The organism is Duganella rivi, assembly GCF_009857435.1.
In the GTDB taxonomy this organism is placed as follows: Bacteria; Pseudomonadota; Gammaproteobacteria; order Burkholderiales; family Burkholderiaceae_D; genus Rugamonas; species Rugamonas rivi.
The window spans coordinates 346,030-401,399 of the sequence record NZ_WWCK01000003.1; the positions used below are offsets into that span (position 1 = coordinate 346,030).

Consider the following 55,370-nt stretch of genomic DNA (forward strand, 5'->3'; position numbering starts at 1 on the left):
GGGCCGGCGTAGGCATGGGTATGAATTAGCGGGAGGGTGAGTGCCGCGGTCAGGTACAGCCGTTGGGCGCTCGACTTCTTCAAGATGCTATCTCCGTGTTTGTTTTTTTGATTGAACGTCTCGCTAATTCTGCAAATTGATCGGCCGGGATGGCAGGGCTCAGGTGGTAGCCCTGCATCAGGTCACATGAACGATCCGCGAGGAAGGCCAGTTGCGCATCGGTTTCGACGCCTTCCGCCACCACTTCCAGGCGCAGGCTGTGGGCCAGCACGATGATGGCGCTGACGATGGCTGCATCATCCGTATCCTGCGGCAGGTCGTGCACGAAGGAGCGGTCGATCTTGATGATATCGACCGGGAAGCGCTTCAGGTAGGACAAGGACGAGTAGCCGGTGCCGAAATCGTCGATCGACAGGCGCACGCCGATTTCACGCAGGCGATGCAGGGCGGCCAGCGTGTCCTGCGCATTTTCCATCAGCGTGCTTTCGGTGATTTCCAGTTCCAGCAAATGCGGCGGCAGGTTGGTATCGGCCAGCGCCGCTTCCACCGACGCGGCAAAGTCTTTTTGCAGCAACTGGCGCACCGACAGGTTGACCGCCACGCGCATCTCCGGCAAGCCGCTGCAGATGAAGTGCTGGAGTTGCGTACAGGCGGTGCGCAGCACCCAGTCCCCAATCTGGTTGATGATGCCGGTTTCCTCGGCCAGCGGAATGAAATCGGCCGGTGCAATCATGCCGCGCGTCGGATGGCGCCAGCGCACCAGCGCTTCCATAGCGACGATACGGCCGCTTTTCAGGCAGGCCTGCGGCTGGTAGTGCACTTCCAGCTGGTGCTGCTGTTCCATGGCGCGACGCAGGTCGCTTTCCAGCCGCACGTGTTCGGAGATCGAATGCTCCATCGACGATTCGTAGAACTGGAAGCCGGTGTTGGTGCGTTTGGCGCGGTACATGGCGCTGTCGGCGTGCTTGACCAGCGTGGCGACGTCGCCGCCGTCGTGCGGGAACATGGCGATGCCGACGCTGGCGGTGACGAAGATTTCGTGGCCGTCGATCGGGAACGGCGCGGACAGCGCGCGCACGATGTTGTGGGCAGCGGTGGCGGCGGAAGCCGGACTATCAAGTTCATTGAGGACGACGGTGAATTCGTCGCCGCCGAGGCGCGCCACCGAGTCGGCCGCGCGCACGGTCTGGCGCACGCGCTGCGCCACGCCTTGCAGCAAGCGGTCGCCAACGGCGTGGCCCAGATTGTCGTTGACGTATTTAAAGCGGTCGAGATCCATGAACAGCACCGCCACTTGCTGGCCGCTGCTGCGCGCATGCTCGATGCTTTTGCCGAGCAGTTCGAAGAACAGGGTGCGGTTCGGCAGATTGGTCAGCACATCGTTGTAGGCGAGGTGGCGGATGCGCTTCTCGGCGCGATTGGCTTCGATGATGCGGCGCACGCGCTGCGACAGCACGGCGTAGTGGATCGGCTTTGGAATGTAGTCGCTGGCGCCGGCGGCGAAGGCGCGTTCCACCGAGGAGTTGTCTTGCAGCGCGGTGATCATGAGTACCGGGATGTCGGCGCCGTTCGGCAGCTCCTGCATGCGCGCGCAGGCGGTGAAGCCATCCATCACCGGCATCATGGCGTCCATCAGGATCACGTCCGGCTGGAAGCGGGCCAGCATGGCCAAGGCTTGCTGGCCGTCGGAAGCTTCTTCGACCCGGAAGCCGTCGCGCTGCAGCGTGTGGCGCAAGGTGCTGCGGGTGCTGCGGTCGTCGTCCACCACCAGCACTTGCGGCGTGTCTTCGCTTGTGTGCAGGCCATCCGGCTCGGTGTAGCTCAGCTCTGCGCGCAGGAACGCGGCGACGTTTTGGTATTGTTCGTTCAGCGGCGCCAGCAGGGGAAGGATGAGTTCCGGCTGGCCGGCGGCGGCGAGTTGTTCCGCTTGCAGTGCCAGTTGGGCGAGGGCGTCTGCGCCAAAGTTACCGGACGATCCTTTGAGTGCATGGGCGCGGATGCGGGCGGTATTCATGTCGCCGTTGCGGATGGCCAGGGCGAGATCGGCAAGACAGGCCGGCGTGTCTTCAAGATAGGGCGTGACGGCGTGCGGCAGCGAGTCGCCCAGCACTTCGCGCAGCTTGTCGAAGACGTCGAGGTCTACTGGCGCCGTGCCGGAGCCGCGCAGCGCCGGCGAGCGTGTGGCCGGCAGGGGAGCGTCGACGGAAGGTGCGGCAATTGCGCCGCCGTGCGGCAGCCATTTTTCCAGTTTGTGGCGCAGTTCGACCAGCGTGATCGGCTTGGCCAGGTAGTCGTCCATGCCGGCGGCCAGGCATTTTTCGGCGTCGCCGATTTGCGTGTTGGCGGTCATCGCCACCAGCGGCGTGCGGCGGCCCAGCGCTTGTTCCGCCAGACGAATGTGCGCGGTGGCTTCGTAGCCGTCCATCTCCGGCATGCTGCAATCCATCAGAATCAAATCGAAACGCTCGCGCTGCGCGGCGCGCACCGCTTCCACGCCGTCGGCAGCAAATTCGCACACGCAGCCGTTCATGGCCAGCATGCCGGCAGCGACCATTTGATTGGTGCGGTTATCTTCAGCGATCAATACGCGGAACTGGCGCGCGGGCAGGGCGCGCGGAGGCGCGTGCAACACGGTGGCCGCCGCCACTTGCGTGGCCACGGGCTGGCTCGCCGCCGCGCGGCATGCAATCGAGAAGCTGAACGTCGTCCCGCTGCCCAACACACTTTGCACACGAATCTCGCCACCCAGCAGCTCAACCAACTGCTTGCAAATAGCCAGACCGAGGCCGGTGCCGCCATAACGCCGCGTGGTACTTGGATCCGGCTGCACATACGCTTCAAACAGGCGCTGCTGAACTTCTTGGCTCATGCCGATGCCGCTATCGCGCACCTCAAACCGCAGCACCAGCGGGTCATCAGCAGCCAGCGCCACATTGATAACCACCTCGCCATGCTCGGTGAACTTGACCGCATTCCCGGTCAGGTTGATCAGAATCTGACGCAGGCGGAGCGCATCGCTGACCACGCGATCCGGCACATCGGCCGCCATATTCCAGCTTACGCCCACACCTTTTTGCTGCGCCGGACGCGCCAGCAGTTCCGTGGTCTCGCAAAGCAGGGCGGCGAGACTAAACTCGGTCTCTTCCAGCGCGAGCTTGCCGGCCTCCATCTTGGAGAAGTCCAGAATGTTGTTAATCAGCGCGATTAAAGTGCGCGAGGAGTTCCACGCTACGTCCACAAACTCCTGCTGCCGCTGCGTCAAGCGCGTTTCCTTCAGCATGTCCAGCATGCCGACCACGCCGTTGAGCGGCGTACGCACTTCGTGGCTGACGGTTGCCGCAAATTGCGCCTTCATCTGGGCCATATTGACGGCGGCCGCCTCGCGCTGTTCCAGCACATTCATCATCTGGTTGAATGCCTGGCCCATCTCGATCAGATCGCGCGGGCCGGCCGGCGTTGCGCGCATGCCGGATTCGCCCGACTCCGCGCGGCGCATCAAGCGTGACAAAGCATTCAAAGGAGTCAGCATATGGCGCGTGAGCAAACGCGCCAGCACCAGCAATACCACCGCAAAGGACAGCGTCAAACCAAGATTCCCCAGCAGCAGAGACCAGGTGAGTTTATTCAGCGTGGCTTTAGACAGCTGCACATGCACATAACCGAGCAACTGCTGCTGATGCTCTTGCAATTCAAAAGGAGAGGCCTCCGACTGTCCGCCATACACCGGCGCGACAAACACCCAGCCATCCGCATTCTCGCCAGCCATGCCGGCATGCGACGGCGGAGGAGCGCCAAAAATGGAAGGATCCAGCTTGGCGCCGCCCTGCGCGCGCGACAGCAGCACCGAACGCCGCGCATCCATAATCTGCAAGCCCGCAACATCCGGGAAGGCCAGTGTGGCGTTCACCACGTCGCGCGCATTCTCGGCAGAGTGGAACAACAAGGCCAGCGTGCTTTGGCGCGCCAGATTATCGGCAATCCGCTGCCCTTGATCGACAAAGTGATCGCGCATGCGCGAATTGGCGGCCCACGCATTCATCAAGGCCGAGAACACGGCCAGTCCCAAAATCGCCGCCGACACCATGATGGTCAGCTGGCGTTGGAATCCGGTGCGGCGTAAGAATTGACGAATCATGGTCATCGTGCTCACGGTTGCGGATACACGAAATCAAAGCTGCGCTGCTGAAGCGCGCCCAGATTCAAGCCGATATGGCTGGCGGTGCGTAGATTAATCGCGGTGTGCAGCTCGCGCAGCGGCACCAGCGGACGTCGGCGAACTTCGCCGGCAATCACGCCCATGGCCGATGCGGCCAGCGTGCGGCCCAGCTCCACGTTATCCGGCACCATGGCAAACAGCGCGCCTTTTTTCACGTGCAGCACATTGCTGGAGAATACGGGCAGATTGCTATTCCACGATTCGCGCAGCACCAGCGGCAGGATGGTGCTTTCCTCCACCGTGGTGCTGTCGTGCGGCAGCCAGACCGCATCGTGACGATTGTCCGCGCCTGAAATCAACTGGCTATACAGCTTGGCGGCGCTGGCCAGATCGCCCGCCACATGGGCCGACAATTCGATGTTCTGCGCCTTGGCCGCCTCGCGTGCCAGCTTGATCAGCCAGTCCGACTTCTGCGGGTTGTAGACCACGACGATGCGGCGCAGCTCCGGCAGCAGTACGCGCAGGCGCGAAAACAGCATGGCTGGATCAGGCGTCATGCTGATGCCCATCACGTTCTCGGACTCCGACAACAGCAGCACGCCGCCGGCCAGCACCGAGATCTCGCGGTCGAAACCAGCGGTCGCGTTCAAGCCCTGGCGGCCCAGCGCGATCACCACCTTGGTGCCGCTGCGTTTGAGCGTGTTATTTAATTCGGCCGTATCGACCTTCGGATCGACAGGGTAGGCGCGCACTTTGAGTTTGATGCGATCCTCTATGCCTTGAATCATGGCGAGGAAAGCGGAGCGGAACGGCTCCTCCACATTCGGATAGACCACCGCGATGCTGCCCTTGTTGAGCGAAGCTTGCAGCTCCGGGCGGCGCAATTGATCTTCCAGCTGGGCGAGCGTGACGGGACGCACGTCGGGACGCAGCGGCGCTGGGATGGTGACCACATCCAGCGGCTCAATCAGCATACCGGTCTCGGCGACGGCAGTGGCGACGATGGCGCTCGATTGCAAGGCGGAGCCGGTCGCTTGCGCGGCGCCGCCCGAGATCAGCAGCGTTACCGCAGCAAACAGGGCAATTGTAATATTTTTCATCAGGCTACCGTTACTGCATCTTCAGGCGAACAGTGCCGTTCAGATGCTTTCATAGTATAAGTCGGCTCTTTGCCAAAACGGAAAGAAAATCACGCAATTAACGTTGTTGGTTTGAGACAATGGAAGCGCTTCCATTTGGTATAATTTTCTTATGCCCATCTCCAAAACGCCGATCCAGACGCCGCCCATGTTCAACCTTGCGTGGCCTTTGCTGGTCGAGCTTGGACTGGCGATCGTCGCCAGCGTGGTCGGTACGGCGCTGGCCTCGCGTATTTCGGACGAAGCGGGAGCGGCGTTTGCGATTGCCAGCCAGGTGTCGGCGGCGTTGTTCATCCTGTTCCGCATCATCGGCGCCGGCGTCAGTGTGGTGGTGACGCAGAATCTCGGCGGCGGCCAGCGCGAGGCTGCCAACAAAGTCGCGTGCGCGGTGGTCGGCGCCAGCACCTGGCTAGGCGCGGTCACCGGATTGATCGCGATGGTTGGCGCGAACGGCTTGCTGCACCTCTTGAATACGCCCGCTGAAGTCTTCCCGCTGGCCGCGCCATTCCTGGTCGCGCTGGGGCCGGCCATGCTGTTCGACGCATGGAACGCCTCCATGGCCGGCGTGATGCGCGCCCACTTGCGCACCCGCGACACGCTGGTGGTGTTGATCATCATGCACCTCACGCACTTTGCGTTGGCGCTGCTGCTGATGCACGGCTGGGGGCCGCTACCGGCATTGGGGCTACCCGGCTTTGCGATTGCGCTGACGATCAGCCGCGTGGTTGGCCTGGTGCTGCACTTGATGATGTGGCGCGTGCATTTGCAGATCACGGTGGCGCGCGACGACTGGTGGCGCTTGCCGCGCCGCGAGCTGTCGGCCGTGCTGCATATTGGCCTGCCGGGAGCCGCCGAGAATATCGCGTGGCGCCTGGCCTTCATGGTCAGCGTGGCGACGGCGGCGGAATTGGGCGCGAAGGCGCTGGCAACGCAGGCCTACGTGCTGCAGTTGATGGGCGGCGTGATGATGTTCAGTATCGCCACCGGGCTGGCGGTGGAAATCGTGGTCGGTTATTTGATCGGCGCCGGTGAGCTGCGCGAGGCGCATCGCGTGGTCAAGCGCTCCTTGGCGCGCGGGCTGGTGGTGTGCGTGCTGATTGCCGCCTGCGCTGCGCTGTTCGGCCGCTGGCTATTGGGATGGTTCACGCAGGATCACGAAATTCTCGCCGCCGGCGCGACGCTGTTGTGGATTACGGTGATATTGGAACCGGGACGCACCTTCAACCTGGTGGTGATTAACGCGCTGCGGGCGGCGGGCGATGCGCGCTTCCCGGTGATGGCGGGCGCCTTCTCGATGCTGTTTGTGCTGGCCGGCGGCAGCTGGCTGCTGGGCGTGGTGCTGGGCTGGGGCTTGCCCGGCGTGTGGATCGCTTACGCCGCCGATGAATGGATACGTGGCCTCATCATGTGGCGGCGCTGGCAGACGCACGCCTGGGTGCCGCATGCGCGGCGTTCGCGCAAGCGGCTGCGGACGGACATCGTCGTGGTCGAAGGCTAGGGCGCTTATTGCACCGTGAGGATCACCTTCACGCTATCGTCCACCGCCGATTTCTCGATGTAGCCGATAGCGCTGGTGTCGGCCGCCACCGCCTTCTTCACTTCCGCGCTGGAGCCATACTCCTTGGGCGCGGACGCCTTCCCGGTGAACACCAGCTTAGACCAGATAGCCTTTACCTGCGTGCTGTCCTTGTCCAGCACCTTCTTGTAAAACTCGTTGCGCAGCGCGCCGTCGGTGTGTTCGACGGGCGTGAACAGCGTTGATTTACCAAGGAAGAACTGGGCCGCCTGCTCACTGAACATGCGCGTGGCCGGATTCTTTGGATTGACGATAACGACGATTTCCGCCGCAAATACTGGGGCTGCGGCCAGCCATACTCCAGCCGCCAGCAGCAGCTTGCCGATAATCTTATGCATGGCATTCTCCTTAGAAGACGAAATCGATGCCTGCGGCATAAACGTTGACGGAGCTACCCGCAAAACCCGGCTTGGCGTTGACGAAGTAGCCGTTGCCCTCGCGCGTCTTGATGCGATCCACCTGCACCTTGAACGCGGCGGACTTGTAGAAGTCCCAGCGCAAGCCGACGCCGGTAGTCGACTGCAGGCCGGCCTTGACCGCGCCGTTGATGGCGGCGCTGAGCGGCGCCAGCGGGCCGGTGGTCGGCAGCGATGCGAAGCTGCGGCGGCTGTCCTGCTTCACGTCGCCGTGCACAACGTAAGGCACAAACTTGCCGTAGCGGTAGCCCAGCATCAAATACCAGGAGCTGGTGTCCTGCACCAGGCGCGTATCGGTCTTGCGCTTGGCGTATTCGGCCTGGCCGATGATGTTGTTGTAGTCCATGCTGATGCCGGCCGAGTTGAACGTGCCTTTCACATCGGTCAGCGGAATCTCGGCCAGTACGGAAGTGAGGCCTGCGCCGCGCACGGTGGCGACCAGCGTATTCAGGCTGGCGTTGTCATACAGCCCGAAGGTGGCGCGCGAATGGCCGATACGATAGGTGAAAGGGCCGTTTTCCAGCAGCAGCTGGCTGGAGAACACCGGCTTGAATTCGAGGTAGTAGTTGCCCGGCGCACGCACTTTGGTGCGTCCATACGCCACCTGTGCAGTCAGCGTACTGTCGCCGAAACTGTGCTGGTATATCAGGTCGCCGCCGTCCGCATTGTCGGCGGTAACCTGCCGGTACACTTCATTTGGCGGGCGCAGCATGGTGTTGGCGTAGCCGACGTTGCGCACGTCAGAGATCATGTACACCGGCAGCCCGATGCGGCCGAGGCGCAGCGAGAAGTCGTCGTTCAGGCGTATCTTGGCGAAGGCCCACGCCAGCTCGGCGCCGTATTGATCGTTATTGCCGTTCTTGCGCACCAGGCCTTGCAGCGTGAACGACACCGTGTCGCTGTACTTGGCGGTGGCTTGCAGGCCGAGGTTGGAGTCGACGCCGGGACGCGCATCTTTGCCGACGCCGGCGGCCTGGTTGGTGCGGTTGAATTCCGCCATGTCGGTATTGGTGGCGGTGAGTGCGGCGGTGCCGAAGCCGCTGACGGTGATGGGCATGCCATCTTGCGCATGGGTGGTGAGGCTGAGCGTACTGAGGATCGCTAAGGTGCTAACGGCGAGCGTGGGTTGTTTCATCGTGTCTCCCCTCCATGATTGTTGTTGTGGAACTGCTTTTTTAGTATGGGTGTTTTTCCAGGAAATGTCACAATTCCGTTGTGGGGAGGCAACGGATTGCAAGATGCGAGCGCTATCATATGATGCAAACAGCAAGCTTACCTAAAGGGTATCTACGAAATTCATAGGGCGGCGATGCTGGCCGAGTTGCATGCGAATGACACAATTCCCCCGTTCGACGTTGTCGCGTTAGCGATGAAAATCGACTTGAAAACGCACGGGGCCGACCAGCTTTACTTCGTGTTCGATCTGCGGCTCGACTACGCCGTGCTGCTCGGGTGTCAGCAGCACTTCCTCCGCCGGGACGCGGGCGTCGGTGATGCGGTATAGCAGGCTGCCTTCGAGGATGGTGATGCGGCCCCACACGCCGGCGGCGGTGGTGTGGCTGCGTTGCAGCGCGGCCGGGATGCTGTCCTCGGTGAAGACGGCGGTGCTCTTGTAGTGGCTTGCGGTATCGGGAATGCTTTTCATGGTGGTGTTCCTTGGGTTAGGCGACTTTAACTTCGCCGAAAAATCCGTATTGCAGGCTGGCGGCGATGCGGCGCGAGACGACCTGGAATTCGGCGGCGTCTTCGGCGCTGAACAAGCGCTTGGTGGCAGCATCGAACAGCTTTAGCCAGCGCTGGAAGTGCTCCGGCTGGACGCCGTTGAGCAGCATGTGTTTGCCGAAGACGTTGCCCTGGAAGCCACGCGTTTTCAGCATGACGGTGCACCAGAAGTCGACCATGCGGGCGAGGTGCGGCGTCCAGTTTTCGCCGATGGCCTGGTCGAAGACGGGGCCGAGTTCAGGATCGGCGCGCACGCCGTCATAAAATTCGTGGACCAGCGTGGTGATTGATTCTTCGTTGAGTGCTAGTTGTGACATGATGTACTTCTCTGGTTGTGTGAAGGCGCCAGCCCCAGACAAGGGCAATGGCGATGGATGCGGCCACCAGTGCGACGCCGGTGGTGACTTGGTCATCCAGCAGGTAGGCGTTGCACAGGCGTTGCGGCATGTTCTGGTATTGGATGCCGGCGATGGCGGTCATCCAGCACAGGTTCCCCATGTAGAACAGCTGGACGATCCAGTTGGCGCGCTGCAGCGAGCCGGGAAGGATGGCGCCCAACGCCAGCAGGGAGAGGAATTTGGCGGCTTCGATTTGTGTGCTGGTGATGCTCAGCTCCAGCGCGCGCGGGATCATCCAGTAGGCGCTGACCAAGAGCAGGGCGGTGAGGCCGGTGACGCCGTGCTGGTCGAAGATGGCCAAACGATGCAGCCCGCGCGCAGCAGGTGCGAGCAGCCAGCCGGCGGCGACGATCATCGGCAGTTGCAGCAGCATGTGGCGCAGCATGGCGGCTTCCAGCCAGTCGCGCAGCAGAAGGGCAGCCAGCAGGCAAGCTGCGCCAGCGATGATGCGGCGCGCACTCATCGCGTTTCTCCGAGCGCGAGGTGGGAGGCGGGCGCCGGGCCGGGGCGGCGCGCCATGGCGACGGCCAGCTCCAGTGCTTGCGCCGGATGCTCAAAGTCGGTGATGCGCGCGAGCCGGCCTTCGCGGTCGATCAAATGGAAGGCAGCATTGTGCTGGAACTCGCCGATCGGCGCGGGCAGCACGACGATGCCAAGCGTATCGAGCAGCGCCTTGCGTTCATCTTCGCGCTCAAAGCCGATCATGCGCCATAGTGCCGGATCGGCGTGCATGCGTTTCGCATACGCCGCCAGCACCGGCGCCGTGTCGCGCGGATCAAAGCTGATGCTGAGCAGCCGCACGTCATCCTGCAAACCGCGCTTGCGGATCTCGTCCTGCATCTGCTGGTACTCTGTGCCCAGCACCGAACACACCGCATTGCAGCTGGTGTAGATAAAGCTGACGATCGCCACCCGGCCATCCGCATGCGCCGCCACATTCGGCACCGGCACCGGCTCGCGGCTGATGGCCAGGCGGCGGCCGTCCTCGGTGGACACCACCTCAAAGCCCATCGAGCCTTGATGCAAGGCCGCTGCGCCTAAGCCGCACACCAGCAGCAAGGCTGCCAGCGTGGGCCGCAGTGATTTACTCTTTGAGTTTTGCGAGGTCTTCATCGCCATTCCATGGATCTTTACGATCCTTGCCCGCTTCACGTTCGGCCTTCACTGCCTCCGCCGCGATCTTGCCCGCGCTGTTGCCGAAGTTTGTGCGAATGTAGGTCAGCACCGCCGCGATCTCGGCATCATTCAGCTTATCTTTAAAGGCCGGCATCTGGCCGCTGTAAGCCACGTCCTTGACCGTCAGCTTGCCGACTACGCCGTGCAGCAAAATATTGACCGGCACCTTGTCTGCCGCCAGTACCCATTCCGAGCCGCCCAGCGGCGGGAACACGCCGGGCAAACCCACGCCGCTGGCTTGATGGCAGGCGACGCAATTGGCCGTGTAGACCTGTGCACCGTCGGCCGCACCGCCGGCAGCGGCGGGCTTGCCTTCAAGCGTGGCATAGGTGCGCTGATCGCCCAGTTCCGGCGCATCATTGCCGCCATTTAGGAAAATATAGCTGACCGCCCAAATCACCAGCGCCGACACCACCAGCAGCACCAGGCGCGGCACCGGGCGATTGCGCTCATACGGATCGGGATTTTCACGCGCGCGCGCATCGTTGTTCATTTCAGTTTCCCTTCAAAGACGGGATAGGTGTGATCCAGTCCCTGCATGTAGGTCACCAAGTCCAGCGCCTCCTGGCGCGCCACCACCACTTTGCCGGGCGGCTTGTAGCCCGGCGGCAGCGTCAGTACCCGATCGCCCGGTTCAGCCTTTTCCTTCACCTCGAACAGGAACGGATAGGCGGGCATGACGGAACCCGGCGTGTAGGCGCGCGGCTGATACAGATGGCCGAGATGCCAGTCCTGGCTAGGCTGGCGCGCGCCGATGTTGAACAAATCCGGCCCGGTGCGCATGGTGCCCAGCAGGTGCGGTTTGTCGTAGTGGTAGTCTGCGGCCACCGAGGCGCGGCCCCAGCCCCGCTTATCATCCGGCGCAAACGCGCGGTCGCGCGGCTGCTGCGAGTGGCAGTAGATGCAGCCGTTGGCGATATACACCTCGCGCCCGCGCAGCTGCGCCGAGGTGTAAGGCTTGAGCGCCTTGGGCGGCTCCACCGGTTTCAATTGCAGGAAGGGCACCACCACCAGCGCGGAAGTCGCCAGCGCCAGCGTAACCATGGCACCGCTCAGGAGTTTGAGTTCGTCATTCATATCAGGCTCCAGCCAGTTTGGAGGTGTGCAGCAGCGCCGCGCCAGTACGCGCCGGACCGTAACGGAACACCATGGCGAGGAAGTGAGCGGCAAATACGATATGACCAAGCGTCATCACGGCGCCGCCCAGCGAACGGCTTTGCAGGTAAGGCAGCGTTACCGTCACCGAATCCATGAACGGCTTGGCGGCATCCAGCATGGCCAGGCCTTGCAGCCAGCCGCCGATGGTCAAGCCGATGAAGTACACCGCGAAGCCCGCGACCACCAGCCAGAAGTGCGCCGCAATCAGGCTTGGATATGGCCATTCCCATGCCATCACGCGCGGCATCACAAAGTAAATCGCGCCGAACATCACCATGGTGAAGAAACCATACAGGCCAAGATGCGCGTGCGCCACCGTAAAGTGGGTGAAGTGAGCCACCCGGTTTACCGCGCGTATCGCTTCTATCGAGCCTTGGATGGAACTCAGCGTGTACATCATGCCGCCCAAGACGATGAAGCGCAGCGTCGGCGAGTAGATCAGGCGCGAGAAGTGGCCGCGCATGGTCAAGTGCTGGTTCACCGAGAACGAGATCACCGGCACGATCATCATCACGCTTTGCACGATGGAGAGCGTAATCAGCCAGCCCGGCACCGGGCCGCCGATCAAGTGGTGGCCGCCGACCTGGCCGTAGAAGAAGGCCAGCGTCCAAAAGCCGAGCAGCGACAAATTGTACGACTGCACCGGACGGCCGATAATCTTGGGCAGGAAGTAGTAGACCGAGGCCAGCGCCATCGGCGTGTAGAACAGGCCCAGTACATTGTGGCCGAACCACCAGTTCATGGTCGCTTGCTGCACGCCGAAGTGGGTGGCCGGCAGATTCCCGATCAAGAACAGGATGGGGAACCAGAACAGCGCGGCGCCCATGTACCACACCGACACGTACAAGTGATCGACCTTGCGCGCCTGGAGCGTGTACACCAGCGGAAGTCCCATCAGCGCGCCGCCGATCACAATCAGCACGTCCACTTGCCACGGAATCTCCAGCCATTCCATGCCGTCGCTGATGCCTGCGGCGATGCAGCCGACGCCCGCAATCAGGCCGGCGTTCCACAGCATGCAGCCAAGGATGGCGTAACGCCCCCCGAGCAGCGGTGTTTTCAACAAGCGCGGCAGCAGCCAGTAGGCGACGCCGAAGGCAGCCATCGGCGCCCAGCCATAGGCGATGATGTTGAGGTGGATGGTGCGGATGCGGCCAAAAGTCAGCCACGCCTGCTGCACCAGCCAGTCCGGTTCGTGCAGCTTGATGGAACTGGTGAGCCCCGCCAGCGAGCCTGCAATCAGCCACACCACGGCACATGACAGGAACACAAAGGTAATAACGGCCGTGGAGCGGTCGGCCGCTTCGCGGTCCGGCGGCACCGAGCCGCCGATTTCGCCGGGATTGAAAATGACCTCGGCCGCTTCCGACGAGGGATCGAACAGGCGTTTGCGCAGTGACCAGATAAAAACAAACAGCCCGGTAATCGATAGCACAAACGAGGACAAAAGTATCGTGACTGTATCCATGATTTTGGCGGTGGCTTAAAGATTCATATGAAATACTACATTAAATATCGAACTTATACAACTGCGTTTCATGATAAAAGAATGACCACATTAGCCAATACCCCTAAAAGAGGGATGCTGGAACTCCTTAACGGCTGCCGGCCGCCTTCAGCGCCGCAGGCAGATTGCGCGCGATGACGCGCAACATTTCATCGACGTCAATTGGTTTAGCGATAAAGTCGTTCATGCCGCAGGCGATGCATTGCTCGCGCTCCGACTCCATGACGCCGGCCGTCATCGCCAGCACTGGCAGGTGCAGCGCCAGTTCGGAGCGGATCTTGGTGGTGGCTTCAAAGCCATCCATCTCCGGCATTTGCACGTCCATGAGTACCAGGTCGTAGCGGTGCGCCTCGGTGCGCAGGCGTTCGACGGCGGCGCGGCCGTTGTCCACCGCATCGATTACGGCGCCGGCGTAGGTCAGCATGCTGTTGGCCACCAGTTGGTTGACCGGATTGTCTTCCACCAGCAAGATGCGCACGCCGTCCAGCCGCTGGCCGCCGGCGTCGGCATCGGCTACCGGCGCGGCGCCGACGGCATGGCCGGCTTCACGCGCGCTGGCCTGCGCCTGTTGCAGCGTCTCTGCCAAGCGGATGGTGGTGACAGGCTTGAGCAGCACAGCGTCGGCCATTTGCGCGCCGTCGGTGTGTAGCAGCTTGCCCTGGCCGAAGGCGCTGATCATCAGGATCACCGGAACGCGCGCGATGGCTGCGTCGGCGCGTATGGCTTGCATGGTGGCGAGTCCGTTCATGCCGGGCATATTCCAGTCCACCATCACGGCGTCGTAACGCACCGACTGATTGCGCAGCAGCGTCAAGGCCTGCTCGCCACTGCTCGCGCTATCGCAGCTCCAGCCGCGTGAGCGGATGCTGCGGCAAAGGTAATCGGCGCTGACGCTGTCGTCGTCGATCACCAGCAGATGCTGCACCGGGCCGATGGACGGCAGGGTGTCGGCGCTGACTTGCAGCGGAACGGTGAGCATGAATTCACTGCCTGCGCCGGGCGTGCTGCGTACATCGATAGACCCGCCCATCAAGGTGGTGATGCGGCGTGAAATAGCGAGGCCCAGGCCGGTGCCGCCGAAACGGCGCGTCATCGAGGCATCGGCCTGGGAGAAGGGCGCGAACAGCTGGGATAAGCGTTCAGCGTCGATGCCGATGCCGCTGTCGCGCACCGTGAAGCGCAGCGTGGCCGGGGCTTCGGCCAATTCCACCAGCACCGCGACCGAACCCTTTTCAGTGAACTTGATGGCGTTGCCGACCAGGTTGATTAACACCTGCTGCAAGCGATGGCTGTCTCCGACCAGCGCTTGCGGCACGCCTGGCTGCACGCCGATGGCCAGTTCCAGATCCTTTTCGCCGGCGTTGACCGTCATGATGGTGGCAACGGCTTCCAGCATGGACGACAGCTGGAACGGCATCGGCTCCAGTTCCATGCGGCCCGCTTCGATCTTGGAAAAATCCAGCACGTCATTAAGAATGCTGAGCAGCGAATTGCCGGAGGAGCGGATCATCTCCACGTACTTCAACTGCTCGGCCGACAGCGCGGTATTACTGAGCAGGTGGGTCATGCCCAGCACCGCGTTGAGCGGCGTGCGGATTTCGTGGCTCATGTTGGCGACGAACTCGCTCTTGGCGCGGCTGGCCGCTTCGGCTTGATCGCGCGCGGCGATCAGCGAGCTTTCCGATTCGCGCAGTGCGCCGGTCATCTGCCGCGCCAGCGCCGTGGCGTAGGCCTGGCGCGCCGTCAGCGCCCGTACCACGCCGAAGAACAGCAGGCTGATAATCACGCCGGCCAGCAGCACGATGTGCGACTTCTGGCGATCGACGGAGTCTTCAAATGCGGGCTGCGAGGCAAAGCGCAGCGTCCAGCGGTGACGCAGCAGCTCGAGCGGCATGGTGCGCTGGTACGGATTCGGATACTGCTGCGCGTCGGCCGTTTCGCTTTGGCTTGCATACAACAGCGCGGACGGCGTGGCTTGGGCGCCGTCGAAAATCTCCAGCCGCACGGTGCTGTCGGCGGGGCCCAGCAGGTCGCGCATCAATTCGTCGGCGCGGATGGGGCTATAGGCGAAGCCCTGCAAGGCTGCCATGCGCTGGTGGGCCGAACTATCAGGCGTCAGGCCTACATATTTGCGGTAGATCGGGAAGTACATCAGGAAGCCCGGCAAGCCGGCCTGCTGATCGTCCTGCACCAGCACCACCTTGCCGGTCATGGCTGGCATGCCGCTACGCGCCGCTTGCAGCAGGGCTGCGCGGCGGGTCGGCTCGGACATCATATCGTAGCCGAAGGCGCGCAGATTGCGGCCGGCGAAGGGCTCGAGATACATCACCACCGCCGACATGCCGGGATCTTTGGCGTTCTGGTCGTTGTTCCAGATGCGGAAGTCCTCATAGCCTTGGTTGCGGATATCGTGCTCGGTGGCGGCGCGCTGGTCGGCGCGCAAGTACATGCCGTAACCAAGTCCCATCACGCCGGGGAAGTTATTGGTCAAGTCCATGCCGTCGACGAAATCGCGCCATTGATCGCGGCTCGGCTCCTGCTGTGCCTTGAACAGCGCCTGGGCGCCGCGCAGGCCGGATTCGTAGAGTGTCATGCGGCGGCTGATGCGCTTGGCGATGTCGGCGCACTCGGCGTCGAACTGCTCCTGGGCGCGGCGTTCCGCGCCCGCTGCCAGCAGGTGCCATACGGCCACCGTCAGACCGACGCCGATCAGCAGCGTGCCCCATTGCGCGGCGCTGTAGTTGACGACATCGCCGGCGCGCTTGCGTTCACTGGCGTCCGCGCACAGCACCATGGCGATCAGGCTGCACAGCATGATGAAGCTGGTCAGCGCGATCAAGGCGTCATTCAGGGTGCCGACGGCGAATGGGCCGCGGCCATTGATGGTGCCCAGCACCGCAGCGCCGGCGGCGACAATGCAAACCAGGCTCGCGCCGCGCAGTCCATGGCGGTAGGACGACCATGCAATCGCCAGCACGAACAAGTAAGGCAGCCATCCCAACCCATCGGCATACGAATAGCGGCGGCCGAAGACGGCCAGCGACAGCAGCAACAGCGCCATCAGCGACAATGCAATTTCCAGGGCGCCGCGCCAGCTCCAGCGCGGCCGCCGGCGCACGCACCAGACCAGGATCGCCGGGCCGACCAGCAGCACGCCGGCCGTATCGCCGACCCACCAGGTCAGCGCGATGGTGCTGTACGCCGCTGCCGGCGCCAGGCCGCTGATCACCAGCGTGGTGCTGCCTATGCCTGCGCTGACCATCGACATCACCATCGCTACCACGGCGAATTTGTAGACATTCTGCTGCTGGCCCATAGGCTGCTTCACGTCGAAGTAGCGCCGCACCAGCCACACGCCGGCCAGCGCTTCGAGCGTATTGCCGCTGGCGATAATCAGCGAGGCCACGGCCACCGTAACGTCAAACGGCACGCCATTGGCGTGGAAGGTGGCAAGGTTGGCGAGCAAGGCTCCCAAGAAGATAGCCGGCCAGGCGCGATAGCCGATCAACAGCAGCGCCGCGAAGGCGATGCCGGACGGCGGCCAGACCGGGGTCGCATTAGTATGCGCGAACGCCAGCAACAGGCTGGCGCGGGCAATCAGGGCGTAGCACAGCGTGAGAAGCATCAACGCGCGCATGGCGGGTTCGCGGGGTTGTCAACGATGAGCCACTATAGCGTAAATATTGTCATAATGGTTTGGCATTCTCGCCACGCGCAGGGTATATTTTCTTATCTTATTTATAGAGAGGATGCGTTGATTGTCGCGATCTCGGTGGTATTCGCCGTACTAGTTGGGCTGTTATCCCTTGTAAGCCACGTCCGCCAGAAAGCCTGGCGCGACGCCGCGCTACAGCGCAGCAGCGAGAGCGAGCGGCGTGCACGCGTGCTGGCCGATACGCTGCCGCTGCTGATCGCCTATCTGGATCGCGACCTGCGCTACCGCTTCGCCAATGCCTACTACCGCACCCAGTGGGGCATCGACCCGCAAGACATGATCGGCAAGACCGTCAGCGAAGTATTCGGCGCGGCCGCCGAACCGTGGCTCGAGGATCTGCACGCCGCGCTGTCCGGGCGTCGCTTGCATTACGAACGCGACTTCCATGGCGAAGACGGCATCCGCCACTTCCTGGTCGACCTGGTGCCGGACGTCGGCAAGGACGGCAAGGTGGCCGGCTTCTACCTGACCGCGATGAACATCACCGACCGTAAAAACAGCGAGCAGCGCGCCGAGGCGGCCAGCCGCGCCAAGAGCGAATTCGTGGCGAATATGAGTCACGAGATCCGCACGCCGATGAACGCGGTGCTGGGCGTGGCCTACCTGCTGGAGAATACGCCGCTCAGCCACACGCAGAAGGAGTATGTAGGGATGATCCGCTCCTCCGGGCAGGTGCTGCTGGGGATTTTGAACGATGTGCTGGACTTTTCCAAGATCGAGGCGGGGCGCATGGAGCTGTCGCCCGCGCCGTTCCGCCTGCGCGAACTGCTCGATGCGGTTACCAATGTGATGACGGTCAACGCGGCTTCGCGCGGCATCAGCTTATCGACCAGCACCGACGCCGAGGTGCCGCCGGTGCTGGTGGGCGACGCCATGCGCTTGCAGCAGATACTCATCAACCTGGTGGGTAATGCCATTAAATTTACCGAACGTGGCGGCGTCACGGTGCGGGCCGCGCTGGCCGCGCCCGATCAGGGCCAGGGCGCTCGCCTGCGCTTCTCGGTGCGCGACACCGGCATCGGCATGGACTCCGAGCAGCAGAGGCGCTTGTTCACCGCCTTCAGTCAAGCCGACGCTTCGACCACGCGGCGTTTCGGCGGCACCGGCCTGGGATTGGCCATTTGCCGCCGCTTGGCGGAGCTGATGGGCGGCGAAATTTCAGTGCGCAGCATGCAGGGGGCGGGCAGCGAGTTTGTGGTGACGCTGCCGTTTACCGTCGGCGATGCAGAAGCAAAGCTGGATGCGCCGTTGTGGCAAGGCGCGGCGACGGAGGGCTGGCTGTTGCCGGAGCCTGCGCCGCTGGTCGAAGCAGAGCCGCCGGCGGAAGCTGCTCCACGCTTGCGTGGCCTGCGCGTGCTGCTGGTGGAAGATCATCCGCTCAACCAGGTGGTGGCGCGCGGCATGCTGGAGCACGCCGGCGCCAGCGTGGATCTGGCGGAGAACGGCCAGTTGGCGCTGGATCGCCTGCGCGAACACGCTGCCGACTACGACCTGGTGCTGATGGACGTGCAGATGCCGGTGATGGACGGCTTCGAGGCCACCCGCCAGGCGCGCCGCCAGCTGGGATTGACGCTGCCGATCCTGGCCATGACGGCAGGCGTTATGCAGTCGGAGCAGGATCAATGCATCGCCGCCGGCATGGACGATTTCATCGCCAAGCCGGTCGACGTCGAGCAAATGCTGGACACCATTTCGCGCCACTGGGCTGCAATTCGCGCCAGCTAGCGCCATTTCGTCGCACGGCCGCACGCCGAGGCGGGGCAATGGATAAAGTGAGCTCACACTTTATCCACACAGGAGCCCAGCATGTCCCGATTGATGTTTGCCTTGTTGTTCGCCGTTGCCGCACCGGCGTTTGCCGCCAACCTGACCGTCAACGTGGACGGCGTTTCCAACGCAGATGGCCAGATCATGATCGCGGTTTTCAACTCTGCCGATACCTTCCCGGTGAAGCCAGTGCGCGCACTGGCCGTGCCTGCGCAGAGCGGCAAGGTGCAATTGGTGGTGCCGGATTTGCCGGCCGGTGATTATGCGCTGGCCGTTTATCACGACGCCAACGGTAACGGCAAACTGGATCGCAATCTGGTTGGCATGCCGATCGAGGACTATGCCTTTAGCAATAACGCCATGGGCAAGCGCGGCGCGCCGGGTTTTGACGATGCGCGAATAGCGCTGCCGGCCGGCGGCGCCACGGTCAGCGTCAACCTGCGCTGAACGGAGGCCGATATGACCAATCGCCGCCAATTCATCAGTTTCGCCGCGCTGGGCCTTGCTTCGCTGCCGCTGCCATCGCTGGCTGCCGCGTTAATCGAGTCGACCGGCGACCAGGCCGGGCAGGCCACGGTGCTGGGCCGCATGCCGGCTGACCTTAACGGCATTTTCTATCGCAACGGGCCGGGGCGTTTTGAATTGGGTGGCGAGCGTTATCGCCACTGGTTTGATGGCGACGGCTTTGCCCAGCGCTGGCAAATCTCGGATGGCAAAGTAAGCCACACCGGCCGCTTCGTCGCCACGCAAAAATTTGAAGAAGAAAGCAAGGCAGGGCGCTTCCTGTATTCCGCCTTCGGCACCCACATTGGCCGCAAGGGTGCGAAAAACAATGACGCCATGAACACGGCCAATACCAATCTGCTGCCGTTCAATGGCGGCGTGTACGCGCTGTGGGAGGGCGGCTCGGCCACCGAACTCGATCCGCAAACGCTGGCCACGCGCGGTATCAAGACTTGGCGCGCCGATCTGAAGGCGATGCCGTTTTCCGCCCATCCGAAGGCGGATCCCGACGGCGGCTTGTGGAACTTCGGCACCATGCCGGGCGCGGACCGTCTGATGATCTACCGTCTGAACGCCAAGGGCGAGGTCACGCGCACCGCCATGATCCCGGTGGCGGATTTGAACATGGTGCATGACTTCGTGGTCAGCGGCCGCCATCTTGTGTTCCTGCTGGCGCCCTACGATATGCAGCCGGCGCCGGATCGCAGCCTCGCCGACAGCATGCATTGGGCTGGCGCACGGCGGCCTTTGCGCGCGGTTGTCATCAGCAAGGACACGCTGGCGCTGCGCCAAGTGTTTGAGCTGCCCGCGCGTTCGGTGTTCCATCTCGGGAACGCGTACGAAGACGGTGCGTGCACGCGGCTGGACGCGGTGCTGCACGACGGCGATGCGCTGCGTACCACCTCGCTGCCGGCGCGCGATTCGCTGCGGCCGATAGCGGACTATCGCAGCAATACAGTGCAGATCACCCTCGATTACGCCAGCGGACAAGCGCGAGAAGCGCGGCTGTTCGGTGTCAGCGAATTCCCGCGCGTGGCGCCGCAGGTAGTGTCGGCGCGCCATCGCAAGCTGCTGGTGCTGGGCGCCAGCGGCAAGGAGCTGATACTCGACAGCGTGAACCTGATCGATACCGACAGCGGCAAGGCCGATAGCTACGCCTTCGGCTCAGGCTGGGAGGTGGAAGAACACGTACTGGTGCCGCGCCGCGGCGCGCGTTCGGAGACCGATGGCTATGTCGTCGGCGTGGCACAGCACACGCATCACCGCCAAACCGTGCTCACGGTGTTTGATGCGCACAACATCAAGGCCGGCCCGAGGGCGTTGGCGCGTCTTCCATATCGCGCACCGCTTTGCTTTCATGGTAACTTTCTGGCGACATGAAAAATTCAACCACCTGCACAACTGGCGACGACACAACGCCACCGCTGTCCCATCCGCTGGAATTGATTCCTTTTTTCCGCCGCTGGCCGCCGTCGATAGCGCGCAACCTGCTGTACACGGTAATCTGGAGCAGCGCCATGGGCCTGGCGTTCGCGGTGCTGGAGGTGATGGTTCTGCGCGGAGAAGCGCTGGCCGTGATATCTATCTGGCCCTTGCTGCTGATGTCCAATTTGATTGGCGCCATGATCCATGCCGGCTCCGTGCTGTCCAATCGCTACCTGCATGGCTGGCCGCGCCGCGCGCGCGGGCTGCCGCGCGTGTTGTTCAGCATGGCGCTGGTCGGTATTAGCGTGCCGCTGGGGATCGCGCTGGGGAATCTGATCTGGCGCGGCACTGATCCGGTCAAGCTGCTGACCAACCGCAGCATAGTCGGGGAGTCTGTGTTGATCGGCATCGCTGTCGCCGTGCTGCTGTACTTGGTGCGCAGTTCTGCCGAGCGCCGTCACGAACGGGAGCTGGCCGAAGCAACGCAGGCGGCCTTGATCGCATCCACAGATCGCATGCTGGCCGAGGCCAAGCTGCGCGCCTTGCAGGCGCAGATCGAGCCGCACTTCTTGTACAACACGCTGGCGAATGTCCTAAGCCTGATCGCCACACAGCCGGTACAGGCCCAGTACATGCTGGAGCGCTTCATCGATTATCTGCGTGCCAGCCTGGCCGCCAGCCGCAGCGAGGAAGCCACGCTGGCTTCCGAGACCAAGCTGATTGCCGCCTATCTCGACGTACTGGCGGTGCGCATGGGCGACCGTCTGCGCTATCGCATCGACCTGCCGGACGCGCTGCGACAGTTCAACATCGCGCCGATGCTGCTGCAACCGGTGGTCGAAAACGCCATCGCACACGGACTGGAACCGAAAGTGGAGGGCGGCGAGATTGTCGTCAGCGCCGCCCTGGAGGGCGAGCAGCTGTGCATCCGCATCAGCGACACCGGCGTGGGCCTGAACCTTGAGGCACCGCGCAAGCCGGGTGGCGGTGTGGGCCTCAGTAATCTGCGCGAACGCTTGCGCAGTTTATACGGCGCGGCAGCCAAGGTAGAATTATTGGAAAATCAACCCTGTGGCATGACGGTGCGCCTCATGCTGCCTTTGAATGCGAGTCCGACATCGACACCATCCGCGCCCTGATTGCAGACGACGAAGCGCATCTGCGTGAGTACCTGGAAGGCCAGCTGAAAACCGTCTGGCCGGAGCTACGCGTCGTCGCGCGCGCGGCCAACGGCATTGAAGCATTGAGCATGATCGACGAGCTGGCGCCAGACGTCGTATTCCTTGATATCCGCATGCCCGGCCTCACTGGGCTGGATGTGGCGGATCGGCTGCTGAAGGGCGCCAAGCCGCCGCACATCGTTTTCGTCACCGCGTTCGATCAATATGCGGTGGAAGCGTTCGAGCATTCGGCGGTGGACTATTTGCTTAAGCCGGCGAGCCTGGAGCGGCTTGAGAAAACCGTGACCAAACTAAAGGCGCGCATGGCGACGCCGGTGCCGGCGGCTACGCTGCAAGCCTTGTTGGCGCAATTGGCCGTAACGCCTGCTCCTGCGCCAGCCGCCGCAGCGCCGTTGCAATGGATACGCGCTTCGCATGGCGAAGAAACGCGCTTGATTCCCATCGAAGAAGTAATCTACTTCCAGAGTAACGACAAGTACACCAGCGTGTTCGTGGCGGATGGCGAGAGCCTGATCCGCACGCCGATCAGCAAATTACGCGAGCAGTTGGATGAACAGCAGTTCTGGCAGATACACCGCAGCGTGATTGTCGCCGCGCGCCACGTGGCAGGCACGCGGCAAGACTTTCGCGGACGCTTGATGGTGCAGCTGAAAGGCCGCCCGGAACAGTTGGTCGTGAGCCGTAACTACGTTGATCTGTTCCGGGGGATGTGAGTCTTACTTGACGATGACCGGCTTGACGCGCGATGCCGCTTCCTTGGCGTTGACGCGCGCGGTTTCCACGTCGTCGGCGGTGGCCAGCGCCACGCCCATGCGGCGGCGGGCGAACGATTCCGGCTTGCCGAACAGGCGGATATCGCTATTCGGCACGCGCAGCGCATCGGCCACGCCTTCGAAGGCGATGCCGGCGGCTTCGTGCTGGCCGTAGATCACGGCCGAAGCACCCGGTGCTTTCAGCGCCACGTTGACCGGCAGGCCGAGAATCGCCTTGGCGTGCAGTTCGAATTCGCTTTGCACCTGGGTCGCCATGGTGACCATGCCGGTATCATGCGGACGCGGGCTCACTTCCGAGAACCAGACCATGTCGTTCTTCACGAACAGCTCGACGCCGAACAGGCCGAGGCCACCCAGATCGCCGGTGACTTTGGCGGCGATATCGCGCGCACGTTCCAGCGCCACTGGATCCATGCGGCATGGCTGCCACGATTCCACGTAGTCGCCTTGTACTTGCACGTGACCGATAGGATCGCAGAACTGCGTTACGACCTTGCCGTCCGCGCCCAGCGAGCGCACGGTCAGCAGGGTGATTTCGTAGTCGAAGTCGATAAAGCCTTCAACGATTACGCGGCCCGAGTCGACGCGGCTGCCGGCGGCAGCGTAGTCCCATGCCGCGTTGACGTCGGCGGCGGAATCAACTTTCGATTGGCCTTTGCCCGACGACGACATCACCGGCTTGACCACGCAAGGGAAGCCTACGGCAGCTGCGCCGGCCTGCAGTTCTTCCAGGCTGCTGGCGAAGCGGTACGGCGAGGTGGCGAGGCCCAGCGTTTCAGCGGCCAGGCGGCGGATGCCTTCGCGGTTCATGGTCAGCTGCGCGGCGCGCGCGGTTGGGATGCAGGTGATTTTGCCGGCCGCTTCCAACTCGGCCAGCTTGTCGGTGGCGATGGCTTCGATTTCCGGCACCACCAAATCAGGCTTCTCTTGCTCGATCAGCGCAGCCAGTGCAGCGCCGTCGGTCATGTTGATGACGTGGGCGCGGTGCGCCACCTGGTGGCCCGGCGCATTTGGGTAGCGGTCGACGGCAATCACTTCCACGCCCAGCCGCTGCAGCGCGATGATGACTTCCTTGCCGAGTTCACCGGAGCCGAGCAGCATGACTTTGGTGGCGGTTGGGGACAGGGGCGTACCGAGAGTGCGTGGAGTGTTCATAGCTTGGATATCTAAGTTAGAAAGAATAAACCAGTGTGACCGACGTTTGTGTGTCGGTGTTTTTCTTGTCAGCCGGGACGTTGGTGTCGTTACGGATGTTGAAGGCGGCCTTCATCTGCATGGTGCTGTTGATTTTGGTGAGCAGGGCGGTTTCCGCCATCGAGTGGATATTCGAGGTGCCGCGCTCCACGCTGATATTTTGGCGGAACTGGGCACTGTCGCTCAGTTTCCATTTCAGGTTGGCTGCGCCGCGGATGGTCATGCCGTTCTCGGTATTGCCTTCAGAGCGCACGCCGCGGAAGTAGCCCGGGCCGATTTCCACGTCCAGCGTGTGGGTGTCCGACTGGTAGGTCTGGGTGCCGTAACCGACGCCGATGGTCGAGTAGCGGATGTATGCGCCGAATTTATCGTCGACGTGGGTCGCCAGTGCAAACAGTTTGCCGTGGTCGTCGTGCAGCAGCTTGTAGCCCGCCTTGGCCGACAGCGAGAAGCGCTGCGCCGAGCGCTCGCGGGTCTTCTCGCCGTTGTCGTCTGTGACTTCTTCGTCCTTGAAGTAGCCGGCCAGGATGTATTCATTGCTCCATTTGGCCGTCTCCTGCTTGGCGTCGATTTTGCCGGTGACGGAAGTACCGACCGTGTTACCTGAAGTGGAGATCGCGCCCAATTCTGCCGATGTGTTCCAGCCGTGGGCGTTGGCTGGATCGATGGTGTCGGCCGCGATGGCATGGCCGCCGGCCAGCGCAAGCGCGGAAAGGATCAGGAGGGATTTCATTTGCGTGCGTGATGCTGAAAGAAGGCAATATTGTACCCGACATAGAGCGAATATGCCGCTTAACAGGACGTGCGCGCCCGCACAGACGCTGCCTGCGCAAGGGCAGATGATGACCTCACTTATCAAAGGGGCATCGATCATGAAACTGATCTTGTGCGCGGCGCTGGCCGTGATGTGCGGGGCGGCCAATGCCGCAGTCAATAAATGCGTGGATCAGGAAGGCCGCGTTCTGTTCACTGATGCGGAGTGTCCGCAAACCGAGACGCGCGTGGCTGAGGAGCCGGCAGCGCCGGTGGCTGCATCATCTGCGCCCGTGCTGTCGCCGGTGACGGTTCCCGCGCCACGCAGCCGCTGGGCCGACTTGCCGCGTCCCTTGGCACGCAAGACAGCCACGATTGACGCCACCACGCTGCAAGCTGCCCGTCAGACCATGCTGATGCAAGACGAGCTGCATAAGCCGCGCCGCTTGCTCAGTTCCCGTTGACGTAATCTTCCAAGCCTGCGGCCAGCGCGGTATAAACGGCGGCGCAGGCGGGATTGCTGCGCAAGTTCTCGTGCATGGCCAGCCACGTATCCAGCGGAATGGTCAGCAGATCCGGGATTACTCTCACCAGCGCAGGATCGCGTTCGGCCAACCGCGTCTGGCATATGCCGATGCCCAGTCCCGCGCGGATGGACGATAAATGGACTAAATCGCTATCGCTGCGCAGCGCGTAACTGCTGCTCGCAAGGTCGCCCAGCAGTGGTTGCAGCTTGCGGGTAAAGGCATTTTCACGGTCGATGCCGATCAGCGTATGCTGCGCCATCTCTTGCCACGTGCGCGGGGTGCCGTGACGATTCAGATAATCACGGTGCGCGTGAAATCCTAATTCAATATTGCCGATGCGGCGCGCAACCAGCACGTCCTGCTCGGGGCGTTGCATGCGCACGGCGATGTCGGCATCGCGCCGCAGCAGGTTCTCAATGCGATTGGATACCGCCAGTTCAATGGTGATGCCGGGATGGTTGGCGCGCAGCCGCGCCAATATTGGCGGCAGTACTTCAACGCTCACGACTTCACTGGCAGTGACGCGCACCGCTCCCTTGATTTGCTGGTTTTCTCCGCGTCCCATGCCGGAAGCTGCGCGCAACAGCGCCGTGGATGCAGAGGCCAGCGTTTCTGCATACGGTTTTAGCGCGTGCGCAGCCTCGGTTGCGATGAAGCCGGATTGAGAGCGGGTGAACAGCGAAAGACCAAGCGCTTGTTCCAAGGCGTCGATATGGCGGCCGACCGTCGGCTGGGTCAGGCCGAGGGCGCGCGCGGCGCCGGACAGCGAGCCTTCCTCCAGCACGGCGAGGAAGGAGCGATACAAATCCCAATTCGGTTCGGCGATAGTCATACGAAATTGTATAGCGGGTATGCGGTTTTCGGTAATTTTCTTTTAGCTCCTGGTGGGCGACACTGCTTCCATCGACACTCACTCAAGGAGAGCAGCATGGAAGCACTGATTCTGGGCGCAACGGGCGGTATTGGCGGCGAAGTGGCGCGTTTGCTGGTAGCGCGCGGATGGCGCGTGAAGGCCTTGCATCGTTCGCAAAAACAGGGCGATGGGCTGGAATGGATTATTGGCGACGCCATGAACCGCGACGACATGGTGCGCGCGGCCCAAGGCGTGCAGCTGATCGTGCATGCTGTGAATCCACCCGGCTACCGCAACTGGGGCACGCTGGTGCTGCCGATGATCGACAACACGATTGCAGCGGCGCGTGCCTCCGGCGCTCGCGTGCTGTTGCCGGGCACCGTTTACAACTACGGGCCGGACGTGTTCCCGCATGTGTATGAAGATGCGCCGCAACGCCCTGTCACGCGCAAAGGCGCGATACGCGTAGAGATGGAGCGCCGCTTGAAGGATAGCGGCGTACCGACGCTGATCGTGCGCGCCGGCGATTTCTTTGGCCCGAAAGCAGGCAATAGCTGGTTCGCGCAAGGCTTGGTCAAGCCGGGCAAGCCTGTGGCGGCGATCAGCAATCCGTCGGCGCCGGGCGTCGGCCATCAGTGGGCTTATCTGCCGGACGTGGCTGAGACCATGGTGCGGCTGGTGGAGCGCGGCCAAGCGCTGCCGCAGTTCGCAAGCTATCAAATGGCGGGACATTGGGATGCAGACGGCACGCAGATGACAACCGCGATTGCTCGGGCGGCGGGCAAGCCGGAACTGAAGGCTAGCGCATTCCCATGGTGGCTGACCTGGGTCGCCGCGCCGTTCGTGCCGGTGTTCCGCGAACTGCGCGAGATGCGCTACTTGTGGCGCCAGCCGGTGCGCATGTCGAACGCGCGCCTGCTGGCGGTACTGGGTGGCGAGCCGCATACGCCGTTGGATGTGGCAGTTCACCGCACCTTGCAGGGGCTTGGCTGCTTACCAGCGGCGTGAACTTCTTACATGCGTGGTTCGCCGGTTTTGCTGTTGACGGCGATGGTATTGCCCGGCGGAGTGCTCATTTGCACGCGATGCTGCACGCCGCGATAGTTGTACGCGACGTCCCAGTACTCAGGCTTTTGATTGCCGACCGTTTCACAACGGCGCACGTCGCGCGTGCTGGTGTTGTTTCGATTTGCGACGTTGTTGCCGACGGCGGCGCCGGCCACCGCGCCGCCTGCAGTGGCGATATCGCGTCCGGTTCCGCCGCCAACCTGGTGGCCAAGTATGCCGCCGATTAGGGCACCGGCGATGATGCCGCCAGCGTTAGGGCGCGAAGGCTCTTCCACTTGCTGGCGTTCGACCCAGCAGCGCTGCTCCGGCGTGCCGAGCACCGCGTGCACCGAGCTTACCGGCACTTCGACGATACGTTCGCTCGGACGGCGGCGCCATTCATAGGTCGGCTGCGCCAGCGGTGGCGGCGCTTCGTTCTCGTAGCGGTCGCGCGGCTTGGCTGGACGCACCGAGGAAATGCGGTTGTTCAGGCCCATGCCGCGCAGTGTTTCGTAGCTGCCTTTGCGCAGCACCATGCATTGGCCGCGGAAGTTGGCGTCTTCGCATACTTCCCATTGCCCGCGATCGATGACCACCGAAGAGGCGCGGTCGTTAAAGCCATTGCGCGACAGGTCGCGCACTTGGCCATTGGCGGTGAAGGCCCGGCCGCGCCAGCCATCCGCTTCATAGAAAGTGATTTGTGCAAAAGCTTGCGAAGTGATGCCGGCCACTGCACAGGCCACGGCAAATTTGATCGTCTTGTTCATTGTCTTCTCCTGTTGGGATGAAGCCCGAGCATGGACGATTTTGCTGCCGTCTTCTGTACGACAGCGTACTTATGGCTCGACCGAATGGGTGCGCTTCAGGCAGCGCAGCACGAAGGTGGAGCGGCTGTGTTTTAGGCCGGGAAGCTTGTACAGTTTCTTGCGCAGGAACTCTTCATAGCCCGCAGTACCGGCGACGGCGACCTTGATCAGGTAATCGTAGTCGCCGGTGAGCAGGTAGGCCTCCATCACTTCCGGCAGCGTGGCCAGGGCGCGGCCGAATTTTTCGAAGATGTCGTCGTCATGCCGATCCAGCGTGACTTCGATGATGACGGTGTCCGGGTAGCCTAGCGCGGTTTGGCTAAGCAGCGCCGTGTAGCCCTCGATCATGCCGCCTTCCTCCAGCGCGCGCACGCGGTTCCAGCATGGCGTGGTGGAGAGGCCGACCTTTTCGGCCAGCTTGGTGTTACTCAGGCGGCCGTCGTTGCGCAGCTCGCGCAGGATGCGGCGATCCAGTTCGTCGATTTCCATGCTATCTCCAGATGAATATTCTTCATATTCTATCTTAACGAGGATGATCTGCTACAAATAAGCTAAACCAGCATAAATTCAAGAAGCCTATTTTTCAGCTTTGTGGCTATTCTAGTCTCATGGATAAGACACAAAAAAGCTACCGATTCTGCATCGAGCCGGATGCGCCGATTGCCACGCTGGAGGCGGCATTACAGGTGGTGCGCCGCTTGGACATTGAGCTGCGCGCGCTGCGCACCACTTCTACGCCATATGGCATGGAAGTACAAATGCGCCTTGCGGCCGAAGAGGAAGATATTCTGACGTTGTGCCGAATGCGGCTGCATAACCTGATCGGCGTGATGCCGATCAGGGAAATGCCAACACTGGTGGTGTCCAACCAGCTGCGTCAGGCGACGTAGCTGTATTTGATCAGGAATACGATGGCGATGATCCACACCACCGGTTTGACCTGGCGCGCCTGGCCAGTCAGCAGTTTCAGGCCGGCGTAGGTGATGAAGCCGAATGCGATGCCGTGTGCGATCGAGTAGGTGAACGGGATCACCAGCGCGGTGATGGCGGCCGGTACGCTTTCGGTGGTGTCGCTCCAGTCAATGTCGATGAAGTCGCGCAGCATCAGGCAAGCGACGAACAGCAGCGCCGGTGCGGTGGCGTAGGCCGGCACCACGCCGGCAATCGGCGCGAAGAACAGCGCGGCCAGGAACAGCAGCGCGACCACCAGCGCGGTGAGGCCGGTGCGGCCGCCCGCTTGCACGCCAGCGGCGCTTTCGAGATACGCCGTGGTGCTGGAAGTGCCCAGTACCGAACCAGCGACGATGGCGCAGCTATCGGCCAGCAGCGCTTTGTTCAGGCGCTGCATGCGGCCGTTCACCAGCAAACCGGCGCGCGAGGCCACGCCCATCAGGGTGCCGGTGGCGTCGAACAGTTCAACCAGGAAGAACACCAGCACCACGTTGAACAGGCCCAGATTCAGGGCGCCTTGCAGATCCAGGTGCAGCAGCGTCGGCGAGATCGACGGCGGCAGCGACATAAAGCCGTGGACGGTATTCCCGCCGAAGAAGAAACTCAATACCGTCACCGAGACGATGCCGAGCAACAGCGCGCCCGGTACTTTCAGGCGATCCAGCGTGACGATCAGCAGGAAGCCGAAGATGGCCATGACGGTGTGCGGGTTGTGCATATCGCCCACGCGCACCAGCGTTTCAGGATTGGCGACGACCAGGCCCGCGCTTTTCATCGCGATCAGCGCGAGGAACAAGCCCAAACCAACGGTAATGGCGACCCGCAGCGAATGCGGAATCCCATTGACGATATGTTCGCGGACTTTAAACAGGCTGACGAGGATGAACAGGCAGCCGGAAATAAACACGGCGCCCAGCGCCGATTGCCACGGCACGCCCATGCCAATGACGACGGCGTAGGCAAAGTAGGCATTGAGGCCCATGCCCGGCGCCATGCCGATCGGGTAGTTGGCGTACAGGCCCATGATGATGGTGCCCAGTGCTGCGGCGAGGCAGGTGGCGACGAAGACCGCGTCCTTGGGCACACCGGCGTCGCCGAGAATGGCGGGGTTGACGAAAATGATATACGCCATCGTCAGGAAGGTGGTAACGCCCGCGACGACTTCGGTACGGACGCTGGTGCCGTGCTCAGAGAGCTTGAAAAATTGATTAAGTGACGGCATGCGCGCGCTCCTGCAAATACATCGAGGGCGAAGAATAGCATGGATGGGCGCAACACTAGGTGGTGTCAAAAGGGCAAAAAGATGTAATAATGCAAAAATAGTTGTCCACTAATCCGGGTCGCTCACATGGAACTTCAGCCTACACAAGAGGGCCGCACGATCGTGCTGAGTCCCGCCGGCCGCATCGATCACACGCACGCAGACGCCTTCAAACTGGCGCTCGACCCGCATCTCGCGGACTGCCGCAAGGACGGCGCGCCGCTGGTGATCGATTTCTCCAACGTCAGTTATATCAGCAGCATCGGCTTGCGCGCCCTGATGGTGGCGATTAAGCAGGTCAAGGCGCAGGGCGGGCGCATGGTGCTGGCGGCCTTGCAGCCGCTGGTGCTGGAGGTGTTTACCATCAGCCGCTTCGATATGCTGTTTGAGATTTTCCCCGACCGCGCGGCGGCGCTGGCAGCGGTGGCTTCATGAAGGCGCGGATTTGGGGCGCGCGCGGCTCGCTGCCGGTGGCGCTGACCCACAAGCAGATACGCGCCAAGCTGGTGACGGCGCTGGAAGGCGCGATCGGGCGCAATCTCGATAGCGCCGACAAGGTGGCCGATTACATCGACAATACATTGGGCTTTGAAGTCAGCGGCACGTATGGCGGCAATTCCAGTTGCGTGGAGGTGGAGGCCTGGGATACGGATGCGATCCACGAGCACATTATTCTGGATCTTGGTTCGGGCGTGCGGCCGCTGGCAGGTTCCAAGCTGGCCAAATATGGGCCGGCCAAGCCGCAGACCTATCACGTGTTCATGTCGCACCTGCATTGGGATCACATTATGGGATTCCCGTTCTTTACGCCTGCCTATATTCCAGGGAACCGCATCATCATCTACGGCTGCCACAAGGATTTGGAAACGGCGTTTCGCCGCCAGCAGGAGCCGATCAGTTTTCCCGTGGCCTTCCACCAGCTGGGCGCGACAATTGAATTCGTGCAGATGGAGCCGGGCGTGCCGCTGACGGTGCGCGATGTGACCGTGACGGCCAAGCTGCAACTGCACGCGGGCGATTCGTATGGCTACCGCCTGGAGCAGGGCGGCAAGACGCTAATCTACAGTACCGATTCTGAGCACAAGCTCGATAACGCCGCCGAACGCGTGGCCTTCGTCGATTTTTTCCGTGATGCGGATCTGGTGATTTTTGACGCCATGTATTCGCTGGCCGATTCGATTTCGGTGAAGGCGGATTGGGGCCACTCCAGCAACGTGGTTGGCGTGGAGTTGTGCCAGCTGGCCGGTGTGCACAAGCTTTGCCTGTTCCATCACGAGCCGATTTACGATGACGCGCAGATCTCGCGCGTGCTGGCTGAAACGCGCCGTTATGCGGAGATCACCGGCGAGGCGCCGTTGGAGATTGTGTCCGCATACGACGGCATGGAAATTCCTCTCTAAGCGCCGCCATGCTGCGCCGTTTGCAAACTCGCGCCTGGGGCGGCGTGCGCGCCGGGCAGGGCAGGCCGTTGGCTTTGCTGGTAGCGCTGGTGTTGGCGGTGCTGTTATCCCAAGGTGGCGATGGCGCGCTGCCTGCCTTGCGTTTGGCCTTGTTCGATGCCTATCAAGTGCATTTGCCGCGCCAGCGGCTTTCCGGGCCAGTCCATGTAATCAATATCGATGAAGCTGCGCTCAGTGAGTATGGGCAGTGGCCTTGGCCGCGTACTTTGTTCAAGGACTTGCTGGAGAAGATCGCGGAGCAGCATCCGCTGGCGATAGGGCTGGATATTTTGATGCCGGAACCGGATAACACGTCGCCGGAAGCGCTGGCGGCGCGCATGCCGGATGGGCGTTTGCATGACGAGTTGGCGCAGTTGCCGTCGCACGATGCGCTACTGGCGGAACAGATGCGGCGCGCGCCTATCGTGCTTGGCACGGCAGGCTTCATGCATGCGGAAGCCGGCACCAGCGATGCCCTGCGCGTCTGGCCGATGCGCGTACGTTGGAACGGTGCGGCAGCGCCGGAAGCTGCACTGCCGGTGATGCGCTTTCCGCAGGCGATGTCCAGTTTGCCGATGCTGCAAAAGGCGGCGCGCGGACAGGGGCTGTTATCGGCGAATCTGGAGAAGGGCATCGTGCGCCGCGCGCCGCTGGTTGGCGCGGTGGGCGAGACGCTGGTGCCGTCGCTGTCGATGGAGTTGCTGCGTGTCGCCACCGGCACGCCTTCGATTGAGATCGAGGCGGATGCGGACGGCGTGCACGCGGTCTCGGTCGGCGATCTGCGCGTGCCCACGCTGCCTGACGGCGCGGTGTGGGTCAACTTTTCCGCGCCGGCGATGGAGCGCTACATCTCGGCGCTGGACGTGATGCGCGGCCGGATTGATCCCGGCGCGCTGCAAGACAAGATAGTCATCGTCGCCATGACTGGCCTCGGCCTGAGCGACTACAAGACCAACGCGCGCGGCGATCTGCTTCCCGGCGTGGACACCCACGCGCAGATGATCGAAAGCTTCTTTGATGGCGCTTTCCTGCGCCGCCCGCAGTGGATGCGCTGGGCCGAGGTGACAGCGTTTGCTGTTTGCAGCCTGCTGAGCATCTGGCTGTTGCCGCGCCAGCGCTTGCGCGTCGGCGTGCCGATGGCGCTGGTGCTGGGATCTGGCTTATTCGGGGCTGGCGCTTTGCTGTTCACGCGCGCCGGCCTGCTGTTCGATGCGGCCGGCGTCACGCTCGGCTACGCGGCGATTTGCTTAAGCCTGTTGACCAGCATGCTGGCCGCCGCAGTGCGCGACCGCAAGCAGTCCGAGCGCGCCTTGCAGGTGGCGCGCGAAGCGGCCGCGCGCACGGCTGGTGAACTCAATGCAGCGCGCCGCATTCAAATGGCATCCTTGCCGCAGGCCGCAAGCTCTTTCCCCGGCGAGCGCCGTTTTGAACTGGATGCCTTGCTGGAGCCAGCCAAGGAAGTCGGCGGCGATTTGTATGACTTCTTTATGCTCGATAGTGACCGCGTATTCTTCATGGTCGGCGACGTGTCGGGCAAAGGACTGCCGGCCAGCTTGTTCATGGTGGTGGCGAAGGCGCTGTCGCGTAGTATCGCGCTGCGCGGCGGGGCGGATATGGGCGTGATCATGAACAGCGCCAATCGTGAGCTGGTGCGTGAGAATCCAGAGATGCTGTTTGTGACCAGCGTGGCGGGGATATTGGATGCGGCCAGCGGGCAGGTCTACCTGTGCAACGCCGGCCATGACGCGCCGCGCCGCATCACGGCGGAAGGCCGCGTGGAGTCATTGCAGCCAGCGGACGGCCCGCCGCTGTGCGTGATGGATGATTTCGAGTATCCGGTGCAGCAGTATCAATTGCAGGCAGGGGAAAGCCTGTGCCTCACTACGGACGGCATCAGTGAGGCGATGAATGTGGCTGGCGAGTTGTATGGCAATGAGCGGCTGAATGGCTTGTTGGCTGGCGTGGCGACCACCGCGCCAGCCGCCGTGGTGCAGGCGGTGCGCGATGATGTGCGCCGCCACGTGGGCGAGGCCGACGCGTCAGACGACTTGACGCTGCTGGTGCTGCGCTGGAACGGCGTGGCTTAGCGGACGCGGATTTCCACGCGGCGGTTGCGCGGCTCGTCGACGCCGTCGGCGGTTTGAATCAGCAGTTCGCGCTCGCCGCGTGACTGGACAGTGATTTGATCCGCGGCGATACCGGCTTCCACCAAAATGCGCTTCACCGTCTCTGCGCGCTTCAGTGACAGCGCATCGTTGTACTCACGCTTGGCCACCGTATCGGTATGGCCGATCACGATAATCTCGGGCGCCGGACGAGAAGCCAGTTGCTCCTTGATCTGCGCCAGCTGCGCCGCCGACTCCGGCGTCAAATTATCGCTATCGGTGATGAAGTAGACAATGAACACCGCTGCGCGTTGCGGCAGCGTGTCGATCAAGGCGCCATAACGATTCTTGATCTGCGCGCCATCGCTGACTGTAGCAACCGCGCCACGGCTATCCACCGCCGCAACCTGATACGGCTTATCGAGCACCGTGTCCTTGCCCGCCGTTGTAATAATCACGGCGCTTGGCTTGCCATCCTGATTCGGCAGAAGAGTAATTTGTTCGGTCGGCCCGCGTTGCAGTTGCGAGACAGCGGCCAGCAGGCACACGGCCCAAATGAGCAGCACCATGGCCTAATCTCCGTCCTTAACGTCGATCACAAACTCCGTGCCGCGCACACCGAGTATCGAAGTCGGCGTGCGAAACTGCACCGCCCCCGGCGACTGCTTGGACAACTTGCCCGAGATGACACCGAGCGTGCCTTTCTTCACCGTGGCGTTCAGCGTGCCCTCGTGCGAGGTTGGATCGAATGCGTACTTCTCCAGCCACACATTGCTGTTCGGGCCAACCGCCAGCAGCGTCTCATCGCGTAGCGTGATGCCCACGCTGCCGTCGGCGCCGGTGACCACGCGGTCGCTCGCCATCAGCGCAGCACCCGCTTTGGCCGGGGTCTTTTGGCCTTCGCGCTCGATAGCGGCAGTGCCTTTTGCGGTTTTGATCATGCCGGCCGGGAGTTCGGCGGCGGTGGCGAACAGCGTCAGCGAGGCTGCCACTATCGTTATTATTGTTTTCACGGTTCTTCTCCTAACGTAAGCATTCCGATAATATGCTCGAATGGACGAAAAAGAAACCGGTATCGCGCATCTGCTGCGTTTTCCGGCACGGCTGGATGCGGTCCCCGGCGCCATGGCGTTTGCCGCCATGGCGCTGACCCAGTCCGGCCTTGCGCCGGGCGTGGTCGCGCGCGCCGAATTGATCCTCGAGGAGCTACTGCGCAACAGCATCCTGCACGGCTACGGCGGCGATAGCACGCATGACGTGTGGGTCGGCGTGCGCGGACAGGTGTTGTGTTACGAAGACGCCGCGCCGCCTTTCAATCCGCTGACCGAAGGTCCGCCGCCGCCCGATCCTTCGCTGCCGCCGGAGGAGCTGAAGGTGGGCGGCATCGGCCTGCTGCTGATCCGCCAATTGGGCAGCGCCGTGGCCTATACCTACAGCGCAGGTCACAACCGCATCGAGATCACCTTACAATAGCGTCCGTCTCATTCAACTACCCCAGGATCACGCATGACCGAGTTTTCCCACGATATCTACACCGAACCGCATCCGATTGACGTCAACACCCTGAATAACCTCGGCCCATTGGCGCCGATGGCGGGCATCTGGAAAGGCGAACGCGGTCTGGATATCAAGCCCAAGGCCGATGGCGCGCGCAAGCAAGCCTACGTTGAGCGCATCGAACTGTACCCGATTGACCCGGTGACCAACGGCCCGCAGCTGTTCTACGGCCTGCGCTACCTGATCATCGTGAACAAGCCTGATAACGTGAAGACCTACCACGAGCAAGTCGGCTACTGGCTGTGGGAACCGAAGACCAAGACCGTGATCCAGACGCTGGGCATCCCGCGCGGCCAGATCGCCATGGCGTCGGCCGTGGTGGAACCGGATGCGAAGGAGTTTGAATTGGTGGCGCGCCTGGAATCCGATACCTACGGCATCCGCTCCAATCCCTTCCTCGAATACGGCTTCAAGACCACCGAGTACCGCATCAAGGTCACCATCAACGATGACGGCACCTGGGGCTACGAAGAAGACACGGTGATGCTGCTGCGCGGCGAAGAAGAATTCCACCACCGCGACCGCAACATCCTGCACCGCGTGGCCGAGCCGCTGCCTAATCCCTTGGCCAGCGGCGTGCCAGCCTAATCGCCGGCTACGTAACCATCGCGGCCATTGCGCTTGGCCGCGTACAGCGCGCTGTCGGCGCGCGCAATCAATTCGGTGCAGGTTTCATCATCGCCGTCACGCGCACGCGCGCATTGATGAAAGGGCAGGAGCCGCCGCGCGCGAAGTTCGCCATGCCGGCATTGTGAGCGGCGCGCTGGCCGGGAGGGATAATCAATTTGGCGATATCGCGGCCAACGGCTTCTTTGCGGGCGGTGATTTGCGTGTCTACTTGCCTCCGGTCATGCGGAATTTGAGGCTACGCGGTAGCTTTGCAAAAACGGCCATGTTGAAATGGGTGGTTTTCCGTGATTTGAGTATGTCACAAGCTTGCGGGGCAAGGCCAGCAGGTACAATGCCTTCTTTAGACGGAAGGTGGACGATGCTGCGGGCGATTTTGTGGGACAACGACGGTGTGCTGGTCGATACGGAGCAGCTTTTTTACGAAGCTAACCGGGAGTTGTTCCGTCCATTGGGACTGGAGCTGAGCGCGCAGCACTTCTTCGATTGGTACCTGGCCGATAACTGCGGCGCGTGGCACTTGCTGGAACCGCGTTTGTCGGAGGCGCAGGCCGGGGAGTTGCGCGGCGTGCGCAATCAGCGCTATGCGGCGCGGCTGGCGCTTGAACATATTCCCGCTATCGAAGGCGTGGCCGAAGCGCTGGCCGCGCTGTCGCCGCGCGTGCGCATGGGCGTGGTCACCAGCTCCAACGCGGATCACTTTGAGATTATTCACAAGCGGCTGGATTTGATGCGCCACTTTGAATTCGTCCTGACGCACGAGATGTACACGCACAGCAAGCCGTCGCCAGAGCCCTATTTGCTTGGCTTGCAGCGCATGGGCGTGCGGGCCGACGAGGCCTTGGTGATTGAAGATTCGCCGCGCGGTTTGCAGGCGGCGACTGCGGCCGGTATCCGCTGCATCATTTTGCGCAATGCGCTGACGCGCCATCATGATTTTCCCGGCGCTTGGCGCGTGGTCGATACGATGGCCCAGGTGCAGGCGGAAGTGGAAGCGCTGCTATGAGCCATATCCATCTTTGCTGGGAACTGGGCGGTGGGCTAGGCCATGCTGGCCGCTTGAAGATGTTGGCGCAGGCCTTGCTGGCCCGCGGCCACCGCGTGACTTTGAGTCTGCGGGATCTGATGTCTACGCATGCTTTGCTGGCGGACTCGGATGTGCCGAAGTTGCAGGCGCCGGTATGGCTGCACGATGCAGTAGGTCTGCCGCCGTCCGGTAACTTGGCGGAGATTGTTTTTCATTGCGGTTATCTGGAGCCGGCGGCGTTGCGCGGCATGGTCGCTGGCTGGCGTGACTTGTTTGCGGTTTTGCAGCCGGACTTGGTGGTTGGCGATTTTGCGCCGACTGCTTTGCTGGCGGCGCGCAGCATGGGCTTGCGCAGTGCGTCGGTAGGGAATGGATTTTTTAGTCCTCCGCCGGGACAGCCTTTGCCCGCGTGGCAGCAGGGCGTGGAGGCGCGCTTGATTTCGTCCGAGGCGCGCATGCTGGCGACGGCCAACGCGATGCTGGCGGAATTTGGTGCGCAGCCATACCAGCACGCGGCCGAGGTGTTCTTGGGCGATCTGCCGCTGCTGTGCACATGGCCGGAACTCGATCATTGCGAGCTGCGCTGCGACGCGGAATGGTTCGGCCCAAGCTTTGCAGCGGAGGGCGGCCTGCCGCCGTATTGGCCGGAGGCGGCCGGCGAGGGCCGCAAGGTGTTTGCGTACTTGAAGGCGTCGCACCGGGCGCATGGTGCTGTGCTGAAGGCTTTGTTGGAAGAGGGCTGCCGGGTGTTGGCGTATGTGCCAGAGGTGGCGGCTGGCGCCATGCCGCCGGTGCTGGATGAACGCATTGTGTATGCGGATGCGCCGGTATCGCTGCCGTTCGCCCTGGCCGAGGCAGACCTTTGCGTTTGCCATGCCGGCGAGGCCACGCTGGCGCAATCGCTGCTAGCCGGCGTGCCGTTGTTGATGCTGCCCTCGCACACCGAACAATTCCTCACCGCGCGCCGCGTCGCCATGCTCGGCGCAGGCTACAACGCGGCGCTGCTGACGCCTGATTCGGACTGGCGCGCTGCGCTACAGCCTTTGCTCAGCGACGACAGCTACCGCAATGCGGCGCGTGCTTTCGCCGCGCGCCACCAAGGTTTCAGCCAACAGCAGATGAATGCTGTTCTTGCGGAGCGGCTAGAGCATCTATTGGTTTAGCGTTGCGGCGGCCCGCGCCGATGTGCGACACGCGCGCGCCACGGCCTTCGCCCTCCAGCTTGAACACACTGACCGCATTCACCAGGTGGCCGGTCTGCTCCTGCATCGTTACCGCCGCCGCCGAGGCTTGCTCCACCAAGGCCGCGTTCTGCTGCGTGGTCTGATCCATCTCCGTAATCGCGCCGTTGATATGTTCAATGCCGGACAACTGCTCCTGGCTGGCAAAGGCAATCTCGCTCATGATGTCCGTCACGCGGCGCACGCTGGCGACGATTTCCTCCATCGTGGCGCCAGCTTGATCAACCAGGCGCGCGCCGGCATCTACTTTATCGACCGAGTCACCGATCAAGGCTTTGATCTCCTTGGCTGCCGCCGCCGAACGCTGCGCAAGATTGCGCACTTCGGACGCCACCACCGCAAAACCGCGGCCTTGCTCGCCGGCGCGCGCAGCTTCCACTGCCGCATTCAGCGCCAGGATATTGGTCTGGAAGGCGATACCGTCGATGACGGAAATGATGTCGACAATTTTGCGCGCCGAAGCATTGATCGAGGCCATGGTGTCCACCACCTGCGCCACTACCGCGCCGCCTTTGCCTGCCACGTCTGACGCCGACATCGCCAGCTGATTGGCCTGATTCGCATTCATCGCGTTCTGCTTCACGGTGGAAGTCAATTCTTCCATCGACGAGGCGGTTTCTTCCAGCGAGCCAGCCTGGCGCTCGGTGCGCTCGGACAGATCCAAGTTGCCGGCAGCGATTTCCGCCGAGGCGGTGCCAATCGAATCCGTGCCCTTGCGGACTTCGGAGACGATAGAAATCAAGCTGGCATTCATGTCCTTCAGCGCGGCCGACAACTGGCCGATTTCATCGCGGGTACGAACCTGGATCTCTGAACTCAGGTCGCCATCGGCCACGGTGCGGGCCACGCGCACGGCGTAGCGGATCGGACGCACGATGGTGCCGGTCACGTACCAGCCGGCAAACAGGCCAAGGCCGGCGCCCGCCACGCCCAGCGCGATCATCAGCGCGCTCGCAGTGGCCGCAGTGTGCTCCGCGCTATCGCCGGAATCCTGCATCTGCCGCACCTGGAACGCGACCAGCTTGTCGAGCGATCCAACGTAGGCTGCGTGCGCAGGCCGCACCTTTTCCAGCAGAAGCGTCCGCGCAGCGTCCTTGTCGCCGGCCTTGACGGCGGCAATCATCTGGTCGCGCAGCGGCGAGTAGACAGCGCGGGCGTCGTTCAATTGCTTGAACAGCTCCAGCGCCTGCGGGTCGCGCAGCAGGCTGCCCAACTGATCGAGCAGCTTGCGGATTTCCGCGCTGCGCTCGGTGATGCCTGCATATTCGGCATTGACCTCGGCCGGATCGATGAGCAGCAGGTCGCGCAAGATCCGCGATTGCAAGGCCACGTTATCCTTTGCCTGGTTGAGCAAGCTGATTTTCAAGTAACGATCATGGATCGTCAGATCGATTTCCTTGCTGGTGGCGCGCAGCCCCAGTGCGCCGACAATGACCACAATCGCCAGCAGTAGAGTAGTAAGAGAAAACGCCATCGTCAGCCGGTGGCCAATCTTCAGGTTTTTAATGTTCATGAGTGGTTGTTATGGTCTATTTTAAGTGTAGGTAGTTGCCTGTGAGCATAGAAAGTGTAGCCCGGAAATAATGCATAGCCAACAATATTGATTAATAAGATGAACATATGAGTGGATCAAGCAACAACCATCCTGTATAATGGTCATCAGCGTTGTCGCATTAGAAATAACAAAACATTGCCTCTGGTAGGGCTGGATGTTTTCGAGGGGGCCACCACCAGCACTGAACGCGCTCAAGATCGCGCTCAGTGCAGGTGGGGCCCTTTTTGTTTGCGCGGCGCTCCGCTAGAATGCAGCGACTATAATGTTTCAAGGAAGATATGTCTCTGTTTCAGCGCTCCCTCGCCGCCATTGCCATTCCCGTGCTGCTGGCAGCCGGCCTGGCCTCGGCGGGCGAATGCCCAGCCCACTATGTCGACGGCCGCTTGCCCGAAATCCGCAACCAAAAGATGGCCGCCGCCACCACCGAGCTGTGCTACGGCGTGTTCGGTGTCATGCACTCCGGGATCACCCGCACGCCGCTGTGGTCGGCCGAGCACCTGACCGCATCCAATATTGAAGCCGCGAAGAATCTGTCGCGCGAAAATTCCTTCCATCCCGAGCCGCGCCTGCCGGCGCGCGCCCGCGCCGAATTGGCCGACTACGCGCGCAGCGGCTACGACCGCGGCCACATGGCGCCCAACGGCGATATGCCGGACCGCAGCACCCAGCACGAGAGCTTCACGCTGGCCAATATGGTGCCGCAAGATGCCGACAACAACCGCCACATCTGGGCCGGCATCGAAGGCGTGGTACGCAAGCTGGCGCAGAAGGAGGGCGATTTGTACGTGATTACCGGCCCGGCCTTCATCGGCGGCAATCTGCAAAAGATCGGCAACGTGCTGGTGCCCAGCCATTTGTATAAACTGGTGTACAGCCCGCGCCAGCGCGCCGGCGCTGCTTTCTTCATCGAGAACCGTGCCGACGCCCAGTACGAGGTGCTGAACATCGCCCAGCTGGAGGATAAAGTGGGCATCGATCTGCTGCCGTCGCTATCGGCGGCGCAAAAGCAGGTGCTGCTGCGCCTGCCGAAAGTGAAACAACGCAAAGACGGGAGCAAGGGATGAGCAAGTTTGTACCGTATAAAAATGAGTCGGATGTGCTGCACGTCGGCGGCCTGAGCATCGAGAACCGTCTCGACCGCATCACCATCAGCGGCGATATCGACCTCACTGCCGACAAGGCTGGCTTGGCAGACGCACGCGCGCTGCAACAACTGCTGACGGACGTGGTGGACAAGCTGGAAAAGCAAGCGCTGCCGGATCAGCTGCCGCCTGCCGCCAGCACCACCGTCGCCAACCCGTTCGAGTAAGTATATGCACTTCCACTCCGACCAGGACATCCACGCGATCGGGCAGGGACTGCTGGACCGCACGCTGCCCAAGGCCGCCTGGACTCACGCCGCGCACCTGGCCGCCGCCGCATGGCTGCTGGCGGCGCGGCCCGATATCGATGCGCCGGCGCAGATGCCGGACATCATCCGCGCCTACAACGAAGCCACCGGCACCGCGAATACCGATACCGGCGGCTACCACCACACCATCACGCTGGCGTCGCTGCGGGCGGTGCGCGATTTTCTGTCGCGCCAACCGGCCGGCACACCATTGCATGTTGCATGCGAGCATCTGTTGGCCAGTCCGTACGGCAATAAAACGTGGTTGTTGGAATATTGGACTGCGGAAGTGTTATTCTCCACCCACGCCCGTCGCGATTGGGTAGACCCAGATCGCGCGCCCCTGCCATTCTAACGATTAGTGATATGAGTAATTTGACCACCGGTATTCTGACCATCGACGCCCTGGTATCCACCAGCTGGAATGCGAAAGCAGGTGTGGCGGCAAATCTGAGCTACAGTTTCATGACCAGCCTGCCGAGTGACGCCACCAATGACGACGCCAACGGCTTTAAGGCCATGACGGCAATTCAAAAGGACGGAGCGCGCGAGGCGATGGCGGCGTGGGCGGCGGTCGCCAACATTACCTTCACCGAGGTGGCGTCGAACGGCAATATCCAGCTCGCCACGAACAATCAGGGCAATGCCAGTAGCGGCTACGCCTACCTGCCGAACGGCGTGGACCCGACCTACCTGTTCACCAATAACCAGGACAGCTACAACTTCAGCTTTGCCGATGGCGATTTCGGCATCGCGGTGATGATCCACGAACTGGGTCACACGCTGGGTCTGAAGCACCCTGGTAACTACGATTCCACCGGCGGCGATATCGACGGCCCGTTCCTGCCCGCCACGCTCGATAACATCAACTTCTCGCAAATGTCGTACAACACCGGCGCCGGTTTCGCGTTGCACGGTAACTACGGCATCACGCCGATGCTTTACGACATACAAGCGATCCAGTACCTGTACGGCGCCAATATGACGTACCACACCGGCGCCGACACCTACAAGTTTGTGCGCGACTCGGCGCTGCAATGCATCTGGGATGCGGGCGGCACCGATACCTTCGATTTTTCGGCGTGCACCTCGGCGGTGTCAATCGACCTGAAGGCGGGCGGCTTCAGCTCCACCGCACCGGCCTACAACAATATTTCAATCGCCTACAACGTGACCATCGAGCGCGCGATTGCGGGCAGCGGCGGCTCCACCATCTACGCCAACGACGCGGGCAACGAGATTATTGGCGGCGCCGGCAACGATGTGGTGTACGAAGGCGCCGGCAATGACACTATCACCGGCAACGGCGGCGCTGACACCGTGGTGTTCAAGAAGGCTTTCTCCAGCTACGCGCTGAGCGGTACGACCGGCGCGCTGGCCATCACCGGCGACGGCAGCGACTCGCTGACTGGCATCGCCAAGCTGCAATTTAGCGACGCCACGATTCAATTATCGGACTACTCGTCGCTGGTATCGGGCACGGCGAATAACGATGCGCTGACCGTAAGTGCCCGCAACCAGATTATCTACGGTGGTGCAGGCGTCGATACGCTGACTTTGAGCGGCAAGCTCGCCAATTACAAGCTGAGCACCAGCGGCTCGGCCATCATGCTGATTGACCAGGTCGGCAATAGCGGCGTCGATTTGTTGAGCGGCGTCGAGCGCTTGAATTTTTCGGACGGTTCGCTGGCCTTGGACAAGGTCGGTGCTGCCGGCTCGGTGTACCGCCTGTACAGCGCCATGTTCAACCGCGGCCCGGATGACAGCGGCATGGGCTACTGGATTAATGCACTGGATCACGGCGGCAGGGTGGTGGACATCGCCAACGGCTTCGTCAACAGCGCCGAGTTCATTGCAATTTACGGCGCCAACGCCACCGACACCACTTTCGTCACGGCGCTGTACAACAACGTGCTGCACCGCGCCCCGGATTCGCTCGGCCTCAATTTCTGGCTCGATGCACTGCATAACGGCGGCACCCGCGCTTCGGTGCTGGTGGGCTTCTCCGATTCGGCTGAGAATATCGTGGTGATGAACGACATTATCCCGGTCGGCATTCCCTATACGCCGTTCATCGGCTAATCCACCGCCGGCAGGCTGATGCGGTTACGGCCCATGTGCTTGGCGCGATACAGCGCCGAGTCGGCCGTTGCCACCAGCTGGCTGGGATCATTCTCCGGCGCGGCCAGGGCGGTCGCCGCGCCGATACTCACCGTCACCACGTGCTGTTTGCTGCCCAGGTTGGGCAGCCGCAGCTGCTCGACCCGGCAGCGGATGCGTTCCGCCACGATGGCTGCACCTTTCAGCGATTGATTCGGCAAGATCACGGCAAACTCTTCGCCGCCGTAGCGCGCTACCAGGTCGTTGGTGCGCATTTCGCTGGAGACGGCGGTGGCAATCCGTTGCAGGCACTCGTCGCCGCCCAGGTGGCCGTAGGCGTCGTTGTACTGCTTGAAGTTGTCGACATCGACCATCAGCAGGGACAAGGGCTGCTGCTGGCGCAAGGCGCGCTGCCATTCCGCGTTGAGCGTGTCGTCGAAGCAGCGGCGGTTGGCCAGGCCGGTGAGGCCGTCGCGCGTGGCCAACTGTTCCAGCGCCACTTGCGCGCGCTTTTCATCGGTGACGTCGCGCAGGGTTTCGACCACGGCCACCAGCTTGCCGTCGCTGTCGAAGATGGGGCTGGCGTCGGCCGCGAGATAGCGGCGCCGGCCCACGCGTGGCATATCGCACCAGTTTTCAGCGCACAGATTGTTGTCGGTATCGTTGCGGCGCGCGTGCTGGCGGTACAGTTGATGCAGCTCGGCGGCGCGGCCCTGGATCACCAGATCGGCCAGCGTGGGGCGCTGCTCCTGGTAGAACGGTTTCCAGTGATCCGAGGTGCCCAGCACCTCCCACGCCGGCACGCCAGTCAGCCGCTCGCAAGCGAGGTTCCAGATGATGACCTTGCCGCTGATGTCGATCACGAAGGTGGGAATCACCAGCAGCTCCATCAGCTTCAGTGCAAAGCCGTGCTGCTGGTCTGCTTGTGAGAACTCCATCAGGTGCTGGATTTTTTGGGTTCCGCTCATGGACGCCGCCTCTTGTCGTTATTAAATGGGGAAAGACATGGTGAGCGCCGTGCCGGCGCCGGGGGCACTGGCGATATCGAGGCGGCCACCAGCCTCGCGCACGCGCTGTGCGATGCCGCGCAAGCCGCTGCCTTGGCGCGCGTTCGGCTGCGGCAGGCCAACACCGTTGTCGCGCACGGTCAGGCTCAGGCAGTGCTCATGCCGGCACAGGCCGACGCACACCTCGGACGCTTGCGCATGGCGTACGATATTGCTCAGGGATTCTTGCAGCACGCGGTAGACCACGCTTTCCATGCTGTCCGCCGGGGCGGCGGCAAAGTCGGAGGGTTCGGCGTCGAGGCGGCAACGGATGCCGCTCAGGCGCGAGAATTGGGCGATTTGCTGCTGAACCGCGCCTTCCAGCCCGGATTCCAGCGCCTCCACCGGCAGGTCGTGGACGATGGCGCGCATGGCACGGGTAGCGCACTGGACGCGCTCGCCCAGCTGCGCCAGCGGCGCTTGCAGCTGCGGGTGGCGCGCCGCCAATGCGCCGATGTCGATGCCGAGCGCCAGCAGGTGCTGGCCCAGGTCGTCGTGCAGGTCGCGGGCGATGCGGCGGCGTTCGGCGTCGCGCAGCGATTGCTGGTTGGCGGCCAGCCGTTTATTCTGGTGTTGTGCTTCGGCCAGCGCCTGCGCGTCGCGCGCGTGCTGGCGCCACCACAGCAGCAGCAAGCAGGCGGCGCCAGCCAGCAGGCAAGCGCCGGCAAAGAAGATATCGATTTCAAGGAAAGGCGGCGCGTATCTCATGGTGTATCTTCCTGTGATGGCCACAAGCCACCTTAGCCCGCTTGCCCCGAGAAAGCATTGTGAAATGTCAACACTGAGTGATGCTTCCCGGAAAAGTGTGGCGTGAGATATAATTGAGGGTTGTCCTATCAGGAACTATCGTGACTTACAGCATCAAAGAGATTTTCTACACGTTGCAGGGTGAGGGCGCCCACGCCGGCCGCCCGGCGGTGTTCTGCCGTTTTTCCGGCTGCAACCTGTGGACGGGCCGCGAGAGCGACCGCGCCAGCGCCATTTGCCAGTTCTGCGACACCGACTTTGTCGGCACCGACGGCGAAGGCGGCGGCAAGTTCAAGACGCCTCAGGAACTGGCCGCAACCATCGATGCGCTGTGGCCGGCCAGTTACGCCGCCAGCAAGTACGTGGTGTTCACCGGCGGCGAGCCGCTGCTGCAACTGGACAAGCCGCTGATCGACGCCATGCACGCAGTCGGCTTCACCATCGCGATTGAAACCAACGGCACGCTGCCGGTGCCGGAAGGCGTGGACTGGATCTGCGTCAGTCCGAAAATGGGCTCCGAACTGGTAGTCAAGAAGGGCAGCGAAATCAAGGTCGTCATTCCGCAAACGAATCAAGACCTGTCGGTGTACGAACAGCTGGACTTTGAGAATTTCTACGTGCAGGCCATGGACGGCCCGCTGGCCGAGTTCAATACCAAACTGGCGATCGAAACCTGCAAGCGCAATCCGAAATGGAAACTGAGCCTGCAAACCCATAAACTTTTACAAATACCCTAAGCAATGCTGACCATTACCCGTAAGCTGGAATTCGACGCCGGCCACCGTATTCCCGACCACAAGAGCCAGTGCCGCAACCTGCACGGCCACCGCTACACGCTGGAAATCACCCTGACCGGCAATATCATTGACGTTGAAGGCAATTCCGACAACGGCATGATCATGGACTTCTCGGACATCAAGGCGCTGGCCAAGGAACACCTGGTCGACGTCTGGGATCACGCTTTCATCGTCTACGAAAAAGACGCTGCCGTGCGCGACTTCCTCGCTACGCTGCCGAATCACAAGACCGTGGTGATCGACCGTATCCCGACCGTGGAAAACCTGGCGCATGTGGCGTTCGGCATCCTGAATGCGGCCTACAAAGACCGCTACGGCACCGGCCTGCACCTGCACAAGCTGGTGCTGCACGAAACCCCGAACTGCTGGGCCGAGATTACCGATGGTGTCTGACACCGATTTCATGCAGCTGGCGCTGGAACAGGCGCAGCAAGCGTGGAACCTCGGCGAGGTGCCGGTGGGCGCCGTCGTCGTGAAAGATGGCGAGGTGATTGCAGTCGGCTGCAACCAGCCGATCGGCAAGCACGATCCGACGGCGCACGCGGAGATCGTGGCACTGCGCGCCGCCGCAGAAAAACTGGGCAACTACCGCTTGCCCGGCTGCGAGCTGTACGTCACCCTGGAACCATGCGTGATGTGTTCCGGCGCCATGATGCATGCGCGCCTGAGCAAGGTGGTGTTCGGCGCCAGTGATCCTAAAACCGGCGCCTGCGGCTCGGTCGTCAACCTGTTCGGGCAAGAGCAGTTGAATCACCACACCGAGATCGTCGGCGGCGTCATGGCCGATGAATGCGGCGCCATGCTGAAGCATTTTTTTGCCGCGCGGCGCGCAGCGGCAGCGGCGGCCAAACGCGCAGCGCAAGAGTAAAAGTGGTATCCTGAACCCCAACACGAATTGGGAGATGGCCTTGGCTACCGCGCAAGTAAACGGCATCACAATCGCTTACGAAACCAGCGGCAATCCACTTGATCCGCCGGTGTTGCTGATCATGGGACTGGGCATGCAGCTAATCGCTTGGCCGCAGGATTTGGTCGATGGCCTGGTGGAGCAGGGCTATTACGTGATCCGCTTCGACAACCGCGACATCGGCCTGTCCAGCAAACTCCATCAATACAAGAAGCCCAACGTGGTATGGGCTTACCTCAAATCGCTGCTTGGCCTCAGGCAGTCCGCAGCTTACACCCTCAACGATATGGCTGACGATGCACTCGGCCTGCTGGATGCACTCGGCATCGCCAAGGCGCACGTGGTTGGCATGTCCATGGGCGGCATGATTGCGCAGATTTTTGCATCGCGCTTTGCCAACCGCACCTTGAGCCTTACCTCGATTATGTCCAGCAGCGGCAAGCGCGGCTTGCCGGGGCCGACTGCGGCGGCGCGTGCGGCGATGATGCGCTCCGCCGATCCGAATGACCGCCAGGCGGTGGTCGATCGCATCATCAATGTGTACCGCGTGGTTGGCAGCCCTGCATTCCCGACGCCGGAGCGCGTGCTGCGCGCCAATATCGAGCGCGCGGTGGATCGCGGCGCCAGCCCGGACGGCGTGGCGCGGCAAATGGTGGCCATCATCGCCTCCGGCGATCGCACGGCGCTGCTGCGCAAGATTCAATGCCCGGCCATGGTGATCCACGGTGCGGCTGATGCGCTGGTGCCGCTGGCGTGCGGCATCGATACGGCGCACGCGATTCCGGGCGCCAGCCTGCATGTTATCGAGGGCATGGGTCACGACCTGCCGCATCAACTGATCGAGCGCCTGCTTGCCTTGCTCGACCAGCACCTGCACGGTAATATGACGCCGGAACTTCCTCCGCTCGTCACGCATCGCGCGGGCAGCGGCACCCATCACTGATAGAGATATTTTGAGCGCTACAAAAATCGGCATCGCCATCGCGGCCCCTAGCGGTCGTCCACCTGACATCGAAGCTTACCGTTCGGGCGTGCAGCGCTTGCAGCAGCAAGGCTTCCTGGTTCACGACTACTACGACGACGATCAAAAATTCCAGCGCTTCGGCGGTACTGATGCGGGCCGCCTGGCGCAGCTGAATGCGGCGGCTTCCGACCCGGACGTGCAAGTGGTGATCGCGCTGCGCGGCTCCTACGGCATGTCGCGCTTGCTGCCGTCGATTGATTTTCACAAGATGGCCGACAGCGGCAAGCTGTTTGTCGGCTATAGCGATTTCACCGCTTTCCAGATGGCGTTGATGAAGCAAACGGGCCGGATCAGCTTTGCCGGGCCGATGATGTGCGACGATTTTATTCGTCCCGATCCAGTGGAGTACACGCTCAATCAATTCTGGGATTGCCTGCGCGGGCCGGTGCACACGGTGCGCGGCACGGTGGCCGATGGCGGCGTTGATAATCCGCTGGTGGATGTCAGCGGCAAGCTGTGGGGCGGCAATCTGGCGATGATGGTGAGCTTGCTGGGCACGCCGTATTTTCAGGCGGAGCAGCAGGGCATCTGCTTTATCGAGGATGTCGGCGAGCACCCTTACCGCATCGAGCGCATGGTGCTGCAATTATTCTATGCCGGCGCCCTGGAAGGCCAGCGCGCGCTGGTGCTCGGCGATTTTTCCGCCTACAAGCTGAATCCGATGGACAACGGCTTCGACTTTGACTCGATGCTGGCCTACCTGCGCGAGCGCTTGCCGATCCCGGTGTTGAGCGGGCTGCCGTTTGGCCACATCAAGGAACGCGCCACGCTGCCGTATGGCGGCATGGCGCATTTGGTGTCGAGTGAGCGCGGCTTTGACCTGACGATCAGCGACTACCCGACGCTGTAATTACTGTACGCGGCGCACGCGCGGCGCCTGCGACGTGCCTTCGATTTCCAGGAACATGGTGCCGAAGCTGTTGCGGGTGATTTTGACTTTGGGATTTTCCACTTCATTGACCGAGCCGGCGCTGTCGTCAGCGACGCGCCAGATTTGGCCGTTCGCAAGGCGGAACTGGGTGCTTGGGCTCCAGCCGTCGATGCGGCCGAGCAAAGTGCTCTCGATGAAGTTAGGCTCGGACGATTTGCGCATCTGCGTTGCGGTCAAGCCGAAGGAGGCTGCTGGATCGGCAGCAGGTGCAGGTGCGGCGGCTGGCGCAGGGGCTGCTGCAGGGGCAGCAACTGGGGCAGCAACTGGGGCCGCAACGGCTACCGGGGCTGCGCCGGCGACAGGAATCGCATCGTAGCAAGCCACGCGCTTAGTCACATCGGGAATGCTGCGGCAGCGCAGCAGGTCGGCGTCGGACGCCATGGCGGAACCAGATACTGCCAGCAAAAGAAGCAAAGCTTTCATCGAACTCTTTCCATGTTGCGGGCGCCACGACCCGTGGCGCCCCTCGTGTTCGATTATAGCCTGAGGCTTGAGCCTTGATTAAGCCTGCTTGCGACGGCGTGCAACAGCTGCCATCATGCCCAGGCCGGCCAGCAGCATGCCGTAGGTCGCTGGTTCCGGTACGGCGCTGATGTCCAGGCTGTAGAAGCGCGGCGTGGCGGCGTTGTAGGACGACGAGAAGAACTCGATGCTGTGCACGCCGGCGACTTCTTTGTATTCAGTTTGGTTGCGCGGATATTCCAGGTTGAAGGTGTCGGTGGTGATCACATGGCCGTTGATGTCCTTGAACGTCAGTACCACTTCGTAAGGGTTCAGATCCCACCACATCGATTCGCTGCCGCCCAGATCCCAAGGCGTGAAGTTCAGCGTGATGCCGTGGTAGTTGAAAGCGCCCGCGTCGTACGAGATGCTGGAGGTGCCGGTTTTCAGGCCGGTGATGATAGGCGTGCTGCCCAGCGAGGTGACGTTGGTGTAGGTGAAGCCGTTGAAGCTGCCACCGGTGCTGCCTGGATCCACGTACATCGGCACGGGGGCTGCGTGGGCAAAGGCGGTGACGGCGGTTAAAGCAAGGGCGGCGAGGACTTTTTTCATTGCTATTCACTCCGGTGGGTGGTTGATGAAGTGATAATAGCAATAAATACACTCCCGATATTATCCAATTGTCACAGTTTGATGATTATTTGTAACTTTGCTTGTGTTAGTGTCCACTTCGCGTTGCCATGTAAGGGGCTGTGGCCTGTTGTATAATGCTGGATTGGCTTCCAACTTCTTGTTTTTCTTCAGTAAAGATCACGCTCACATGCTCTCGACAGCAAATATCACCATGCAATTCGGCGCCAAGCCGCTGTTTGAAAACATCTCCGTCAAGTTCGGCGATGGCAACCGCTATGGCCTGATTGGCGCCAACGGTTGCGGCAAGTCCACCTTCATGAAAATCCTCGGCGGCGACCTCGAACCGTCGGCCGGCAACGTGATGCTGGATGTGAATGAACGCCTCGGTAAACTGCGCCAGGATCAATTTGCTTACGAAGAGATGCGCGTACTGGACGTGGTGATGATGGGCCACACCGAGATGTGGGCCGCCATGGCCGAACGCGATGCGATCTACGCCAACCCGGAAGCCACCGACGACGACTACATGAAAGCCGCCGACCTGGAAGGCAAAGTCGCCGAGTACGACGGCTACACCGCCGAGTCGCGCGCCGGCGAACTGCTGCTGGGCGTGGGCATCAGCATCGATCTGCACCAGGGCCCAATGAGCGCCGTGTCGCCGGGCTGGAAACTGCGCGTGCTGCTGGCGCAGGCGCTGTTCTCGAACCCGGACATCCTGCTGCTCGACGAACCAACCAATAACCTGGACATCAACACCATCCGCTGGCTGGAAGATGTGCTCAACGAGCGCAACTCCACCATGATCATCATTTCCCACGATCGCCACTTCCTGAACCAGGTGTGCACCCACGTGGCCGACATGGATTACGGCACGCTGAAGATCTACCCAGGCAATTACGACGACTACATGCTGGCGTCGACCCAGGCGCGCAACCAGCAGCTGGCCAACAACGCCAAGGCGAAAGAGAAGGTCGCCGAGCTGCAGGACTTCGTGCGCCGCTTCTCGGCCAACAAGTCGAAAGCCCGCCAGGCTACCTCGCGCGCCAAGATGATCGACAAGATCAAGGTCGAGGATATCAAACCTTCCTCGCGCGCCTATCCGTTCGTGCGCTTCGATGGCGAGAAGAAGCTGCACCGCCTGGCCGTGGAAGTGGACAGCATCAGCAAAAAATACGACCGCACCTTGTTCAACAACTTCAGCATCATGGTTGAAGCGGGCGAGCGCATTGCGATCATCGGCGCCAACGGCGCCGGTAAGACCACCATGCTGCGCTGCATCGGCGGCGCCGACATCACCGGCCTGGACGCCGATCACGGCACCGTCAAGTGGGCGGAAAACGCCAACGTCGGCTACATGCCGCAAGATCCGACCGAAGATTTCGCCAGCGAGATCAACCTGACCGACTGGATGGGCAAGTGGACGAAGGAAGGCGACGACGACCAAGCCGTGCGCTCGATCCTGGGCCGCCTGCTGTTCGGCGGCGACGAGGTGAAGAAGTCGGTCAAGGTGCTGTCCGGTGGTGAGAAGGGCCGCATGATGTACGGTAAGCTGATGCTGGGCCGTCACAACGTGCTGCTGCTGGACGAACCGACCAACCACATGGACATGGAATCGATCGAGTCGCTGAACATCGCGCTGGATAAATACGCCGGCACCCTGATCTTCGTCTCGCACGACCGCGAATTCGTGTCGTCGCTGGCAAACCGCATCATTGAAATCAAGGAAAACGAAGTCGTCGATTTCCGCGGCGGCTACGAAGAGTATCTGACCAGCCAAGGTATCGATTAAACGATTATGCAAGCCATTGAGATTAAACCCGTCGAGTACGAGCATCCACAAGACGGCGCCAGCTGCGTAGCCCATGCATGGGCGCGTACGCCAGCCACTCCAAGCGCCGAGGAACGTGTCGCACTCAAAGAGCGCATCAAGCGCTTGTTGAAGGAAAAAGAAGCGGTGCTGGTGTCGCACTACTACGTGGACGCCGACCTGCAAGACCTGGCCGAGGAAACCGGCGGCTGCGTCTCCGATTCGCTGGAGATGGCGCGCTTCGGCCGCGATCATCCGGCCAAGACGCTGGTGGTAGCGGGCGTGCGCTTCATGGGCGAGACTGCAAAGATTCTCAGCCCGGAAAAACGCATCCTGATGCCGGATCTGGACGCGACCTGCTCGCTGGATCTGGGCTGCCCGGCCGACGAATTTGCCGCTTACTGCGATGCCCATCCTGACCGCACCGTGGTGGTGTACGCCAACACCAGCGCCGCCGTCAAAGCGCGCGCCGACTGGATGGTGACGTCGTCGATTGGCCTGGACATCGTCAAGCACCTGCACGAGCAGGGCAAGAAGATTCTGTGGGCGCCGGATAAGCATCTGGGTTCTTACATCCAGAAGCAAACCGGCGCGGACATGCTGCTGTGGCAGGGCTCCTGCCTGGTGCACGACGAATTCAAGGGCGTGGAACTGGAGCTGCTGAAAGCCCAGTACCCGCAGGCGAAAATCCTGGTGCACCCGGAATCGCCGGCCAACGTGGTGGCGCTGGCCGATGTCGTCGGCTCGACCACGCAGATCATCAACGCTGCGGTGGAATCGGACTGCGATACCTTCATCGTCGCGACCGACAACGGCATCCTGCACAAGATGCGCGCCGCCGCACCGGGCAAGCGCTTCATCGAAGCGCCGACCGCCGGCAACAGCGCCACCTGCAAGAGCTGTGCGCACTGCCCGTGGATGGCGATGAACGGCCTGCAAAATCTGGCCGACGTGCTGGAAAACATGGACAACCCGGCGGCCAGCGCGGCCAACGAAATCTTCGTCGATCCAGAAATCGGCAAGCAGGCGGTGGTCTCAATCACCCGCATGCTGGACTTCGCGGCAGCTAAAAAGGCCAAGGTTCAACCTGGCCCGGATCTGGCACAAGAAGCAAAACTGTTTTCGGGAATCGGCCCTGCATGAGCACTTTGTTGAACAAGTTCGCGCCGTTTGACGACGCGTTGAAGTCGGCCTTCGAAGCCAATCTGCTGTCGGCGTTGCTGGAAGACGTGGGCAGCGGCGACCTTACCGGCTTGTTGGTGCCGGAAGGCGGCCGCGCCAAGGCCCGCGTGCTGGTGCGCGAAGACGCGGTGCTGTGCGGCGCGCCCTGGTTCGAAGGCATCATGAACTGCATGCAGGCCGGGATTGAAATCGACTGGAAGTACGCAGAAGGCGATTTGATGAAAGCCGACAGCGTGGTGTGCATCATCGAAGGCCCGGCGCGGGCGCTGCTGACCGCTGAACGCGCGGCACTCAACTTCCTGCAACTGCTGTCTGGCGTGGCCACGGCCACCCGCAAGTACGTCGACGTTATCGCCGGCACCCGCGCTGCCATTCTCGACACCCGCAAAACGCTGCCGGGCATGCGCCTGGCGCAGAAGTACGCGGTGCGCGTGGGCGGCGGCCAGAATCAGCGTCTTGCGCTGTACGACGGCATCCTGATCAAGGAGAACCACATCGCGGCGGCAGGCGGCATCACCAACGCGGTGCTGGCAGCCAAGGCGCTGAACAAGGGCGTCTCGATTCAAGTAGAAGTGGAATCGCTGGACGAGTTAAAGGAAGCCCTGGATGCCGGCGCTTTGTCGATCCTGCTGGATAACTTCAACACCGATATGATGCGCGACGCAGTGGTCATTAACGCCGGCCGCGCACTGCTGGAAGCCTCGGGCGGCATCAACTTCGACACCGTCCGCGCGATTGCCGAAACCGGCGTAGACCGCATTTCCATCGGCAGCCTGACCAAAGACGTCCGCGCTACCGACTACTCCCTGCGCATCATCGGCTAAGCGATTTGCGCATCTTCGCCAGCGGGACTTTCACGTCCCCTGGCAAATCCAGCGCCATGTGTTCAATGATCTCGAAGCCGCAGGCCGCGTAGAGCGGCACGCCGGGCATGGTGGCGGCCAGTTCCAGCGTGTGGAAGCCGCCCGCCGCTGCGGCGTCGGTGCAGTGCTGGAGCAGCAAACGTCCCAGCCCTTGGCGCGCCGCCGATGGATCAACGAAGAAGGCGCGGATGCGGGCCGGTTCGCGCGCTGGATCGAGCAGCGGATCGGCGCCTTGCTTGGTGCGGTCGGCGCCGAACAAGGTGCTGCGCTTGCTCCAACCGCCGCATGCCGCCATCTGGCCGTCTTTTTCAATTACGAAGTAAGTCTGATCCGCCACGAGCTGTGTATCCACGCCGAATACATGGCGCGTAACGGCTTGCGCCTGTTCGCTGGTATAAAACCCCTCGCTCAATTCGATGCCGGAGCGCTTGATCAGCGCTTCCATGGCGGGGATGTCGGCTTGCGTGGCGTGGCGGACGGAGATCATTATTTTCGTCGTGGCGGCGTGAGGATGGTGGGCAGGGCCTTGGCCAGGGTCTCTGGATAATCGCGGCTGAAGTGCAGGCCACGGCTTTCGCGGCGCAGCAGGGCGCTGTTGACGATCAGACTCGCGACTTCAACCAGGTTACGCAGTTCCAGCAGGTCGTGCGTGACGCGGAAGTTTTGGTAGTACTCGTCGATTTCTTCCTTCAGCAGCGCAATGCGGTGCTGGGCGCGTTCCAGGCGCTTGGTGGTGCGGACGATGCCGACGTAGTTCCACATGAAGCGGCGCAGTTCATCCCAGTTGTGGGCGATGACCACTTCTTCATCAGCGTCGGTGACGCGGCTTTCGTCCCAATCCGGCAGATAGGGCACTTCGCCTTTTTCCTTGGAGGCGATGTCGGTGGCGCAGGCGCGGCCAATCACCACGCATTCCAGCAGCGAGTTGCTGGCGAGGCGATTCGCGCCGTGCAAGCCGGTGCAGGCGGTTTCGCCGACGGCGTACAAGCCTGGCAAATCGGTGCGGCCATGCAGATCGGTGACGATGCCGCCGCAGGTGTAGTGCGCGGCCGGCACAATCGGGATCGGCTCCTTGGTGATGTCGATGCCCAGTTCCATGCAGCGCGCATAGATGGTCGGGAAGTGCTCGATCAGCCACTCGGCCGGCTTGTGGCTGATGTCCAGGTGGACGTAATCAAGGCCGCGCTTCTTGATTTCAAAGTCGATGGCGCGTGCTACCACGTCGCGCGGCGCCAGTTCGGCGCGTTCGTCGTGGGCCAGCATGAAGCGCGTGCCCGCTGCGGCGCCAGCTTCCGGCGGCAGCTTGAGCAAGCCGCCTTCGCCGCGAATCGCCTCGGTAATCAGGAAGGACTTGGCGTATGGGTGGTACAAGCAGGTCGGATGGAACTGGATGAATTCCATGTTCGACACGCGGCAGCCTGCGCGCCACGCCATGGCGATGCCGTCGCCGCTGGCGGTGTCCGGGTTGGTGGTGTACAGGTAAACCTTGCCGGCGCCGCCGGTGCACATCACCGTGTGTTCTGCGGCGAAGGTGTGTACCTGGCCGGTTTCTTCGTCCTGCACGTACAAGCCGTAGCATTTTGGCTGTGCGTTGCCTTTTTTGATCGGGTGCAGCTTGTCCGACGTAATCAGGTCGACCGCGCAGTGATGTTCGAACAAGGTGATGTTCGGATGCGCGCGGACTTTTTCTTCCAGCGTGGTTTGCACCGCGTTGCCGGTGGCGTCGGCGGCGTGGATGATGCGGCGCTGGCTATGGCCGCCTTCGCGCGTCAGGTGGAAGCCCAGTTCCGCCGATTCGTCGCGGGTGAAGGGCACGCCTTGCTCGATCAGCCATTCGATCGCCTCGCGGCCATGCTCCACGATGTAGCGGGTGGCCGATTCGTCGCACAAGCCGCCGCCGGCGACCAGGGTGTCGTTAATGTGCTCATTGTGGCTATCGCCCGAAT

57 protein-coding genes (2 of these 57 only partly in view) are annotated in these 55,370 nt (G+C 62.1%); 28 read left to right on the top strand and 29 right to left on the bottom strand.

Annotation, left to right across the window (positions count from 1 at the left end; genetic code table 11):
- The 3 genes in view from GTP45_RS10160 to GTP45_RS10170 are tightly spaced (at most 11 nt apart) and all read right to left on the bottom strand, a layout consistent with a single transcriptional unit that may run on beyond the window.
- Positions 1-83, bottom strand: partial view of a TonB-dependent receptor plug domain-containing protein gene (locus GTP45_RS10160; protein ID WP_161013757.1) — the 5' end (the start) only. It extends 2,029 nt beyond the left edge of the window; 83 of the gene's 2,112 nt are visible here — the first part of the coding sequence; the start codon lies at positions 81-83; the stop codon falls past the left edge of the window.
- Complete coding sequence (locus GTP45_RS10165) at positions 80-4,135, bottom strand: EAL domain-containing protein (RefSeq protein WP_161013758.1); 4,056 nt, start codon at positions 4,133-4,135, stop codon at positions 80-82. The genes GTP45_RS10160 and GTP45_RS10165 overlap by 4 nt, the downstream gene beginning before the upstream one ends.
- A gap of 11 nt (positions 4,136-4,146) precedes the next feature.
- Positions 4,147-5,256: an ABC transporter substrate-binding protein gene (locus tag GTP45_RS10170; RefSeq protein WP_161013759.1), complete on the bottom strand. Its 1,110-nt coding sequence runs from the start codon at positions 5,254-5,256 to the stop codon at positions 4,147-4,149.
- Positions 5,257-5,407: 151 nt separating this feature from the next.
- On the opposite strand from GTP45_RS10170, the gene GTP45_RS10175 reads away from it, so the two are divergent.
- Entirely contained in the window at positions 5,408-6,793 is a 1,386-nt protein-coding gene (locus tag GTP45_RS10175) for an MATE family efflux transporter (RefSeq protein WP_161013760.1), read from the top strand.
- Between the two features lie 5 nt (positions 6,794-6,798).
- Here the strand turns inward: GTP45_RS10175 and GTP45_RS10180 are convergent, their stop codons facing one another.
- The 10 genes from GTP45_RS10180 to GTP45_RS10225 form a co-directional block, all read right to left on the bottom strand.
- On the bottom strand, positions 6,799-7,209 hold the full coding sequence (locus tag GTP45_RS10180) for a type 2 periplasmic-binding domain-containing protein (RefSeq protein ID WP_161013761.1): 411 nt from the start codon (positions 7,207-7,209) through the stop codon (positions 6,799-6,801).
- Positions 7,210-7,219: 10 nt separating this feature from the next.
- Positions 7,220-8,422 carry a hypothetical protein gene (locus GTP45_RS10185; RefSeq protein ID WP_166454582.1) on the bottom strand — a complete coding sequence of 401 codons (1,203 nt, stop codon included), beginning with the start codon at positions 8,420-8,422 and terminating at the stop codon, positions 7,220-7,222.
- Positions 8,423-8,650: 228 nt separating this feature from the next.
- Complete coding sequence (locus GTP45_RS10190) at positions 8,651-8,932, bottom strand: TehB family protein (RefSeq protein WP_161013762.1); 282 nt, start codon at positions 8,930-8,932, stop codon at positions 8,651-8,653.
- 16 nt (positions 8,933-8,948) lie between these two features.
- Positions 8,949-9,326, bottom strand: a complete 378-nt coding sequence (locus GTP45_RS10195; protein WP_161013763.1) for a group III truncated hemoglobin — start codon at positions 9,324-9,326, stop codon at positions 8,949-8,951.
- Positions 9,268-9,870, bottom strand: a complete 603-nt coding sequence (locus GTP45_RS10200; protein WP_174821649.1) for a hypothetical protein — start codon at positions 9,868-9,870, stop codon at positions 9,268-9,270. Before GTP45_RS10200 ends, GTP45_RS10195 begins: the two co-directional genes overlap by 59 nt.
- Complete coding sequence (locus tag GTP45_RS10205; protein ID WP_161013764.1) at positions 9,867-10,520, bottom strand: SCO family protein; 654 nt, start codon at positions 10,518-10,520, stop codon at positions 9,867-9,869. The genes GTP45_RS10200 and GTP45_RS10205 overlap by 4 nt, the downstream gene beginning before the upstream one ends.
- Positions 10,492-11,076 (bottom strand): c-type cytochrome, encoded by a 585-nt coding sequence (locus tag GTP45_RS10210; RefSeq protein WP_161013765.1) that lies wholly within the window; start codon positions 11,074-11,076, stop codon positions 10,492-10,494. The genes GTP45_RS10205 and GTP45_RS10210 overlap by 29 nt, the downstream gene beginning before the upstream one ends.
- Positions 11,073-11,660 (bottom strand): cbb3-type cytochrome c oxidase subunit II, encoded by a 588-nt coding sequence (locus GTP45_RS10215; protein WP_161013766.1) that lies wholly within the window; start codon positions 11,658-11,660, stop codon positions 11,073-11,075. Before GTP45_RS10215 ends, GTP45_RS10210 begins: the two co-directional genes overlap by 4 nt.
- Position 11,661: 1 nt before the next feature.
- Positions 11,662-13,209, bottom strand: coding sequence for a cbb3-type cytochrome c oxidase subunit I (locus GTP45_RS10220; protein ID WP_161013767.1), 1,548 nt, complete (start codon positions 13,207-13,209; stop codon positions 11,662-11,664).
- Between the two features lie 127 nt (positions 13,210-13,336).
- Positions 13,337-16,885 carry a CHASE domain-containing protein gene (locus GTP45_RS10225; protein ID WP_161013768.1) on the bottom strand — a complete coding sequence of 1,183 codons (3,549 nt, stop codon included), beginning with the start codon at positions 16,883-16,885 and terminating at the stop codon, positions 13,337-13,339.
- A gap of 117 nt (positions 16,886-17,002) precedes the next feature.
- Here GTP45_RS10225 and GTP45_RS10230 point away from each other — a divergent pair, with 117 nt between their 5' ends.
- The 5 genes from GTP45_RS10230 (at position 17,003) to GTP45_RS10250 (ending at position 22,553) form a co-directional block, all read left to right on the top strand.
- Complete coding sequence (locus GTP45_RS10230; RefSeq protein WP_229258401.1) at positions 17,003-18,688, top strand: PAS domain-containing hybrid sensor histidine kinase/response regulator; 1,686 nt, start codon at positions 17,003-17,005, stop codon at positions 18,686-18,688.
- A gap of 81 nt (positions 18,689-18,769) precedes the next feature.
- Positions 18,770-19,177: a DUF2141 domain-containing protein gene (locus GTP45_RS10235; protein WP_161013770.1), complete on the top strand. Its 408-nt coding sequence runs from the start codon at positions 18,770-18,772 to the stop codon at positions 19,175-19,177.
- Between the two features lie 12 nt (positions 19,178-19,189).
- Positions 19,190-20,614 carry a carotenoid oxygenase family protein gene (locus GTP45_RS10240; protein ID WP_161013771.1) on the top strand — a complete coding sequence of 475 codons (1,425 nt, stop codon included), beginning with the start codon at positions 19,190-19,192 and terminating at the stop codon, positions 20,612-20,614.
- A complete protein-coding gene (locus GTP45_RS10245; protein WP_161013772.1) occupies positions 20,611-21,798 on the top strand; it encodes a sensor histidine kinase in 1,188 nt (395 codons plus the stop codon). The genes GTP45_RS10240 and GTP45_RS10245 overlap by 4 nt, the downstream gene beginning before the upstream one ends.
- 20 nt (positions 21,799-21,818) lie before the next feature.
- The gene (locus tag GTP45_RS10250; RefSeq protein ID WP_229258428.1) at positions 21,819-22,553 is read left to right on the top strand and encodes a LytR/AlgR family response regulator transcription factor; all 735 of its coding nucleotides are present in this window, start codon (positions 21,819-21,821) and stop codon (positions 22,551-22,553) included.
- A gap of 3 nt (positions 22,554-22,556) precedes the next feature.
- Here GTP45_RS10250 and purT read toward each other — a convergent pair whose 3' ends face one another.
- The gene (gene purT, locus GTP45_RS10255) at positions 22,557-23,768 is read right to left on the bottom strand and encodes a formate-dependent phosphoribosylglycinamide formyltransferase (protein ID WP_161013773.1); all 1,212 of its coding nucleotides are present in this window, start codon (positions 23,766-23,768) and stop codon (positions 22,557-22,559) included.
- Between the two features lie 16 nt (positions 23,769-23,784).
- Positions 23,785-24,540: a DUF481 domain-containing protein gene (locus tag GTP45_RS10260; protein ID WP_161013774.1), complete on the bottom strand. Its 756-nt coding sequence runs from the start codon at positions 24,538-24,540 to the stop codon at positions 23,785-23,787.
- A gap of 139 nt (positions 24,541-24,679) precedes the next feature.
- On the opposite strand from GTP45_RS10260, the gene GTP45_RS10265 reads away from it, so the two are divergent.
- Positions 24,680-25,024: a DUF4124 domain-containing protein gene (locus tag GTP45_RS10265; protein ID WP_229258402.1), complete on the top strand. Its 345-nt coding sequence runs from the start codon at positions 24,680-24,682 to the stop codon at positions 25,022-25,024.
- On the opposite strand, the gene GTP45_RS10270 is transcribed toward GTP45_RS10265, so the two are convergent.
- A complete protein-coding gene (locus tag GTP45_RS10270) occupies positions 25,011-25,919 on the bottom strand; it encodes a LysR family transcriptional regulator (protein ID WP_161013776.1) in 909 nt (302 codons plus the stop codon). The genes GTP45_RS10265 and GTP45_RS10270 overlap by 14 nt on opposite strands.
- 96 nt (positions 25,920-26,015) lie before the next feature.
- Between GTP45_RS10270 and GTP45_RS10275 the strand changes: the two genes are divergently transcribed.
- Positions 26,016-26,948 (top strand): NAD(P)H-binding protein, encoded by a 933-nt coding sequence (locus GTP45_RS10275; RefSeq protein WP_161013777.1) that lies wholly within the window; start codon positions 26,016-26,018, stop codon positions 26,946-26,948.
- 5 nt (positions 26,949-26,953) lie between these two features.
- Here the strand turns inward: GTP45_RS10275 and GTP45_RS29160 are convergent, their stop codons facing one another.
- Positions 26,954-27,754, bottom strand: a complete 801-nt coding sequence (locus GTP45_RS29160) for a beta/gamma crystallin-related protein (protein ID WP_161013778.1) — start codon at positions 27,752-27,754, stop codon at positions 26,954-26,956.
- A gap of 69 nt (positions 27,755-27,823) precedes the next feature.
- A complete protein-coding gene (locus GTP45_RS10285) occupies positions 27,824-28,282 on the bottom strand; it encodes an Lrp/AsnC family transcriptional regulator (RefSeq protein ID WP_161013779.1) in 459 nt (152 codons plus the stop codon).
- 119 nt (positions 28,283-28,401) lie between these two features.
- Here GTP45_RS10285 and GTP45_RS10290 point away from each other — a divergent pair, with 119 nt between their 5' ends.
- A complete protein-coding gene (locus tag GTP45_RS10290; protein ID WP_161013780.1) occupies positions 28,402-28,683 on the top strand; it encodes a hypothetical protein in 282 nt (93 codons plus the stop codon).
- Here the strand turns inward: GTP45_RS10290 and GTP45_RS10295 are convergent.
- The gene (locus GTP45_RS10295; RefSeq protein ID WP_161013781.1) at positions 28,671-29,966 is read right to left on the bottom strand and encodes an NCS2 family permease; all 1,296 of its coding nucleotides are present in this window, start codon (positions 29,964-29,966) and stop codon (positions 28,671-28,673) included. The genes GTP45_RS10290 and GTP45_RS10295 overlap by 13 nt on opposite strands.
- Before the next feature lie 126 nt (positions 29,967-30,092).
- On the opposite strand from GTP45_RS10295, the gene GTP45_RS10300 reads away from it, so the two are divergent.
- The 3 genes from GTP45_RS10300 to GTP45_RS10310 are packed head-to-tail and all read left to right on the top strand — an operon-like array spanning position 30,093 to position 33,531.
- Positions 30,093-30,440: an STAS domain-containing protein gene (locus GTP45_RS10300; protein WP_161013782.1), complete on the top strand. Its 348-nt coding sequence runs from the start codon at positions 30,093-30,095 to the stop codon at positions 30,438-30,440.
- Positions 30,437-31,405, top strand: a complete 969-nt coding sequence (locus GTP45_RS10305) for an MBL fold metallo-hydrolase (RefSeq protein ID WP_161013783.1) — start codon at positions 30,437-30,439, stop codon at positions 31,403-31,405. Before GTP45_RS10300 ends, GTP45_RS10305 begins: the two co-directional genes overlap by 4 nt.
- Before the next feature lie 8 nt (positions 31,406-31,413).
- Positions 31,414-33,531: a CHASE2 domain-containing protein gene (locus tag GTP45_RS10310; RefSeq protein ID WP_161013784.1), complete on the top strand. Its 2,118-nt coding sequence runs from the start codon at positions 31,414-31,416 to the stop codon at positions 33,529-33,531.
- Here GTP45_RS10310 and GTP45_RS10315 read toward each other — a convergent pair.
- Complete coding sequence (locus GTP45_RS10315) at positions 33,528-34,118, bottom strand: OmpA family protein (protein ID WP_161013785.1); 591 nt, start codon at positions 34,116-34,118, stop codon at positions 33,528-33,530. The two genes, GTP45_RS10310 and GTP45_RS10315, sit on opposite strands and share 4 nt — an antisense overlap.
- 3 nt (positions 34,119-34,121) lie before the next feature.
- Complete coding sequence (locus GTP45_RS10320) at positions 34,122-34,562, bottom strand: FecR family protein (protein WP_371874430.1); 441 nt, start codon at positions 34,560-34,562, stop codon at positions 34,122-34,124.
- A 40-nt stretch (positions 34,563-34,602) separates the two neighbouring features.
- On the opposite strand from GTP45_RS10320, the gene GTP45_RS10325 reads away from it, so the two are divergent.
- The gene (locus GTP45_RS10325; RefSeq protein ID WP_161013786.1) at positions 34,603-35,022 is read left to right on the top strand and encodes an ATP-binding protein; all 420 of its coding nucleotides are present in this window, start codon (positions 34,603-34,605) and stop codon (positions 35,020-35,022) included.
- A 33-nt stretch (positions 35,023-35,055) separates the two neighbouring features.
- Positions 35,056-35,694, top strand: coding sequence for an FABP family protein (locus tag GTP45_RS10330; protein WP_161013787.1), 639 nt, complete (start codon positions 35,056-35,058; stop codon positions 35,692-35,694).
- A gap of 67 nt (positions 35,695-35,761) precedes the next feature.
- Here GTP45_RS10330 and GTP45_RS28980 read toward each other — a convergent pair whose 3' ends face one another.
- Positions 35,762-35,890, bottom strand: coding sequence for a hypothetical protein (locus tag GTP45_RS28980; protein WP_267876189.1), 129 nt, complete (start codon positions 35,888-35,890; stop codon positions 35,762-35,764).
- Between the two features lie 177 nt (positions 35,891-36,067).
- On the opposite strand from GTP45_RS28980, the gene GTP45_RS10335 reads away from it, so the two are divergent.
- Entirely contained in the window at positions 36,068-36,739 is a 672-nt protein-coding gene (locus GTP45_RS10335) for an HAD family hydrolase (RefSeq protein ID WP_229258403.1), read from the top strand.
- A complete protein-coding gene (locus GTP45_RS10340) occupies positions 36,736-37,923 on the top strand; it encodes a glycosyltransferase (protein WP_161013788.1) in 1,188 nt (395 codons plus the stop codon). The genes GTP45_RS10335 and GTP45_RS10340 overlap by 4 nt, the downstream gene beginning before the upstream one ends.
- Here GTP45_RS10340 and GTP45_RS29165 read toward each other — a convergent pair.
- Complete coding sequence (locus GTP45_RS29165; RefSeq protein ID WP_161013789.1) at positions 37,865-39,514, bottom strand: methyl-accepting chemotaxis protein; 1,650 nt, start codon at positions 39,512-39,514, stop codon at positions 37,865-37,867. The two genes, GTP45_RS10340 and GTP45_RS29165, sit on opposite strands and share 59 nt — an antisense overlap.
- A gap of 320 nt (positions 39,515-39,834) precedes the next feature.
- On the opposite strand from GTP45_RS29165, the gene GTP45_RS10350 reads away from it, so the two are divergent.
- The 4 genes from GTP45_RS10350 to GTP45_RS10365 are packed head-to-tail and all read left to right on the top strand — an operon-like array spanning position 39,835 to position 43,028.
- Positions 39,835-40,620: a DNA/RNA non-specific endonuclease gene (locus GTP45_RS10350; RefSeq protein WP_161013790.1), complete on the top strand. Its 786-nt coding sequence runs from the start codon at positions 39,835-39,837 to the stop codon at positions 40,618-40,620.
- Complete coding sequence (locus GTP45_RS10355; RefSeq protein WP_161013791.1) at positions 40,617-40,865, top strand: hypothetical protein; 249 nt, start codon at positions 40,617-40,619, stop codon at positions 40,863-40,865. Before GTP45_RS10350 ends, GTP45_RS10355 begins: the two co-directional genes overlap by 4 nt.
- 4 nt (positions 40,866-40,869) lie before the next feature.
- Positions 40,870-41,301 carry a hypothetical protein gene (locus GTP45_RS10360; protein ID WP_161013792.1) on the top strand — a complete coding sequence of 144 codons (432 nt, stop codon included), beginning with the start codon at positions 40,870-40,872 and terminating at the stop codon, positions 41,299-41,301.
- Positions 41,302-41,312: 11 nt separating this feature from the next.
- Entirely contained in the window at positions 41,313-43,028 is a 1,716-nt protein-coding gene (locus GTP45_RS10365; RefSeq protein ID WP_161013793.1) for a DUF4214 domain-containing protein, read from the top strand.
- Here GTP45_RS10365 and GTP45_RS10370 read toward each other — a convergent pair.
- Positions 43,025-43,984 (bottom strand): sensor domain-containing diguanylate cyclase, encoded by a 960-nt coding sequence (locus GTP45_RS10370; RefSeq protein ID WP_161014184.1) that lies wholly within the window; start codon positions 43,982-43,984, stop codon positions 43,025-43,027. The genes GTP45_RS10365 and GTP45_RS10370 overlap by 4 nt on opposite strands.
- 51 nt (positions 43,985-44,035) lie before the next feature.
- A complete protein-coding gene (locus tag GTP45_RS10375; protein WP_161013794.1) occupies positions 44,036-44,800 on the bottom strand; it encodes a sensor histidine kinase in 765 nt (254 codons plus the stop codon).
- Positions 44,801-44,940: 140 nt separating this feature from the next.
- On the opposite strand from GTP45_RS10375, the gene queE reads away from it, so the two are divergent.
- Genes queE through GTP45_RS10400 form a run of 5 tightly spaced genes read left to right on the top strand, consistent with a single transcriptional unit; the run spans position 44,941 to position 48,417 of the window.
- Positions 44,941-45,576 carry a 7-carboxy-7-deazaguanine synthase gene (gene queE / locus GTP45_RS10380; protein ID WP_161013795.1) on the top strand — a complete coding sequence of 212 codons (636 nt, stop codon included), beginning with the start codon at positions 44,941-44,943 and terminating at the stop codon, positions 45,574-45,576.
- A gap of 3 nt (positions 45,577-45,579) precedes the next feature.
- The gene (gene queD, locus GTP45_RS10385) at positions 45,580-46,029 is read left to right on the top strand and encodes a 6-carboxytetrahydropterin synthase QueD (RefSeq protein WP_161013796.1); all 450 of its coding nucleotides are present in this window, start codon (positions 45,580-45,582) and stop codon (positions 46,027-46,029) included.
- Positions 46,019-46,504 (top strand): tRNA adenosine(34) deaminase TadA, encoded by a 486-nt coding sequence (gene tadA / locus GTP45_RS10390; RefSeq protein ID WP_161013797.1) that lies wholly within the window; start codon positions 46,019-46,021, stop codon positions 46,502-46,504. The genes queD and tadA overlap by 11 nt, the downstream gene beginning before the upstream one ends.
- A 40-nt stretch (positions 46,505-46,544) precedes the next feature.
- The gene (locus tag GTP45_RS10395) at positions 46,545-47,486 is read left to right on the top strand and encodes an alpha/beta fold hydrolase (protein WP_161014185.1); all 942 of its coding nucleotides are present in this window, start codon (positions 46,545-46,547) and stop codon (positions 47,484-47,486) included.
- A gap of 10 nt (positions 47,487-47,496) precedes the next feature.
- The gene (locus GTP45_RS10400) at positions 47,497-48,417 is read left to right on the top strand and encodes an LD-carboxypeptidase (protein ID WP_161013798.1); all 921 of its coding nucleotides are present in this window, start codon (positions 47,497-47,499) and stop codon (positions 48,415-48,417) included.
- Here GTP45_RS10400 and GTP45_RS28380 read toward each other — a convergent pair whose 3' ends face one another.
- The gene (locus GTP45_RS28380) at positions 48,418-48,921 is read right to left on the bottom strand and encodes a hypothetical protein (protein ID WP_217363340.1); all 504 of its coding nucleotides are present in this window, start codon (positions 48,919-48,921) and stop codon (positions 48,418-48,420) included.
- Between the two features lie 78 nt (positions 48,922-48,999).
- On the bottom strand, positions 49,000-49,551 hold the full coding sequence (locus GTP45_RS10415) for a PEP-CTERM sorting domain-containing protein (protein ID WP_229258405.1): 552 nt from the start codon (positions 49,549-49,551) through the stop codon (positions 49,000-49,002).
- Between the two features lie 208 nt (positions 49,552-49,759).
- Here GTP45_RS10415 and GTP45_RS10420 point away from each other — a divergent pair, with 208 nt between their 5' ends.
- The 3 genes from GTP45_RS10420 to nadC are packed head-to-tail and all read left to right on the top strand — an operon-like array spanning position 49,760 to position 53,385.
- A complete protein-coding gene (locus tag GTP45_RS10420; RefSeq protein WP_161013800.1) occupies positions 49,760-51,361 on the top strand; it encodes an ABC-F family ATPase in 1,602 nt (533 codons plus the stop codon).
- Positions 51,362-51,367: 6 nt separating this feature from the next.
- Positions 51,368-52,522 (top strand): quinolinate synthase NadA, encoded by a 1,155-nt coding sequence (gene nadA / locus GTP45_RS10425; protein WP_161013801.1) that lies wholly within the window; start codon positions 51,368-51,370, stop codon positions 52,520-52,522.
- On the top strand, positions 52,519-53,385 hold the full coding sequence (gene nadC / locus GTP45_RS10430; protein WP_161013802.1) for a carboxylating nicotinate-nucleotide diphosphorylase: 867 nt from the start codon (positions 52,519-52,521) through the stop codon (positions 53,383-53,385). Before nadA ends, nadC begins: the two co-directional genes overlap by 4 nt.
- Here the strand turns inward: nadC and GTP45_RS10435 are convergent.
- A complete protein-coding gene (locus GTP45_RS10435) occupies positions 53,375-53,911 on the bottom strand; it encodes a GNAT family N-acetyltransferase (protein WP_161013803.1) in 537 nt (178 codons plus the stop codon). The genes nadC and GTP45_RS10435 overlap by 11 nt on opposite strands.
- Positions 53,911-55,370: the 3' portion of an L-aspartate oxidase gene (nadB, locus tag GTP45_RS10440; protein ID WP_161013804.1), read on the bottom strand. 154 nt of this gene lie beyond the right edge of the window; 1,460 of the gene's 1,614 nt are visible here — the last part of the coding sequence; its start codon lies off the right edge, out of view; it ends in the stop codon at positions 53,911-53,913. The genes GTP45_RS10435 and nadB overlap by 1 nt, the downstream gene beginning before the upstream one ends.

Excerpts from the sequence above, each read along its gene's own strand:
- GTP45_RS10165 (WP_161013758.1), bottom strand. The coding sequence starts at position 4,135 with ATGATTCGTCAATTCTTACGCCGCACCGGATTCCAACGCCAGCTGACC.
- GTP45_RS10170 (WP_161013759.1), bottom strand. The coding sequence starts at position 5,256 with ATGAAAAATATTACAATTGCCCTGTTTGCTGCGGTAACGCTGCTGATC.
- GTP45_RS10175 (WP_161013760.1), top strand. The coding sequence starts at position 5,408 with ATGCCCATCTCCAAAACGCCGATCCAGACGCCGCCCATGTTCAACCTT.
- GTP45_RS10180 (WP_161013761.1), bottom strand. The coding sequence starts at position 7,209 with ATGCATAAGATTATCGGCAAGCTGCTGCTGGCGGCTGGAGTATGGCTG.
- GTP45_RS10185 (WP_166454582.1), bottom strand. The coding sequence starts at position 8,422 with ATGAAACAACCCACGCTCGCCGTTAGCACCTTAGCGATCCTCAGTACG.
- GTP45_RS10190 (WP_161013762.1), bottom strand. The coding sequence starts at position 8,932 with ATGAAAAGCATTCCCGATACCGCAAGCCACTACAAGAGCACCGCCGTC.
- GTP45_RS10195 (WP_161013763.1), bottom strand. The coding sequence starts at position 9,326 with ATGTCACAACTAGCACTCAACGAAGAATCAATCACCACGCTGGTCCAC.
- GTP45_RS10200 (WP_174821649.1), bottom strand. The coding sequence starts at position 9,870 with ATGAGTGCGCGCCGCATCATCGCTGGCGCAGCTTGCCTGCTGGCTGCC.
- GTP45_RS10205 (WP_161013764.1), bottom strand. The coding sequence starts at position 10,520 with ATGAAGACCTCGCAAAACTCAAAGAGTAAATCACTGCGGCCCACGCTG.
- GTP45_RS10210 (WP_161013765.1), bottom strand. The coding sequence starts at position 11,076 with ATGAACAACGATGCGCGCGCGCGTGAAAATCCCGATCCGTATGAGCGC.
- GTP45_RS10215 (WP_161013766.1), bottom strand. The coding sequence starts at position 11,660 with ATGAATGACGAACTCAAACTCCTGAGCGGTGCCATGGTTACGCTGGCG.
- GTP45_RS10220 (WP_161013767.1), bottom strand. The coding sequence starts at position 13,209 with ATGGATACAGTCACGATACTTTTGTCCTCGTTTGTGCTATCGATTACC.
- GTP45_RS10225 (WP_161013768.1), bottom strand. The coding sequence starts at position 16,885 with ATGCGCGCGTTGATGCTTCTCACGCTGTGCTACGCCCTGATTGCCCGC.
- GTP45_RS10235 (WP_161013770.1), top strand. The coding sequence starts at position 18,770 with ATGTCCCGATTGATGTTTGCCTTGTTGTTCGCCGTTGCCGCACCGGCG.
- GTP45_RS10240 (WP_161013771.1), top strand. The coding sequence starts at position 19,190 with ATGACCAATCGCCGCCAATTCATCAGTTTCGCCGCGCTGGGCCTTGCT.
- GTP45_RS10245 (WP_161013772.1), top strand. The coding sequence starts at position 20,611 with ATGAAAAATTCAACCACCTGCACAACTGGCGACGACACAACGCCACCG.
- purT (WP_161013773.1), bottom strand. The coding sequence starts at position 23,768 with ATGAACACTCCACGCACTCTCGGTACGCCCCTGTCCCCAACCGCCACC.
- GTP45_RS10260 (WP_161013774.1), bottom strand. The coding sequence starts at position 24,540 with ATGAAATCCCTCCTGATCCTTTCCGCGCTTGCGCTGGCCGGCGGCCAT.
- GTP45_RS10265 (WP_229258402.1), top strand. The coding sequence starts at position 24,680 with ATGAAACTGATCTTGTGCGCGGCGCTGGCCGTGATGTGCGGGGCGGCC.
- GTP45_RS10270 (WP_161013776.1), bottom strand. The coding sequence starts at position 25,919 with ATGACTATCGCCGAACCGAATTGGGATTTGTATCGCTCCTTCCTCGCC.
- GTP45_RS10275 (WP_161013777.1), top strand. The coding sequence starts at position 26,016 with ATGGAAGCACTGATTCTGGGCGCAACGGGCGGTATTGGCGGCGAAGTG.
- GTP45_RS29160 (WP_161013778.1), bottom strand. The coding sequence starts at position 27,754 with ATGAACAAGACGATCAAATTTGCCGTGGCCTGTGCAGTGGCCGGCATC.
- GTP45_RS10285 (WP_161013779.1), bottom strand. The coding sequence starts at position 28,282 with ATGGAAATCGACGAACTGGATCGCCGCATCCTGCGCGAGCTGCGCAAC.
- GTP45_RS10290 (WP_161013780.1), top strand. The coding sequence starts at position 28,402 with ATGGATAAGACACAAAAAAGCTACCGATTCTGCATCGAGCCGGATGCG.
- GTP45_RS10295 (WP_161013781.1), bottom strand. The coding sequence starts at position 29,966 with ATGCCGTCACTTAATCAATTTTTCAAGCTCTCTGAGCACGGCACCAGC.
- GTP45_RS10300 (WP_161013782.1), top strand. The coding sequence starts at position 30,093 with ATGGAACTTCAGCCTACACAAGAGGGCCGCACGATCGTGCTGAGTCCC.
- GTP45_RS10305 (WP_161013783.1), top strand. The coding sequence starts at position 30,437 with ATGAAGGCGCGGATTTGGGGCGCGCGCGGCTCGCTGCCGGTGGCGCTG.
- GTP45_RS10310 (WP_161013784.1), top strand. The coding sequence starts at position 31,414 with ATGCTGCGCCGTTTGCAAACTCGCGCCTGGGGCGGCGTGCGCGCCGGG.
- GTP45_RS10315 (WP_161013785.1), bottom strand. The coding sequence starts at position 34,118 with ATGGTGCTGCTCATTTGGGCCGTGTGCCTGCTGGCCGCTGTCTCGCAA.
- GTP45_RS10325 (WP_161013786.1), top strand. The coding sequence starts at position 34,603 with ATGGACGAAAAAGAAACCGGTATCGCGCATCTGCTGCGTTTTCCGGCA.
- GTP45_RS10330 (WP_161013787.1), top strand. The coding sequence starts at position 35,056 with ATGACCGAGTTTTCCCACGATATCTACACCGAACCGCATCCGATTGAC.
- GTP45_RS10335 (WP_229258403.1), top strand. The coding sequence starts at position 36,068 with ATGCCTTCTTTAGACGGAAGGTGGACGATGCTGCGGGCGATTTTGTGG.
- GTP45_RS10340 (WP_161013788.1), top strand. The coding sequence starts at position 36,736 with ATGAGCCATATCCATCTTTGCTGGGAACTGGGCGGTGGGCTAGGCCAT.
- GTP45_RS29165 (WP_161013789.1), bottom strand. The coding sequence starts at position 39,514 with ATGAACATTAAAAACCTGAAGATTGGCCACCGGCTGACGATGGCGTTT.
- GTP45_RS10350 (WP_161013790.1), top strand. The coding sequence starts at position 39,835 with ATGTCTCTGTTTCAGCGCTCCCTCGCCGCCATTGCCATTCCCGTGCTG.
- GTP45_RS10355 (WP_161013791.1), top strand. The coding sequence starts at position 40,617 with ATGAGCAAGTTTGTACCGTATAAAAATGAGTCGGATGTGCTGCACGTC.
- GTP45_RS10360 (WP_161013792.1), top strand. The coding sequence starts at position 40,870 with ATGCACTTCCACTCCGACCAGGACATCCACGCGATCGGGCAGGGACTG.
- GTP45_RS10365 (WP_161013793.1), top strand. The coding sequence starts at position 41,313 with ATGAGTAATTTGACCACCGGTATTCTGACCATCGACGCCCTGGTATCC.
- GTP45_RS10370 (WP_161014184.1), bottom strand. The coding sequence starts at position 43,984 with ATGGAGTTCTCACAAGCAGACCAGCAGCACGGCTTTGCACTGAAGCTG.
- GTP45_RS10375 (WP_161013794.1), bottom strand. The coding sequence starts at position 44,800 with ATGAGATACGCGCCGCCTTTCCTTGAAATCGATATCTTCTTTGCCGGC.
- queD (WP_161013796.1), top strand. The coding sequence starts at position 45,580 with ATGCTGACCATTACCCGTAAGCTGGAATTCGACGCCGGCCACCGTATT.
- tadA (WP_161013797.1), top strand. The coding sequence starts at position 46,019 with ATGGTGTCTGACACCGATTTCATGCAGCTGGCGCTGGAACAGGCGCAG.
- GTP45_RS28380 (WP_217363340.1), bottom strand. The coding sequence starts at position 48,921 with ATGAAAGCTTTGCTTCTTTTGCTGGCAGTATCTGGTTCCGCCATGGCG.
- GTP45_RS10415 (WP_229258405.1), bottom strand. The coding sequence starts at position 49,551 with ATGAAAAAAGTCCTCGCCGCCCTTGCTTTAACCGCCGTCACCGCCTTT.
- GTP45_RS10420 (WP_161013800.1), top strand. The coding sequence starts at position 49,760 with ATGCTCTCGACAGCAAATATCACCATGCAATTCGGCGCCAAGCCGCTG.
- nadA (WP_161013801.1), top strand. The coding sequence starts at position 51,368 with ATGCAAGCCATTGAGATTAAACCCGTCGAGTACGAGCATCCACAAGAC.
- nadC (WP_161013802.1), top strand. The coding sequence starts at position 52,519 with ATGAGCACTTTGTTGAACAAGTTCGCGCCGTTTGACGACGCGTTGAAG.
- GTP45_RS10435 (WP_161013803.1), bottom strand. The coding sequence starts at position 53,911 with ATGATCTCCGTCCGCCACGCCACGCAAGCCGACATCCCCGCCATGGAA.